Source organism: Ruegeria sp. Alg231-54 (assembly GCF_900143525.1).
GTDB lineage: Bacteria > Pseudomonadota > Alphaproteobacteria > Rhodobacterales > Rhodobacteraceae > Ruegeria.
In genome coordinates this window covers 170774-228444 of record NZ_FREZ01000006.1, presented here as the reverse complement: position 1 = coordinate 228444, position 57671 = coordinate 170774, and the positions used below count along the sequence as shown (strand labels likewise).

51 protein-coding genes, 2 tRNA genes and 4 pseudogenes (2 of these 57 running past the window's edge) are annotated in these 57671 nt (G+C 54.4%); 32 read left to right on the top strand and 25 right to left on the bottom strand.

The annotated features are described in order from the left end of the window. The 4 genes from DHN12_RS13190 to DHN12_RS13175 all read right to left on the bottom strand — a co-directional run. Positions 1-111 carry the 5' portion of a hypothetical protein gene (locus DHN12_RS13190; RefSeq protein WP_159090027.1) on the bottom strand. 87 nt of this gene lie to the left of the window's left edge, so 111 of the gene's 198 nt are visible here — the first part of the coding sequence; its start codon is at positions 109-111; its stop codon lies beyond the left edge, outside the window. 372 nt (positions 112-483) lie between these two features. Beyond that, positions 484-849, bottom strand: coding sequence for a hypothetical protein (locus DHN12_RS13185; RefSeq protein ID WP_108860618.1), 366 nt, complete (start codon positions 847-849; stop codon positions 484-486). 109 nt (positions 850-958) lie between these two features. Beyond that, the gene (locus DHN12_RS13180; RefSeq protein WP_108860653.1) at positions 959-1909 is read right to left on the bottom strand and encodes an AraC family transcriptional regulator; all 951 of its coding nucleotides are present in this window, start codon (positions 1907-1909) and stop codon (positions 959-961) included. A 128-nt stretch (positions 1910-2037) separates the two neighbouring features. After that, positions 2038-2904: a branched-chain amino acid aminotransferase gene (locus tag DHN12_RS13175; RefSeq protein ID WP_108860617.1), complete on the bottom strand. Its 867-nt coding sequence runs from the start codon at positions 2902-2904 to the stop codon at positions 2038-2040. A 158-nt stretch (positions 2905-3062) separates the two neighbouring features. Between DHN12_RS13175 and DHN12_RS13170 the strand changes: the two genes are divergently transcribed. From DHN12_RS13170 to DHN12_RS13140, 7 genes are all read left to right on the top strand, one after another. Beyond that, positions 3063-3575, top strand: coding sequence for a MarR family winged helix-turn-helix transcriptional regulator (locus DHN12_RS13170; protein WP_108860616.1), 513 nt, complete (start codon positions 3063-3065; stop codon positions 3573-3575). After that, the gene (locus DHN12_RS13165; RefSeq protein WP_108860615.1) at positions 3572-4273 is read left to right on the top strand and encodes a response regulator; all 702 of its coding nucleotides are present in this window, start codon (positions 3572-3574) and stop codon (positions 4271-4273) included. The genes DHN12_RS13170 and DHN12_RS13165 overlap by 4 nt, the downstream gene beginning before the upstream one ends. 69 nt (positions 4274-4342) lie before the next feature. Next, positions 4343-5269 carry a histone deacetylase family protein gene (locus tag DHN12_RS13160; protein WP_108860614.1) on the top strand — a complete coding sequence of 309 codons (927 nt, stop codon included), beginning with the start codon at positions 4343-4345 and terminating at the stop codon, positions 5267-5269. Then, entirely contained in the window at positions 5266-5508 is a 243-nt protein-coding gene (locus DHN12_RS13155; RefSeq protein ID WP_058272726.1) for an exodeoxyribonuclease VII small subunit, read from the top strand. Before DHN12_RS13160 ends, DHN12_RS13155 begins: the two co-directional genes overlap by 4 nt. After that, on the top strand, positions 5509-6375 hold the full coding sequence (locus DHN12_RS13150) for a polyprenyl synthetase family protein (protein WP_108860613.1): 867 nt from the start codon (positions 5509-5511) through the stop codon (positions 6373-6375). A gap of 14 nt (positions 6376-6389) precedes the next feature. After that, a complete protein-coding gene (dxs, locus tag DHN12_RS13145) occupies positions 6390-8318 on the top strand; it encodes a 1-deoxy-D-xylulose-5-phosphate synthase (RefSeq protein ID WP_108860612.1) in 1929 nt (642 codons plus the stop codon). A gap of 212 nt (positions 8319-8530) precedes the next feature. Beyond that, positions 8531-8965, top strand: coding sequence for a hypothetical protein (locus DHN12_RS13140; protein WP_159090026.1), 435 nt, complete (start codon positions 8531-8533; stop codon positions 8963-8965). 78 nt (positions 8966-9043) lie between these two features. Here the strand turns inward: DHN12_RS13140 and bfr are convergent, their stop codons facing one another. Both bfr and DHN12_RS13130 read right to left on the bottom strand, forming a co-directional pair. Beyond that, on the bottom strand, positions 9044-9529 hold the full coding sequence (bfr, locus tag DHN12_RS13135; RefSeq protein ID WP_108860610.1) for a bacterioferritin: 486 nt from the start codon (positions 9527-9529) through the stop codon (positions 9044-9046). Positions 9530-9888: 359 nt separating this feature from the next. After that, positions 9889-9964, bottom strand: a tRNA-Thr gene (locus DHN12_RS13130). A 223-nt stretch (positions 9965-10187) separates the two neighbouring features. Between DHN12_RS13130 and DHN12_RS13125 the strand changes: the two genes are divergently transcribed. The 5 genes from DHN12_RS13125 to DHN12_RS13105 all read left to right on the top strand — a co-directional run bounded on the left by DHN12_RS13125 (position 10188) and on the right by DHN12_RS13105 (position 16570). Beyond that, positions 10188-11021, top strand: coding sequence for a helix-turn-helix domain-containing protein (locus DHN12_RS13125; RefSeq protein WP_108860609.1), 834 nt, complete (start codon positions 10188-10190; stop codon positions 11019-11021). Continuing rightward, entirely contained in the window at positions 11018-12016 is a 999-nt protein-coding gene (locus tag DHN12_RS13120; RefSeq protein WP_108860608.1) for an ArsJ-associated glyceraldehyde-3-phosphate dehydrogenase, read from the top strand. Before DHN12_RS13125 ends, DHN12_RS13120 begins: the two co-directional genes overlap by 4 nt. Further along, positions 12013-13278 (top strand): organoarsenical effux MFS transporter ArsJ, encoded by a 1266-nt coding sequence (arsJ, locus tag DHN12_RS13115; RefSeq protein ID WP_108860607.1) that lies wholly within the window; start codon positions 12013-12015, stop codon positions 13276-13278. The genes DHN12_RS13120 and arsJ overlap by 4 nt, the downstream gene beginning before the upstream one ends. After that, entirely contained in the window at positions 13275-14324 is a 1050-nt protein-coding gene (arsB, locus tag DHN12_RS13110) for an ACR3 family arsenite efflux transporter (RefSeq protein ID WP_108860606.1), read from the top strand. Before arsJ ends, arsB begins: the two co-directional genes overlap by 4 nt. A gap of 101 nt (positions 14325-14425) precedes the next feature. Next, on the top strand, positions 14426-16570 hold the full coding sequence (locus DHN12_RS13105; protein ID WP_108860605.1) for an HAD-IA family hydrolase: 2145 nt from the start codon (positions 14426-14428) through the stop codon (positions 16568-16570). 121 nt (positions 16571-16691) lie between these two features. Here DHN12_RS13105 and DHN12_RS13100 read toward each other — a convergent pair whose 3' ends face one another. Both DHN12_RS13100 and DHN12_RS13095 read right to left on the bottom strand, forming a co-directional pair. Beyond that, positions 16692-17492 (bottom strand): hypothetical protein, encoded by an 801-nt coding sequence (locus DHN12_RS13100; protein WP_108860604.1) that lies wholly within the window; start codon positions 17490-17492, stop codon positions 16692-16694. Beyond that, positions 17489-19297: a hypothetical protein gene (locus tag DHN12_RS13095; RefSeq protein WP_108860603.1), complete on the bottom strand. Its 1809-nt coding sequence runs from the start codon at positions 19295-19297 to the stop codon at positions 17489-17491. The genes DHN12_RS13100 and DHN12_RS13095 overlap by 4 nt, the downstream gene beginning before the upstream one ends. A 453-nt stretch (positions 19298-19750) precedes the next feature. Between DHN12_RS13095 and rfbC the strand changes: the two genes are divergently transcribed. From rfbC to rfbA, 4 genes are read left to right on the top strand one after another with little or no spacing between them, the layout of a single operon-like run. Beyond that, positions 19751-20320, top strand: a complete 570-nt coding sequence (gene rfbC / locus DHN12_RS13090) for a dTDP-4-dehydrorhamnose 3,5-epimerase (RefSeq protein ID WP_108860652.1) — start codon at positions 19751-19753, stop codon at positions 20318-20320. Next, entirely contained in the window at positions 20317-21357 is a 1041-nt protein-coding gene (gene rfbB, locus DHN12_RS13085; protein ID WP_108860602.1) for a dTDP-glucose 4,6-dehydratase, read from the top strand. The genes rfbC and rfbB overlap by 4 nt, the downstream gene beginning before the upstream one ends. Continuing rightward, positions 21354-22226 carry a dTDP-4-dehydrorhamnose reductase gene (gene rfbD / locus DHN12_RS13080; protein WP_108860601.1) on the top strand — a complete coding sequence of 291 codons (873 nt, stop codon included), beginning with the start codon at positions 21354-21356 and terminating at the stop codon, positions 22224-22226. The genes rfbB and rfbD overlap by 4 nt, the downstream gene beginning before the upstream one ends. An 11-nt stretch (positions 22227-22237) precedes the next feature. Then, positions 22238-23107 carry a glucose-1-phosphate thymidylyltransferase RfbA gene (rfbA, locus tag DHN12_RS13075; RefSeq protein WP_108860600.1) on the top strand — a complete coding sequence of 290 codons (870 nt, stop codon included), beginning with the start codon at positions 22238-22240 and terminating at the stop codon, positions 23105-23107. A 135-nt stretch (positions 23108-23242) separates the two neighbouring features. On the opposite strand, the gene glf is transcribed toward rfbA, so the two are convergent. Genes glf through DHN12_RS13060 form a run of 3 tightly spaced genes read right to left on the bottom strand, consistent with a single transcriptional unit; the run spans position 23243 to position 26107 of the window. Further along, positions 23243-24391, bottom strand: coding sequence for a UDP-galactopyranose mutase (gene glf, locus DHN12_RS13070; protein WP_108860599.1), 1149 nt, complete (start codon positions 24389-24391; stop codon positions 23243-23245). Between the two features lies 1 nt (position 24392). After that, positions 24393-25283: a hypothetical protein gene (locus tag DHN12_RS13065; protein ID WP_108860598.1), complete on the bottom strand. Its 891-nt coding sequence runs from the start codon at positions 25281-25283 to the stop codon at positions 24393-24395. After that, positions 25280-26107 carry a glycosyltransferase family 25 protein gene (locus DHN12_RS13060; protein ID WP_159090025.1) on the bottom strand — a complete coding sequence of 276 codons (828 nt, stop codon included), beginning with the start codon at positions 26105-26107 and terminating at the stop codon, positions 25280-25282. Before DHN12_RS13060 ends, DHN12_RS13065 begins: the two co-directional genes overlap by 4 nt. A gap of 584 nt (positions 26108-26691) precedes the next feature. Between DHN12_RS13060 and DHN12_RS13055 the strand changes: the two genes are divergently transcribed. The 4 genes and pseudogenes from DHN12_RS13055 to DHN12_RS13040 all read left to right on the top strand — a co-directional run bounded on the left by DHN12_RS13055 (position 26692) and on the right by DHN12_RS13040 (position 31849). Next, positions 26692-28476: an ABC transporter ATP-binding protein gene (locus DHN12_RS13055; RefSeq protein ID WP_108860596.1), complete on the top strand. Its 1785-nt coding sequence runs from the start codon at positions 26692-26694 to the stop codon at positions 28474-28476. A 161-nt stretch (positions 28477-28637) separates the two neighbouring features. Continuing rightward, positions 28638-28775, top strand: a pseudogene (locus tag DHN12_RS13050) (IS5/IS1182 family transposase); the annotation flags it as partial. A 112-nt stretch (positions 28776-28887) separates the two neighbouring features. Beyond that, a pseudogene (locus DHN12_RS13045) lies at positions 28888-30193 on the top strand (DDE-type integrase/transposase/recombinase); the annotation flags it as partial. Between the two features lie 309 nt (positions 30194-30502). Then, positions 30503-31849: a class I SAM-dependent methyltransferase gene (locus tag DHN12_RS13040; RefSeq protein WP_108860595.1), complete on the top strand. Its 1347-nt coding sequence runs from the start codon at positions 30503-30505 to the stop codon at positions 31847-31849. Between the two features lie 9 nt (positions 31850-31858). Here DHN12_RS13040 and DHN12_RS13035 read toward each other — a convergent pair whose 3' ends face one another. The 3 genes and pseudogenes from DHN12_RS13035 to DHN12_RS13020 form a co-directional block, all read right to left on the bottom strand. Next, positions 31859-32113 carry a hypothetical protein gene (locus DHN12_RS13035; RefSeq protein ID WP_159090024.1) on the bottom strand — a complete coding sequence of 85 codons (255 nt, stop codon included), beginning with the start codon at positions 32111-32113 and terminating at the stop codon, positions 31859-31861. A 113-nt stretch (positions 32114-32226) separates the two neighbouring features. Continuing rightward, positions 32227-32582: pseudogene (gene tnpB / locus DHN12_RS13030) on the bottom strand (IS66 family insertion sequence element accessory protein TnpB). Positions 32583-33200: 618 nt separating this feature from the next. Next, entirely contained in the window at positions 33201-36356 is a 3156-nt protein-coding gene (locus DHN12_RS13020; protein ID WP_108860593.1) for a rhamnan synthesis F family protein, read from the bottom strand. Positions 36357-36794: 438 nt separating this feature from the next. Between DHN12_RS13020 and DHN12_RS13015 the strand changes: the two are divergent. Together DHN12_RS13015 and DHN12_RS13010 are read left to right on the top strand one after the other, a co-directional pair. After that, a pseudogene (locus DHN12_RS13015) lies at positions 36795-37574 on the top strand (IS5 family transposase). Positions 37575-37604: 30 nt separating this feature from the next. Then, positions 37605-38465: a class I SAM-dependent methyltransferase gene (locus tag DHN12_RS13010; protein ID WP_108860592.1), complete on the top strand. Its 861-nt coding sequence runs from the start codon at positions 37605-37607 to the stop codon at positions 38463-38465. Between the two features lie 102 nt (positions 38466-38567). On the opposite strand, the gene DHN12_RS13005 is transcribed toward DHN12_RS13010, so the two are convergent. The 5 genes from DHN12_RS13005 to DHN12_RS12985 all read right to left on the bottom strand — a co-directional run bounded on the left by DHN12_RS13005 (position 38568) and on the right by DHN12_RS12985 (position 41651). Next, the gene (locus DHN12_RS13005) at positions 38568-38975 is read right to left on the bottom strand and encodes a hypothetical protein (RefSeq protein WP_108860591.1); all 408 of its coding nucleotides are present in this window, start codon (positions 38973-38975) and stop codon (positions 38568-38570) included. Further along, a complete protein-coding gene (locus DHN12_RS13000) occupies positions 38969-39355 on the bottom strand; it encodes a hypothetical protein (protein ID WP_108860590.1) in 387 nt (128 codons plus the stop codon). Before DHN12_RS13000 ends, DHN12_RS13005 begins: the two co-directional genes overlap by 7 nt. Positions 39356-40003: 648 nt before the next feature. Beyond that, positions 40004-40444, bottom strand: coding sequence for a hypothetical protein (locus tag DHN12_RS12995; protein ID WP_108860589.1), 441 nt, complete (start codon positions 40442-40444; stop codon positions 40004-40006). 19 nt (positions 40445-40463) lie between these two features. Next, on the bottom strand, positions 40464-41309 hold the full coding sequence (locus DHN12_RS12990; protein ID WP_108860588.1) for a hypothetical protein: 846 nt from the start codon (positions 41307-41309) through the stop codon (positions 40464-40466). 265 nt (positions 41310-41574) lie between these two features. After that, a tRNA-Arg gene (locus DHN12_RS12985) sits at positions 41575-41651 on the bottom strand. A gap of 114 nt (positions 41652-41765) precedes the next feature. Here DHN12_RS12985 and DHN12_RS12980 point away from each other — a divergent pair. Beyond that, positions 41766-42791 (top strand): LacI family DNA-binding transcriptional regulator, encoded by a 1026-nt coding sequence (locus DHN12_RS12980; protein WP_108860587.1) that lies wholly within the window; start codon positions 41766-41768, stop codon positions 42789-42791. A 4-nt stretch (positions 42792-42795) separates the two neighbouring features. Then, entirely contained in the window at positions 42796-44010 is a 1215-nt protein-coding gene (locus DHN12_RS12975) for a winged helix-turn-helix domain-containing protein (RefSeq protein WP_108860586.1), read from the top strand. Positions 44011-44019: 9 nt separating this feature from the next. Here the strand turns inward: DHN12_RS12975 and DHN12_RS12970 are convergent, their stop codons facing one another. Further along, the gene (locus DHN12_RS12970) at positions 44020-44652 is read right to left on the bottom strand and encodes a fumarylacetoacetate hydrolase family protein (protein ID WP_234416637.1); all 633 of its coding nucleotides are present in this window, start codon (positions 44650-44652) and stop codon (positions 44020-44022) included. 545 nt (positions 44653-45197) lie between these two features. Beyond that, complete coding sequence (hpaR, locus tag DHN12_RS12965; protein ID WP_108860585.1) at positions 45198-45632, bottom strand: homoprotocatechuate degradation operon regulator HpaR; 435 nt, start codon at positions 45630-45632, stop codon at positions 45198-45200. Between the two features lie 240 nt (positions 45633-45872). Here hpaR and DHN12_RS12960 point away from each other — a divergent pair, with 240 nt between their 5' ends. Both DHN12_RS12960 and DHN12_RS12955 read left to right on the top strand, forming a co-directional pair. After that, the gene (locus DHN12_RS12960) at positions 45873-47285 is read left to right on the top strand and encodes a pyridoxal-dependent decarboxylase (protein WP_108860584.1); all 1413 of its coding nucleotides are present in this window, start codon (positions 45873-45875) and stop codon (positions 47283-47285) included. Between the two features lie 15 nt (positions 47286-47300). Beyond that, positions 47301-48071 carry an aldolase/citrate lyase family protein gene (locus DHN12_RS12955; protein ID WP_108860583.1) on the top strand — a complete coding sequence of 257 codons (771 nt, stop codon included), beginning with the start codon at positions 47301-47303 and terminating at the stop codon, positions 48069-48071. 10 nt (positions 48072-48081) lie between these two features. Here DHN12_RS12955 and DHN12_RS12950 read toward each other — a convergent pair whose 3' ends face one another. Then, entirely contained in the window at positions 48082-49218 is a 1137-nt protein-coding gene (locus DHN12_RS12950; protein ID WP_108860582.1) for a DUF3095 domain-containing protein, read from the bottom strand. Between the two features lie 139 nt (positions 49219-49357). Here DHN12_RS12950 and DHN12_RS12945 point away from each other — a divergent pair, with 139 nt between their 5' ends. From DHN12_RS12945 to DHN12_RS12935, 3 genes are all read left to right on the top strand, one after another. Continuing rightward, the gene (locus DHN12_RS12945; protein ID WP_108860581.1) at positions 49358-50530 is read left to right on the top strand and encodes an MFS transporter; all 1173 of its coding nucleotides are present in this window, start codon (positions 49358-49360) and stop codon (positions 50528-50530) included. Positions 50531-50553: 23 nt separating this feature from the next. Beyond that, positions 50554-51588: a glycosyltransferase family 4 protein gene (locus tag DHN12_RS12940; protein WP_108860580.1), complete on the top strand. Its 1035-nt coding sequence runs from the start codon at positions 50554-50556 to the stop codon at positions 51586-51588. Positions 51589-51699: 111 nt separating this feature from the next. Further along, positions 51700-52722, top strand: coding sequence for an aspartate-semialdehyde dehydrogenase (locus DHN12_RS12935; protein WP_108860579.1), 1023 nt, complete (start codon positions 51700-51702; stop codon positions 52720-52722). 147 nt (positions 52723-52869) lie between these two features. Here DHN12_RS12935 and DHN12_RS12930 read toward each other — a convergent pair whose 3' ends face one another. The 3 genes from DHN12_RS12930 to DHN12_RS12920 all read right to left on the bottom strand — a co-directional run bounded on the left by DHN12_RS12930 (position 52870) and on the right by DHN12_RS12920 (position 55367). Then, a complete protein-coding gene (locus DHN12_RS12930; protein WP_234416636.1) occupies positions 52870-54000 on the bottom strand; it encodes a Xaa-Pro peptidase family protein in 1131 nt (376 codons plus the stop codon). 75 nt (positions 54001-54075) lie between these two features. Next, positions 54076-54612, bottom strand: coding sequence for an SRPBCC family protein (locus tag DHN12_RS12925; protein ID WP_108860577.1), 537 nt, complete (start codon positions 54610-54612; stop codon positions 54076-54078). Between the two features lie 104 nt (positions 54613-54716). After that, a complete protein-coding gene (locus DHN12_RS12920; RefSeq protein ID WP_108860651.1) occupies positions 54717-55367 on the bottom strand; it encodes a carbonic anhydrase in 651 nt (216 codons plus the stop codon). Between the two features lie 153 nt (positions 55368-55520). On the opposite strand from DHN12_RS12920, the gene DHN12_RS12915 reads away from it, so the two are divergent. The 3 genes from DHN12_RS12915 to DHN12_RS12905 form a co-directional block, all read left to right on the top strand. Then, positions 55521-55901 carry a hypothetical protein gene (locus DHN12_RS12915; RefSeq protein WP_373455757.1) on the top strand — a complete coding sequence of 127 codons (381 nt, stop codon included), beginning with the start codon at positions 55521-55523 and terminating at the stop codon, positions 55899-55901. Between the two features lie 63 nt (positions 55902-55964). After that, the gene (locus DHN12_RS12910) at positions 55965-57347 is read left to right on the top strand and encodes a M17 family metallopeptidase (protein WP_108860575.1); all 1383 of its coding nucleotides are present in this window, start codon (positions 55965-55967) and stop codon (positions 57345-57347) included. Beyond that, positions 57344-57671: the 5' portion of a C40 family peptidase gene (locus DHN12_RS12905; RefSeq protein WP_108860574.1), read on the top strand. The gene runs 410 nt beyond the window's last position; 328 of the gene's 738 nt are visible here — the first part of the coding sequence; the start codon lies at positions 57344-57346; its stop codon lies beyond the right edge, outside the window. The genes DHN12_RS12910 and DHN12_RS12905 overlap by 4 nt, the downstream gene beginning before the upstream one ends.

Genomic DNA, 57671 nt, shown 5'->3' with positions numbered 1-57671 from the left:
TTTGGTTGCCTTGGGCTTGTCGACATAGGCGCAGTAATCGTCGTCACAGCAACATCCACAAGCGGTGGCCGCTTCGTGCCGTGCCATGATTTCGTCAAGTGGGTCACCCATCGTCATTTCCTGTTGCGCGTGTCGTTTCCGAGGCGGTGGCGCGCTCTCACTAGGCTATACGCTAAGTCCGCAGACCGCCTCGAAACCTAGTGCTGGATGCTAACACATCTGGCCTTGTTCTTTATCTGATTATTTTTGTCGGAATTTGCAAGATCAAAATAACACTTCCTGGATTGCCCCGCAGTTGAACGGCGGTGAACGAAATTATTCCAGGCGTTTTGCGAAAACCAATTTCCTGAAATCTCCCTTTTTAGGGCCTTATATGCCGGTACACGGCGCAATAAACAAACCAGAGAGCCGCCTGCCGGTGAAACAAGCGGCTCTGGGATTTTGAAATTCACGTTGTTGCGGTGAACCCAACGTGCGTCAGGTTCAAGCAGTAACACCCTGCTCTGGCGCGCTAAGCGAGATGACGGCGACCACCGCAGCTCCGTTCAGCCAGTAAAAGATCGCATCCATTCCCGAAAACCCAAACAGGCTGGGCGCGGCCAGGAAAACGACGCCGACCAGCAGATCGACCGCCAAGTGAAAGTTGTAGGGAAGAACGCGCCAGATCCCCAAATGGTGATCCGTCAACACCGTCAGGACAAACGCCGCGACGCCGGTAACGACCGACAGCCACAACGCCATCGGGTTGGATTGCCCCAGTCCAAGCAAAAAGGGCAGCCCCATCAGCGCAAAGGCAACAGGGTAATCCAGATAGGCGTGAATATTGCGGGTGACAAAGCGGAGAGACATGAGAGTTCCTTTCCTGATATGAGACAACCTCAAGCTAGGAAAGAAACTCGGAACGTTTAATTCCGGATCGTTCGTGAAACGTTGCAGATCGTCCAGAGCTTCAATTCGATCAGTGCATTGATCGATAGGCGGCTGGCGATACGCCAACCTGCTTCTTGAATACCCGCGAAAAGGCGGCTTCCGAGGCATAGCCGACCTCGGCCGCGGCATCGGCCACGTTCCAACGGGCCTCAGTCAATCCGTGACACGCAATCTGCATCCGCCAATCGGTCAGATATTGCATGGGCGTTGTCCCCATCTTTTCTGAGAATAGCTGTGCGAACGCAGTGCGAGACATTCCGGCCTCACGTGCCAGAGACTCGACGCTCCACTCTTGCGCGGGCGAATGATGAAACGCAGTCAATGCACGCGAAATGCGGGAATCAGCAAACCCGGCAAGCGCGGTGTCGCTGGGGCTTTGATGTTCAAGATGGGCGCGGATGGCCTGCGCGAACAGGACTTCGGACAGTTTCAGCGCTATGAGGTCACCACCAATCCGCGCGCCGTTGATCTCGGACCCGATCATACGCAGGGTGGCTTCGATCCAAGCTCCGGCTTCTTCGCCATAGTTTTCGATCAGGATGTATGGGGGAAGCCGATCAATCAGCATATGCCCTGTTCCCTGTCGCCCCGGAGGTCCGGTGAAAGAGAAATGACCGCAGATCAATTGCGTGTCGCGACTTTTGTCTTCGCCACCATAGATCAGCACCCCGTCGCCCTTGTACCCGGCCTCTTTCAACACCTGTTCAAGCGGCAGGGCATCCAGCGGTTGAACCTCATTGCACAGTAGTGCATGGGCGGATCCGTGCGGGATAACGATCAGGTCGCCTTGCTTCAATCGCAAGGTTTGTCCTGTGTTAGAGACGAATACTTTCAGCTCTCCGCGCTGTACAAAGTGAAATCTGGCCACATTTTGATAGGCCGGCACCTGTATACCAAAGGGCGGCGTGAAAGAGGTTCGAAAGTAAAACGTGCCCTTCAAGGACAGACGGGTGAGAATATCGCTAAGCAGATCCAACATTGGTTTAAGATAGACGCGGCTACGCGTTCGTCCAGCCATGCGGACGATCTGCAAGTCTTTATGCACTAGCGGCAATAACAAAGCCCCCGCGATAGCGCGAGGGCTTCTGTCAATGCATCTGAGTGTTATCAGGCGCGGACAAGCGCCTCATAATCGGCGGCGATCTCCCGGGTCAGGTCTCCGACCTCAAACGTATAATCGCCGATCTGGCCCACCGGGGTCACCTCAGCTGCGGTCCCGGTCAACCAGCACTGTTCGAAATCCGCCATTTCCTCGGGCTTGATGCGGCGCTCGTGGACGGTGATACCTTTGTCTTTCAGCATCTGAATGACGGTCTGACGGGTGATCCCGTTCAGGAAGCAATCGGCCAGAGGCGTATGAACCTCACCATCTTTTACGAAGAACACGTTTGCGCCTGTCGCCTCGGCCACGTAACCGCGCCAGTCCATAAACAGCGCGTCCGAGCAGCCCTTGGCCTCGGCCTTATGTTTCGAGATGGTGCAGATCATGTAAAGACCCGCCGCCTTGGCGTGCACCGGGATGGTTTCCGGGCTGGGGCGTTTCCATTCCGCGATATCCAGCTTGGCGCCCTGCATCTTGGCGTCACCATAGTAGGCGCCCCAAGGCCACACGGCGACGGCCATCCGGACTGGGTTCTTGGCTGATGCCACCCCCATGTCTTCCCCCGAGCCACGCCAGACCAGCGCACGGACATAGGCGTCCTGCAGGCCGCTGGCTTTCAGCGCTTCTTCCTTGGCGGCCTCGATGTCGTCCACCGAATAGGGCATAGGCATGTCCAACGCTTCGGCCGAGGCAATCAAACGCGCAGAATGTTCGCGACTTTTGAAAATCTTGCCGTTATAAGCACGCTCACCTTCGAACACCGAAGACGCATAGTGCATCGCGTGGGACAGGATATGCACATTGGCTTCGCGCCAGGGCACCAGTTTGCCATCCAACCAGATGACGCCATCACGATCATCATACCCCGCCATGCGAAACCTCCTGACATGGGATCAATTTTCGATTGTTGCGTAAATTAAGTCCACATCGGACATAAAGTTGCGCAAAAACAGCGATTCGATACCCGTCCACTCTTGGAATGTCAATAACGCTGACATAAACTCGGGTCGAGTAACGAATGAGGCATACTATGTCGGAAACCCGCCCCGCCCCAGCCTTTGGTGGCGAGAGCCTTTTATTTTTGACCGACGAGCAGTTGCGGCAGGGGATCGAGGCGATGTTTTTCGCCTATCGCGGCTTTACCGCAGATCCTGATCGCATCCTGACCGAAATGGCCTATGGACGGGCGCACCACCGGGCAATCCATTTCATCAACCGCGCGCCGGGGACGACGGTCAATAACCTTCTGGCCATTCTGGGCGTGACAAAACAGTCTCTGAACAGGGTTTTGCGGACGTTGATCGACGACGGTCTGGTCGAAAGCCGGGTCGGATCAGTGGACAAACGCGAAAGACACCTATTTCTGACAGAACAGGGCAAGGCGCTAGAGGCCAAACTGTCTGAGGCCCAGCGCGTCCGAATGCGCGCCGCGTATAAAAAGGCGGGACCCGAGGCTGTGTCAGGGTTTCGTAAAGTGCTTGAAGCGATGATGGATGCTGATATGCGTCATGCCTATACGAAACTGCGGGATACCACCTCATGAACGAAATGGATGCCCATCTGCTGATCGTCGACGATGACGAGCGCATTCGCGATCTATTGAAGAAGTTTCTGATGCGGAACGGATTTCTGGTCACGGCTGCTCGGGATGCAGCACATGCGCGGCGAGTGCTTTTGGGGTTGGATTTCGACATGATCGTGCTGGACGTGATGATGCCAGGCGAGGATGGGGTCAGCCTGACCAAAGCGCTGCGCGAGACCCATACCACTCCGATCCTGCTGTTGACCGCGCGCGGCGAAACCGAGCATCGCATTGCCGGGCTTGAGGCCGGTGCAGATGATTACCTGGCCAAACCGTTCGAGCCGAAAGAGCTGTTGTTGCGGATCAATGCGATCCTGCGGCGGATGCCGGAAACCCCGGCGCAGGATGCGACGGCGAAGATACTGCACCTTGGCCCGATCCGGTACGACATCGAACGGGGCGAGATGTGGCAAGGCGAAGACCCGGTACGTTTGACGGCGACCGAAAGCCAGTTGATGAAGATTTTCTCGGCCCAGCCAGGAGAGCCGATCAGCCGCACCAAACTGGTCGAGGATCTGGGTCGCGACAAGGGTCAGGCGCAAGAACGCGCGGTGGATGTTCAGATCACCCGTCTGCGCCGCAAGATCGAACAGGACCCAAAGCAGCCGCGTTATCTGCAGACCGTACGCGGCGCCGGATATATGTTGGCGCCGGATTGATTTAGCCGCTGCGCGGCGCTTTCATGCCTTCGGCGAGGATATTTTTGGCCTGATGAAGATGAGATCCTGATGACAACCGCCCTTTTGACCCACGCCGATTGCCTTGATCACGTGACACCGCAAGGTCACCCCGAGAGGGTGGCGCGGTTGGAACATATCCTGCATGCGCTGGAAGGGCTGGACCTGAAGCGCGTGACGGCCCCTATGGCCGCAGATGACGACCTGCTGCGTGTGCATCCTGAAAGCCACGTCCGCAACATCCGTGAGGCAAGACCTGCCGACGGGTTCAAACAGATTGACGGGGACACGTTCATGTCTCCGGGATCGGTGGACGCGGCTTACCGGGCTGCCGGTGCGGTTGTGCGTGCGGTAGACATGGTCTTAGGCGGCGAAGCTCAGAATGCCTTTTGCGCGATCCGCCCGCCCGGTCACCATGCCGAAACGGAAACAGCGATGGGCTTCTGCCTGTTTGGCAATGCAGCGCTGGCGGCCAAGCACGCATTGGATCATCACGGATTGAAGCGTGTTGCTGTTGTGGATTTCGACGTTCACCATGGAAATGGCACACAGGACTTACTGTGGGAGGAGGCCCGCGCGTTGGTGATCACCAGCCAGCAGATGCCATTGTGGCCTGGTTCGGGTCGTCCGGATGAGACCGGTGCCTATGAAACCGTTTTGAACATCCCGCTGGCGCCCGGCACAGGTGGGGCCGAGATGCGGACAGCTTACGAAACGCAAGCCTTCCCGAGACTGCGCGCATTCAAGCCGGAACTGATCATCATCTCGGCAGGCTTTGACGCACATCAGGACGATCCGCTGGCCAATCTGAACTGGTCCACAGGCGATTTTGCATGGATCACCGCCGAACTGTGCAAGATCGCCGATGACCTGTGTGAAGGCCGTATCGTCTCGACTTTGGAAGGCGGGTATGATCTGAACGCCCTTGCCGAGGCCACTCGTGCCCATGTGGAAGAACTGATGAAGGCAGCCCGATGACCGATACTCCTGTTGATCAGATGACATTCGAACAAGCCATGAAAGAGCTTGAGGCCGTTGTCGGCCAGCTGGAGCGTGGGGACGTGGCGCTGGATCAGTCCATTGCGCTGTATGAGCGCGGTGCCGCGTTGAAGAAACGCTGCGAAGACGAATTGAAGCGGGCTGAAGAAAAGGTCGCAGCCATTACTTTGGATGCCAATGGGCAGCCAACCGGGACGACGCCTGTCGAAGGTCAGTAAATGTTCAAGGAAATTCTGGCGCAGGATGCCGCGCGGATTCAGGCTCAGTTCGATCTGGTCCTGAGCGCGTTGGACGAATTGGATGTTACCCGGGCGATGGCCTACACCACGCAGGGCGGCAAGCGATTGCGTGGGTTTCTGGTGATGGAAAGCGCGCGGATGCATGGCATCGACACAACTCAGGCAATCTGGCCTGCGACAGGAATCGAAGCCCTGCACGCCTATTCGCTGGTCCATGATGACCTTCCCTGCATGGACGATGACGATCTGCGACGTGGACGTCCGACTGTGCACGTAAAGTGGGACGAAGGCACCGCCGTTCTTGCCGGTGATGCCCTGCAGACATTGGCCTTTGAGCTGTGTACCCGGCCCGAGGTCGGAAATGCAGAGGTTCGTGCTGAATTGGCTCTAACCCTGGCCAAAGCAAGCGGTGCGCAAGGAATGGTGCTGGGGCAAGCGCTGGATATGGCGGCTGAAACAGCAGCCGCGCCCCTGACACTGAAGCAGATCACCACACTTCAGGCTGGCAAAACCGGTGCTCTGATTGAATGGTCCGCCTGCGCCGGTGCGCGTTTGGCCCAGGCAGATCCCGAACCCTTGCGCCAATATGCCCAGGCGCTTGGCCTTGCTTTTCAGATCGCTGATGACATTCTGGATATTGAAGGTGATGCCGAGAAGGCCGGCAAACGATTGCAAAAGGACGCCGAGGCGGGCAAGGCCACGTTTGTTTCGCTTTTGGGCCTGAACGCCGCGAAATCCCGCGCCGCAGAACTGGTTGATCAGGCCTGCGCCGCGCTGGATGGATACGGTGCCAAGGCTGAAACCTTGAAGGACGCGGCACGCTTCGTTATTGCCCGGGACAGCTAAGCCAGGAACGCCACATGTCTGACCGCCCGAATACGCCCCTACTGGACCTTGTGAACCGCCCTGCGGATCTCAAGCAGTTTTCGGACGCGCAGTTGCATCAGGTGGCGCAGGAATTGCGGACCGAGACAATATCGGCCGTGTCCGTCACCGGTGGACATCTGGGCGCGGGTCTGGGCGTGGTCGAATTGACGACCGCCCTGCACGCCGTGTTCGACACGCCGCGCGACAAGATCATCTGGGACGTTGGTCATCAGTGCTATCCACACAAAATCCTGACCGAACGGCGCGACCGTATCCGTACGCTTCGCATGAAGGACGGGCTGAGCGGCTTCACCAAGCGCAGCGAAAGCCCCTATGACCCGTTTGGCGCAGCACACAGCTCAACCTCGATCAGTGCCGCGCTGGGGTTTGCCGTTGCGCGCGATCTGGGCGGTGTGACGCCCGAGGGATTGGGTGACGCGATTGCCGTGATCGGTGACGGTTCAATGTCTGCAGGCATGGCCTTTGAGGCGATGAACAACGCCGGACACCTGAAGAAACGCCTGATCGTCATTCTCAATGACAATGAAATGAGCATTGCACCGCCGGTTGGTGCCCTGTCCAATTACCTGTCCCGAATTTACGCTGAAGAGCCGTTCCATGATCTGAAAGCCGCTGCCAAGGGTGCGGTGTCCCTGTTGCCGGAACCCTTCCGCGAGGGGGCAAAACGCGCCAAGGAGATGCTCAAGGGCATGGCCGTGGGCGGCACTTTGTTTGAGGAGCTGGGCTTTTCCTATCTCGGTCCGATCGACGGGCACGATATGGATCAGCTGTTGCCTGTCCTGCGCACGGTCAAGGCCCGCGCCACGGGCCCGATCCTCATTCATGTGCTGACAAAGAAGGGCAAGGGGTATGCCCCAGCCGAGCAGGCCCGCGACAAAGGCCATGCGACAGCGAAGTTTGACGTCGTCACGGGCGAGCAGAAGAAAGCACCCTCAAACGCACCGTCTTACACATCGGTCTTTGGCAAAACGCTGGTGGAAGAGGCCGCGCGCGACGACAAAATCGTTGCTGTCACCGCTGCGATGCCCGACGGCACCGGGCTGAACTTGTTTGCGGAACGCTACCCTTCACGCTGTTTCGATGTGGCGATTGCCGAACAACACGGCGTGACCTTCGCCGCCGCACTTGCCGCCGGCGGGATGAAGCCCTTCTGCGCAATTTATTCCACCTTTTTGCAGCGCGGGTACGATCAGGTCGTGCATGATGTAGCCATTCAGCGCCTGCCTGTTCGATTTGCGATCGACCGTGCAGGGTTGGTGGGCGCGGATGGCGCGACCCATGCGGGGTCGTTCGATATCGCCTATTTGTCCAACCTGCCCGGCATCGTGGTCATGGCCGCGGCGGATGAGGCCGAGCTGGTGCATATGGTGGCCACAGCCGTCGCGCATAATGAAGGCCCGATTGCTTTCCGCTATCCTCGCGGCGAAGGTGTCGGCGTCGACTTGCCGGAACGTGGCGAGGTTCTGGAAATCGGCAAAGGCCGGATCATCCAAGAAGGCGCGCGGGTCGCACTATTGTCCTTCGGGACACGGCTGGCCGAAGTACAGAAGGCGGCCGAAGCTTTGACTGCGCGTGGGATCACCCCCACTATCGCTGATGCTCGATTTGCCAAGCCCTTGGACCGCGACCTGTTATTGGATCTGGCCGCCAACCACGAGGCGCTGATCACTATTGAGGAAGGTGCCATAGGCGGCTTTGGCAGCCATGTTGCCCAACTTTTTGCCGATGAAGGCGTCTTTGACCAGGGTCTCAAGTATCGCTCGATGGTTCTGCCTGATACCTTTATCGACCAGGCCAACCCCGCAGATATGTATACAGTAGCGGGCCTGAATGCCGAGCAAATCGAGGCCAAAGTGCTATCCGTTCTGGGTGTGGCAACCATCGGCGAAAAACGCGCCTAAGGCACGACGCTAACCAACTGAATTTCACCGTTGTTTGAAAATCCGTAAGCACCGTTTTGGCGTAATTTTCGGAAAGCCGTCGAATTCATCCGGTTTCGGGTGAGTCCTTGAGAACACAGAAACCACTTGCGTCCCGGCGCGCCGTTCCTGCACGCCCGCTTTTCTGATAATGGTAAGAAAAACGAAAACTCCACCCTTGAGCAGGCGGGCGGATGAGAAACACGATAGCAGCGTTGGCGACGCTCGTTCTGATGAGTATGCCGGCAAGTTCAAAAGAGATTCAGGTTGGCAATGATCCGGGTGGGCGGATTGTGGATCGCATGGTTCAGATCGAAATCGCCAACCGGACAAACGCGCAGTTTCAAATCATCGGAGATTTTTGCCACTCTAGCTGCACCATGCTGCTGGGTGCGGACGAAGTTTGCGTTTCGCCCGAGACGATCTTTGGCTTTCATGGCCCCCATCGCTCGAACCGAAAGAAGATGACGGCAGATGAGTTCGACCGGAAAAGCGCGTCACTATCCAGCTACTACCCAAACCCGGTCAGAAACTGGTTCATGTCCAAAGCGCGGTTCGCCGGACCAAATGAGCTTTTGTTCGTGACCGGTGAATACCTGATAGGTCTCGGCGTGCAGGAATGTGCTTAGGGCAACGACGCCCTAATCCTGCAGCCTCCCGCTGATAGGAACCCCAATGCCCGCGGCCACCGTCGCCAACACGACCAACTATTCGGCGTCTTCCATTTTGGTTGCATTGAGTTGCGCGAAAAGCTCGGGTCCGACGCGATCATACAGTTCGATCTGAGTCTCCAGAAAGTCGATATGACCTTCTTCATCCGACATCAGGCTTTCGAACAATCCCATCGAGACATAGTCTCCTGCCTCTTTGCAGACATCCCGCGCCTCTTTGTAGAGCGCGCGCGCGCTTTGTTCCGCCGCCAGATCGCATTCCAGCGTTTCCCGGGGGTTTTCGCCGATCCGCAGGGGATCAAGTTTTTGCAGGTTGGGATGACCTTCTAGGAAAATGATCCGCTCGATCAGTTTGTCGGCGTGTTCCATCTCTTCAATGGATTCTTCTCGACTTTTCTTGGCCATGCTGCCAAGGCCCCAATCGTCTTGCAGGCGATAATGCAACCAGTATTGGCTGACGGCTGTTAGTTCGTGGCGCAGAGCTTTGTTCAGGTATTCAATTACCTTTTTGTCACCTTTCATGATGAAACTCCTTGGCTTTGTCTAAGAATTGGCGTGGAAACAACTTTTTAAGCTGAATGCTACCACCAGAGCAGCTTAACCCAAAACCTTCAAATATCTGTTTTAAAACAGGTAATTGAAAATTTCCTGACGATTCTCGTTTGAATCAGAACCCGTCACTTGAAAGCGTTTTTCCACCGCACATACGATTCCCTGATACCTGCTTACCGATCGCAAGCATGGCCCTTGCGGATCAAAATCACGCAGGCAAATAGCTACGGAGATTGAGCTGCGCTAGCATCCGATGATAGCCCGCAGGATCAAACCAAAAGTGAGATACGAGGTAGGCCGCTAGTTTAGCTTAACTATCCAAGGGAAAGTGGTGCCTCAAGAGGGACTCGAACCCCCGACCTTGTCCTTACGAAGGACCTGCTCTACCAGCTGAGCTATTGAGGCAAGCGACGGTTCCTTTAAACCCTCGAGCAGATGCGTGCAAGTCTCGATATCCTCGGACGCCTACCGGTGTGTGATGGTGATTCCCGCAGCTCAGATCGCTTGAAGCCCATTCCATCACCACGCTCCAGCAAGAATATCACGCCTGTTCCAACGCTTACGCGCACCTTCGATGGCCATGTATTTTCGGTTGACTGGGTTGTCTTATTTTAATATTTCATGAAATATGATAGAACAGATAACAGACCAATTGGCCATCCTGGGTCATCCGCAGCGTATCCTTGTGTTTCGCATGCTCATGCGACGTTTTCCTGACGGTGTTCCGGCGGGCGAGTTGGCGGCGGAGCTCGACGTGAAGGCCAGCACCTTGTCGAACTATCTGAACGCGCTTCAGCGTTCCGGGCTGGTCAAGCAGGAACGTTCCGGGACATCTCTGCTCTATTCGATTGAAATGAAAAACGTGCAGCAGATGCTCGACTATCTGATTGTCGATTGCTGTCGCGGTCGCCCTGATATTTGCATGCCGTTTGCCCAGGGAAATAAGGCGGCGACAGATCGGAAATTCAACGTCTTGTTTGTGTGTGTGGGCAATTCTGCCCGGTCGATTTTTGCGGAATCCCTGCTGCGCACGCTGGGAGGTGGCCGGTTCAACGTTTTCTCGGCCGGCACGCAACCCACATCCGAGCTCAACCCGATGGCCGTGCAAGTTCTGGACGACAAAGGACATGACACATCCATCCTGCGATCCAAGAACATGTCCGAATTTGCAACCCCCGGCGCGCCCGAGATGGATTTCGTCTTCACGGTCTGCAATCAGGCCGCGAATGAGGAATGCCCCGCTTGGGAAGGCCAGCCAATCAGTGGCCATTGGGGCATGCCGGACCCGGTCAGGGCCGAGGGAACGGATGCCGAAAGAAGCCTTGCATTTCAACATGCATATGGCGCGCTCAAGCGCCGGATTGAGGCCTTTACGTCTTTGCCGGTCGAAAGCCTCGACCGGATCGCATTGCAAACTGCTGTTGATGATATCGGCAGGACGCCCACTGAGGACATGAAATGACGACTTATGCTGTGAATGGGTTGGGCCGGATGGGAAAACTGGCCTTGAAACCGCTGCTCGACAAAGGCGTAAAGATCGCCTGGATCAATGATGCAGTCGGTGACCCCGAAATGCACGCGCACCTGCTGGAGTTTGACACCGTACATGGCCGCTGGGATGCCGCATTCGCGCATTACGCCGACAGCGTTACGATCAACGGCACCCGCCTACCCTTTATCGGCACCAGGGATCTGGCGGAACTGCCGCTGGACGGTGTCGATGTGGTGATCGACTGCACCGGTATCTTCAAGACCGAGGCCAAGCTGGCCCCCTATTTTGAGGCAGGCGTGAAGAAGGTTGTTGTCTCGGCCCCCGTCAAGGATGGCCCGACCGCCAACATCGTTATGGGCGTGAATGAGGACACTTATGATCCGGATGTCCACAGCATCGTGACGGCGGCCTCCTGCACGACCAATTGTCTGGCACCGGTGGTCAAGGTCATCCACGAAAACCTTGGTATTCGCCACGGGTCGATGACCACAATTCACGACGTGACCAACACGCAAACCATCGTGGACCGCCCCGCCAAAGATCTGCGCCGGGCGCGGTCTGCTTTAAACTCTCTGATCCCGACCACCACTGGTTCGGCCATGGCAATCACGCTGATTTACCCGGAACTCAAGGGGCGGCTGAACGGTCACGCAGTGAGGGTGCCGTTGCTAAACGCCTCGCTGACGGATTGCGTCTTCGAGGTTGAGCGTGAAACCACCGTCGAAGAAGTCAACGCGCTTTTCAAGGCCGCCGCCGAAGGTGAGTTGAAAGGCATCCTCGGCTATGAGACGCGACCGCTGGTTTCGACCGATTACACCAACGACGAACGGTCCTCGATTGTGGATGCGCCTTCGACCATGGTGGTGAACGGCACGCAGGTGAAGATCTATGCCTGGTACGACAATGAAATGGGTTACGCCCATCGCCTGGTCGACGTTGCCCTAATGGTTGGTGCCTCGCTGTGACCCAAAGGCCCGAAGGTATGCCGGCCTATATCACGGTCACGGCAGCCTATTGGGCCTTTATGCTGACCGACGGGGCCCTGCGTATGCTGGTGCTGTTACACTTTCACAGCATGGGATTCTCGCCGGTTCAGCTGGCGTATCTGTTTGTTCTGTATGAGATCGCCGGCATGGGTACGAACCTTGCCGCAGGTTGGATCGCGGCGCGGTTCGGGCTAACCTCGACGCTTTATGCGGGGCTGGCACTGCAGATTGCAGCGTTGCTGGTTCTTACGCAATTAGACCCTAACTGGGCAATTCCGGCGAAAGTTGTGTTTGTGATGATCGTGCAAGGGGCAAGTGGGGTTGCAAAGGACCTAGCCAAGATGTCCTCAAAATCCGCCGTCAAACTGCTGGCCCCGACCGAAGGCGGAGGGTTATTCCGCTGGGTCGCGATTTTGACCGGCTCCAAGAACGCCGTCAAAGGATTTGGGTTTCTGATTGGGGCGGCACTGTTGGCCACTATGGGCTTTATGTGGGCCGTTCTGGCAATGGCGATCATACTTGCCGCAATCCTCGTCGCCGTCATTCTGTTCATGCCGACCGGGTTTCCCAAAGGGCGCAAAGGCGCCAAATTCTCTGAGGTCTTCTCGAAATCCGCCAACGTGAATTGGCTGTCCGCCGCTCGTGTCTTCTTGTTTGGCGCGCGGGACGTGTGGTTCGTGGTCGGCATACCGATCTATTTCTACGCGGTGCTTTCGGATGGAACCGAGGATGGCAACCGTGCCGCATTTTTCATGATCGGTACATTCATGGCCGTTTGGGTCATACTTTACGGCGCTGTTCAGGCCAGCGCGCCGAAAATCCTGCGTGCAAAGGAACGCCCGGAAGGGGATCTTATCCACGCCGCCAAGAATTGGGCCGCGGCGCTGTTCTGCGTGCCTGCTGCCCTGACCATCGCGGTTCTGCTCTCATCCGGCCCCGAGACATGGCTGACCGTTACGCTGGTTGTGGGCCTATTGGCATTTGGGGCAATCTTCGCCGTCAATTCGGCGCTGCACTCATACCTTATCCTGGCCTTCACCAAGTCCGAGCGTGTGACGATGGATGTGGGCTTTTACTACATGGCCAACGCGACTGGCCGCCTGGTCGGCACTGTCCTGTCGGGACTTACCTATCAGATTGGCGGGCTTCCACTGGTTCTGGGCACCGCTGCTGCTATGGTCGCGCTGGCCGCCCTGACATCCGGCAAACTAACCGACCAGACGAATGAGGCATATACATGAGCATCTTCGAACGCTACCTGACCGTCTGGGTCGCGCTGGCCATGGTTGGCGGCATATTGATCGGACTGGTTGCACCCGGCCTGGTTCAACTGATCGGCTCGGCCGAAGTGGCCAGCGTCAATCTGGTCGTGGCCTTGCTGATCTGGGCAATGGTCTACCCCATGATGGTCGGCGTCGACTTCGGCGCAGTGGCGGGCGTTGCACGCCAGCCACGCGGGCTGATCGTGACGCTGGTGGTCAACTGGCTGATCAAACCATTCACCATGGCCTTTTTGGCAGTGCTGTTCTTTGAGCATGTCTTCGCACCATGGATCGAACCTGAAGACGCGGCTCAATACACCGCCGGGCTGATCCTGCTAGGTGCTGCACCGTGCACCGCTATGGTGTTCGTCTGGTCTCAGCTGACCAAGGGCGATGCGACCTATACGCTGGTGCAGGTTTCCGTGAACGACTTGATCATGGTGGTGGCATTCGCCCCAATCGTGGCCTTTCTGCTGGGCGTGACCGACATTCAGGTTCCATGGCAGACACTGGTTCTGGCAACTGTGTTGTATGTGGTATTACCGCTGATCGCCGGCCTGATAACGCGGCGTACCTTGGGATCGCCCCAGGCCATCGACGCATTTTCCGCACGTGTCAAACCGTGGTCGGTCATGGGCTTGATCGCCACTGTCGTCATTCTGTTCGGCTTGCAGGGTCAAACCATTCTGGCAAAACCGATGGTGATCGTCCTGATCGCCATACCAATCCTGATCCAGAGCTACGGTATCTTCGCCCTGGCCTACGGCGCAGCATATGCCCTAAAGGTGCCACACCGGATCGCCGCACCCTGCGCGATGATCGGCACGTCAAACTTCTTTGAGCTGGCCGTCGCCGTGGCCATCAGCCTGTTCGGACTGAACTCGGGCGCGGCTCTGGCGACTGTGGTCGGCGTTTTGGTAGAGGTCCCGGTGATGCTGTCGCTGGTTGCCTTTGCAAACCGTACGCGGGCGCGGTTCCCAGAAGTCGAAACGCAATACTCTAAAAAAACACTCAATTCTAACTGACAAATGGTCAGTCGCGGAGATCACTCAAAAGCGTAAAGTGAACCGAAAACTCGAGTTCACGAACGCTTTGTCTTGAAGTACTATTCGTGCTTCAGTAGCTGTTGAAAACGGACGACTGTCAGTTTCAGCTTGATAAGTCGTCTGCATTCACCGAGTTTCTGCGCAAGAATGAGTCAGTGCTTTTGCCGATCCCTGACGCAAGCATCAAGTCAGACAAACCTAATTATCGTGAGATTATTTTGGCTCTTTTAAGCAATCGCAAAAAAAAAATGAATGTGTCTTCCAGTAGCGCAGTGCTTTCCAAGATCGGAGATTACGATTTCCTGTCTGTTGACATCTTTGACACCCTCCTTTTTCGCCATTGCAACTCTCCCATCGATACATTTGGTTTCATGGAAGGGCATGAAAAAACAAAGCAGGTAACCGAGTTTTTTAAAGACTACCGAGTCGCGGCCGAACAATTGGCCCGGGAAGACGCAGAGCACAATGGGCTAGAGGACGTTTCGTTAGACGAGATTTATCGATGTTTCCAACAACTCACGAATTGCAGCGGTGAACAAGCGAAGCAGATCAAACTGCTCGAGCTAGAAACAGAAATGGACTTGCTTCACGCCACCAACTTTGGACACAAGTTGGTAGACCAGCTTCAAAACACTCAAAAAAGGCTTGTCGTAACATCGGATATGTACCTTCCCCAAGACTATCTTGAGAAAGTTCTGGAGGCAAAAGGAATAACAGGCTGGGAACGCGTCTTCGTTTCGAATGAGCAAGGGAAGACCAAACACACGGGCAGCCTGTTCGCAGACGTGGTTGAGCACTTCGGTGTTCCACGAGAAAAAATTTTACATATCGGCGACAACGGACATGCCGATGGCAAAATGGCCGCCGGCGCAGGTATACAGTCTTACGTGTTATTGGCTAGCAAGGACGTACCTGCCAGATCTCCAAAGCCAAAGCACCATTCCAATATTCTTGCAGGAACGCGCCCAGTCTCTCAGATTTTTTCCGCAAATTTTCTGGAAACACATCATTACGATGCTGAAAAGTTAGACTTCCGCACTTTATCCGAGGACCAGTACTTTGAAGCCGTCGGGGCCGTAATGGTCGCGCCATTGATCACATCGATGCTTATCTGGATGAAGCAGGTGATGGACAAAAAGGGCATCTCGCGAATTGCCTTTCTTGCACGCGATGGGATGTTTCCCAAAGCTGCGTTCGAACTGCTGTGGCCAGACAAATATGACACGCAGTACTTAGCTGCGTCTAGGCGATTACTCACGCTGCCATTCACTGTTCTGGAACCCGACACTATTGGTGGTATGCTTCATACGACCTTGGCGAATTCGGAAACATTGCAAGACTTCCTGAACAAGATCTCAGGCGGACCAAGCCTAAAAGGAATCTTTGCAAATCACGGCTTGAGTGAAACAGAGCCACTCACGAGAAAGACACGCAAACAGGCCTTGGGTCTTCTCAGGGAAAGCCCCGAGGCTTTTTATCAATCTTTCGCGCATGAGCGCGACGTGCTGACAAAATATTACCGTTCAGCCTTTCCAGCAGGCACGAAGACCGCTGTGTTTGATGTCGGCTGGCGCGGTAGCCTACAGCGTTCAATTTGCGAGATCGTGGGCACGGAAGCGGATGTCTTCGGTCTGTATTTCGGAACAAGTCCGCACGCCATATCAATCCTAAGGCGCGGCGGTCTGAATTATGAAAGCTATACAGCATCAAATGGGCTTCCGTCCCAATTGGCCTCCTGGTTTACCGATTTTCGGGATATCGTTGAGTTTTTCTGTTCAGCAGATCATGGCAGCGTCCTTGGATTACAAGAAAATGCCTCTGGTGAGATATCTTGGAGCACTGCTGATGTCAGCGACTTGGAAGCGGCCAACCTCCGGCGCGCGAAAATAATTCAAGATGCCGCGCTGAAAGCTATCGAGTCTGTACTCCAGGCAATGTCGGCCGAGACGATATCTAAATATACCAAGCCGAAAGATGAACGCGACTTGCGTCAATTTCTGAGAAAGCCGCACCGCCTGGACGCCCATAGATTCAAGAATGTCAGAATCTTCGATGGAGTGGGAGACACAACTGGTGAGAGCCTGACCCGAATTGGTGAACGTAACACGCATTATCGCAACGCCAAAAATAGTCGGTGGCGAGCAGCATATGCATCTCAACTCAACCCCTTTTCGTACGCCCTACTGAAGTTTGTGTTACGAAAAAGAAAGAAAATTAAAATATAGCCACCCACATTCTTCGAAAACTCCAACGAGATTGCGATTGTGGGTATTACTTGCGCCTTTCTTTGGCCAGTAACAATGAATGTCATACGGGGCTAAATGACCTGCTACGTATAACCGCCAATTAGGGGCGTTTTCTAAATAATCGCAAAGCCTTAAAATAGTTTCGGTTTTTCTTCGCCGCTCTATCACGCCTTTTTTTTCTGTTAGCTGGAATATCATAGGTATAATGGGTTTCAAGCTCTTGCGATTTCCCCCCAATAAACGAACAACTTCCGGGCACACCAACATTTGGGTATTTTTCGCCCAGATGTTTTATTCCACGCCAATAACGCTCTGTAACATATCCCTTAGAGTAGTGTTGAAACTCAACGGGCAAAACCATGACAGGAACGCCAAAATTCTCCTGTGCATTGATACAAAAGTCTTCGGCATAAAGGTCGAACGTTAGGGCCTCATCAAACCGCAACCTAGGTCGATCCCTCAACAGCCGAGTGTGTATTAAGATCGCCACGCAATCCAATGTTTCAACCCAAGTCGGTGACGTAACCGGCAGACCAACCTGTAGCACCGAGGAGCCATCTTTTTCACTACACTTATGCTGTCCAAACCCGACCGGCGCATGCCCGTCCAGCCTTACTCCAAAGGTCCCGTAGACTGCTTCGTGTGCCAAGTTCTCTGTGCCAAACAACTCTCCCTGAACTTCAAAGTCTTCATGAACGAAAAACAGCCACACATCCTCATTCAAGTGGTTTTCTATGATTTCGTTGTATAGCTTCGGCAAGCCTGCCGATCGACCGCGATTGTCAAATAAGTAAATATCCATATTCAACAAAAACTTGTTTTCAGAGAACAGTTCAGTTGCCATCTTTTCATTCACAAACGGAACGAAAATCTTCAACGGGTCGCCGTTTGAAACTGTCATTTCTGACCCAGTTCATTTTGTTTTTGACGCTGAAAACGCCGCACTGAATTCCAGTACGAGATTTTCAGCGGGTGGCGGTACATTATACGGCGCCAATCAAGTTGCCCTATGTCGTCTCGCATAGATAAATCCTTAATGGAATTTGGCAGCATACGGTCGTAGTTGTGCAGCTGCTGCTCGTGAATCTGCCGACGAAAATCGGTCAGGTATTTTGACGAGATTGACTCAGGCTTCCAGTAAGACTCGATCGTTCTCCATTCAGTCTCACCCTTGCACCACGGAAACGGAACGTTTTCGAATGTCCGGTATTCCCGTTCAGTTGGCGTTGTGACCAGGCGCGTAAGACAGAAATAGTTGAAGTCCTTCAGTTCCCGGCGATCTAACGTATCCTTTATTGGCGCGATCATACGGAGGAAATCGAGAGCCCCTCGTTGGACGCAAATAGAAGCGAGGAGTCCAACATCAGTGATCGCTTCAGCTTTGCCATTCAAAGTCAAAGATATGTCCTTCTTAGAATTCAGATTGGGAAAGGACGCTTTAGGGTTGGCAAACAACAAGTCAAAAAGGACTGTACCTACTATTACCGACACATCGGTGTTAGTCGCGTTCGCACCGTCAAGCAAATAAGCTGAAGCTCTTTCCTGGCGAACCGGAGAACTTTGATCAAAAATACAATACCGATGCACTTGTGGCGAAGTCAAAAAATCAAAGTCCAGAACGCTGCCATCGACATCCACAATAGCAATGTTTTTTGAATCTTGAGATTTCCATGCTTCAATACGATGCCGCAACTGTTTGCGTTTTTCGGCAGAGACGTTCGAAAAATCACTGGTTATTACTTCTTTAACATCGCTGATCGAATAACATGATAATGGCAGTTTCAGAGTACTTAGCGATTGCTCAATAATGTGGATTTGGCCAGGAGGAAGAAGTAGCTCATAGAACCCATCCTGCATTGAGTGTTCCGCAATATAGTCACAAAACCCCAACAAAAGCGGCCCACAAACATTGAAGCCGCAACTGTAAAGATCGGGTTCCTCAGGATCGACATGAGGCAATCGCGCTGCGATCTGGCCCAAAATCAAGTCCGACGTGAACGTGTATTCTCCGCGACCTTGATCAACAAATGGGGCATCATCCTGCCATAGGCAATCGCTGTGTTGAATTACATGAATTGCAGTTATGGAGCTGTCCACGTCTTCGTTCATATTCGTGGGTTTGCGCTGGCTGAAATGCAGGGCACGGTTTGGTGCAGCCTCCTCATTAGCTGCGGCTTTCAAAAGAAAGTGATGACCATCCAAAGGGCTATATAACGCATCCAGTTCAATCCCGAGTGCCTCCAAGAGCCTCGATACTTGGTCTTTGTTCATTTGCGTGTCATTGATACCGATCAGTCGCTTCCCCTTCTCCCGAGCAACTGCGGCAATCATGACAAAGGCTTGATTTGAAAAGTGGAACTTTTCTTCGCACTTCCTTTCATCGTCAGGCGTCACGGTGCTGTCCGGCAGAAGTACTGCAAGCAGGCTGTAAATCTCGTTTAGGCTGATCTCGGATGCTTCATTAGTTCCAAAACGCCGCTCGGCAAGCTGCTCCGCCTTTAGTCTTGCGCCACAGAAACCTTCGACACCAAGTGACTGCTCCATGAAACGAAAAACGCCATCCGAGCTTAGCACGCAGCGCGACAGTAATGTTTTAGAAACATCGAATGCAATAACGTCATGGTTTTCAATTAGGTTCGAAATTGCGGAAAACGCGTATCCCGTCCGTCGAACGACCTCAGCCTTGTTTCGTTCCTGCGACAGCATATTCCCTCCAACACGCGGTGAGTGAAAGTTCGGCGCCGTTGATACCAAGCATTGATCGCGGCTGCCAGTAGTCACCTAGACTGAACGAAACTATATCTCTGATGGCCTCGAAGATTCCAATGCAGCGAACGGAGGTACAAAACAATCAAGCATCACGACTTAGTATTAACTAATTGATAAATAATTATATTATGCCCATACTGAGGTGTGGGCATTGACCAACGAAAAGCCCCGACAACCAAAACTGCTTAGTTGACCGCAATTGGTCTGCCGCTCCGAGGTCACCTGTCTTGCAGAATGGCTTGCTAACCCGCAACTTTCCACATTGAGACATTCCCGGCCCGCAAATTTTGAATATTTGCCTATTTGGATATTGTCGAGCGATGGTGATTGCGCTAGCCCATTCTTGATCCTGCTTGCACTGCAGGGTGGCATCTATAGGTAATGTCTATTATGGAATTCTTGTCCCTCTCTATCCCTGAGGTGAAGCTGATTACGCCGAGGCGATTTGGCGACAACCGAGGTTTTTTTGAAGAAACTTACAACTTTGATGAGTTTACCACTGCAGGGATCGAGACAGTTTTCGTCCAGGACAATCACTCTATGTCCAGCGAACTTGGAACTGTCCGCGGCCTCCACTTTCAGGCGCCACCGAAGGCCCAAGCCAAGCTCGTACGCTGCGGACGTGGAAAACTCTTCGATGTTGCGGTAGATATTCGTAAGGGGTCACCAACCTTTGGTAAATGGGTCGGAGCGGAACTGAGTTTCGAAAACGGGCGCATGCTACTCGTCCCGGCAGGATTTGCTCATGGGTTTATGACGCTGGAACCCGACACCGAAATTGTTTACAAGTGTTCTGATACTTACGCTCCTGAAACCGAGGGGGCTGTTCACTGGAGCGACCCCGAAATCGCCATTGAATGGCCGCTTAAAACAACCGAATTAAAGCTATCTGATAAGGATGCGGCTGCGTTGCGCCTGTCAGAGCAGGAATCCCCTTTTATATTTGAGGACACCAAATGAAACTTTTGCTCACCGGAGGCGCCGGTTTTATTGGGTCCGCGGTTGTCCGTCGTGCAATTGCCCAAGGTCATTCCGTAATTAACGTGGATTCGTTGACTTATGCGGCTTGCCTCGACAACGTTGCAACAGTTGCTGATGCGGATGGTTACGCCTTTGAACACGCAGACATTCGCGACCCGTCGGCGATGAAGTCTGTGCTCAAGAAACACAAACCTGATGCGATCATGCATCTGGCTGCTGAAAGCCATGTTGACCGTTCAATCGACGGCCCCGCTGCGTTTATTGATACAAACGTAACTGGTACATACGTTCTTTTGGAGGCGGCGCGCGCTTACTGGACTGATGCGGGCAAGCCATCTGGATTTCGCTTTCACCATATCTCGACCGATGAGGTTTTTGGAACTCTGGGAGAAACCGGATATTTCACAGAAGAAAGTCGTTACCAACCTAATTCGCCTTATTCGGCCTCAAAGGCGAGCTCGGACCACCTTGTTCGCGCCTGGCACGAAACATATGGATTACCTATTGTTTTGACAAACTGCTCAAACAATTATGGTCCATATCAGTTTCCCGAAAAGCTGATACCGGTCGTTGTCCACAAGGCATTGTCTGGGCAGCCGATACCTATTTACGGTAAGGGAGACAACATCCGCGACTGGCTGCATGTCGAGGACCATGCAGAGGCTCTGCTGCTTGTTCTGGAAAAAGCGGCCGTAGGTGCAAGCTACAACATTGGTGGCGAAAACGAGATGACAAATCTTGAACTCGTCAAATTGCTCTGCAGTATTCTGGACCGGCTTCGACCGGCAGAGAAACCTTATGCTGAACAGATCACTTTCGTTACTGATCGCCCTGGCCACGACCGCCGCTATGCGATTGATCCAACTCGAATTGTTGAAGATCTTGGCTGGCACCCGACTTATACTCCTGAGACGGGATTGGAACAGACCGTCCAATGGTATCTGGACAACGAAGCTTGGTTGAATGCGCTTCTGGCGCGCGATGGTGTTGGTGATCGCCTTGGTATGTCCAAATGAAAATACTCGTCTTCGGTCGAAGCGGGCAGGTCGCTACAGAACTACAACGGCAAGCGCCTGCGCGTGGTATCCAATTAGAGGCGATGGGTCGCGAGGACGCCGACCTTTCACATCCGAAAAATTGCGCTGACCACATTAGGAAAACCAATGCGGATGTTGTCATCAACGCCGCTGCTTATACTGCGGTCGATAAGGCTGAAGGCGAGAAAGATATCGCTCGGCGCGTTAACGCTGATGCGCCTGGTTCTATGGCCCATGCGGCAGCCGAACGTGGCATTCCTTTCATCCACATCTCGACGGATTATGTCTTTGATGGATCGGGAACGTCCGCACGAACAACAAACGACCCGACTAGCCCGCTTGGAGTATACGGTAGCTCCAAACTGGAAGGCGAAAAACAGGTGGCGGCAGCCGGAGGCTGGCACGGTATTCTTCGTACAAGTTGGGTGTTCTCTGCGCATGGAAGCAACTTCGTCAAGTCGATGCTTCGATTGGCGGAAACACGCAACCACCTGACTATAGTTGCCGATCAGGTTGGGGGGCCCACACCTGCAGCGAACATCGCAGCTACATTGATTAGAATGGCCGAGGCAGGGTCCAGTGTGGAGGGTGGCCTGTTTCATTATGCAGGAAGCCCAGACGCAAGCTGGGCAGATTTCGCACGCGAGATTTTTTCACAGGCAGGCTTAGATATTTCGGTTGAAGATATCCCGACCAGCGCATACCCGACGCCCGCTGCCCGCCCCAAAAATTCTCGCTTGGACTGTTCCCGGATTGAGAAAACGTATGGGCTTGTTCGCCCTGACTGGAAGGCCGGGGTGACCGAGGTACTGAGGCAATTAGGCCAGACTCCAAAATGCCAATTTTGAAAGGTTAACACATGCAACGTAAGGGAATTATTCTTGCCGGAGGCTCTGGAACGCGTCTTTACCCGATAACGATGGCCGTGTCCAAGCAGTTGCTGCCGGTTTACGATAAGCCAATGATTTTCTACCCACTCAGTGTATTGATGTTGGCACAGATCCGCGAAGTTGCAATTATCACAACACCGCAGGATCAGGAACAGTTCATTCGCTTGTTTGGCGATGGCAGTCAATATGGGCTGTCACTGACTTGGATCATACAAGACTCTCCTGACGGCTTGGCGCAAGCTTATACTCTGGCGGAAGATTTCCTCGCCGGCGCTCCTTCGGCATTGATCTTGGGCGACAATATCTTCTTCGGCCACGGTCTTCCAAGCCTTCTGGCCCAGGCAGATGCCAATAAACAAGGCGGTACGGTTTTTGCATATCGCGTCGCCGACCCAGAGCGGTATGGCGTTGTTGCTTTTGAGGGCCAAAAGGTTCACCAGATTGTTGAAAAACCACAAAACCCGCCGTCAAACTACGCGGTCACCGGCCTTTACTTTCTCGATGGTGACGCACCGGCGCGGGCTAAAGAAATCCAACCGTCTGAGCGCGGCGAGCTTGAGATTACATCGCTTTTGCAAATGTATTTGGACGAAAACCTGCTTGATGTTCAAACTATGGGTCGAGGCTTTGCGTGGCTGGATACTGGGACGCACGGTACTCTGTTAGAGGCCGGAAGTTTTGTAAGAACGCTAACGGAACGTCAGGGTATGCAGACCGGTAGCCTTGATGAGATCGCTTGGAGCAATGGGTGGATCGATGACGCCGCCCTTGAGGAGCGCGCGAAACTGTTCGCAAAATCTACGTATGGCGCCTACCTTCATTCGCTGCTGAGCGATTAAGGCTAACACCACAAAAGCGCTCCTGAAAATCCAGTATGATTTTGATCCAAGCTTGTTCCGGAACACCGACGGATCCATCCGATCAGCTAAAAATTGAAGCGGGTAAGAGCTGGACCGAAACGGTCCAGCGTGCGCCTAAACTGGCGCAACGTAAAACGGTTTCAGGATTTGTTTCGCCGCGATCGCGGCTGAAGAAGCGCGCGCAGTGTCGAGGGCTTCGCGGATGGTGACATCCATATCCAGATACCGATAGGTGCCCAGACGGCCAACGAACGTGACGTTTTGGGTGTCTTCGGCCAGCGCAACATACTCACTCAGCAACGTTTTTTCCTTTACCTGACGGATCGGGTAATAGGGAATATCATCCGGACCCGCCGCGCGGGAAAACTCGCGATAACAGACCGAGCCGTCATGCGTTTCCCAAGGGGCAAAGTGCTTGTGCTCCGTGATCCGGGTATAGGGCACCTCTTCCTCGCCATAATTCATCACCGCGCAACCCTGATAGTCGCCGTCATAGGTGAACCGTTCGAAATCAAGGGTGCGGTAGCCCAGGCGCCCTAGCTCATAGTCGAAATAGCCATCCAGCGGACCTGAGTAGAACACGTGGTCGAAGCCATCCGCCATGTTGCGGTCGAACATGGTATTCAGCTTCACCGTGATGCCGGGGTGATCGAGGATACCGGCGATCATATCGGTATAGCCGCTCTCGGGCATGCCCTGGAATTTATGGAAAAAGTAATTGTCGTCGTAGTTGAACCGCACCGGCAGGCGTTTCAGGATCGACGCCGGCAGCTCGGATGGGTGACATCCCCACTGTTTGATCGTGTAGCCTTTGAAAAACGCCTCATAAAGGTCGCGACCGACGAGCCGCATCGCCTGTTCCTCGAAACTCTGCGGGTCGGTGATGGATGTATCAGCCTGTTCTTCGGTGATAAACGCGCGGGCCTCGTCCGGGTGCATGGTCTTGCCAAAGAACTGGTTGATTGTATGCAGGTTCACCGGCAGCGAAAACACCTCCCCCCGCGAGGTGGTTTTGACCCTGTTCTTATAAGGCAAGAAGTTGGCGTATTGGTTCACATACTGCCAGACCTCTTCGTCATCCGTATGGAAGATATGTGGCCCGTACACATGGACCATCACGTCGGTATCGGCATCCCGTTCTGTGTGGCAGTTTCCACCGATATGGTCACGGCTGTCGACCACGGTGACATCATGCCCTTGTTCCGCAAGTTGCCGACCGATCACGGCTCCAGACAATCCGGCCCCAACCATCAAAAACTGCATATCAGGGGCTTTCCTGTTTCATCGAAATCGTCGTCATGTCGAGGGGTTTGATCAGCTGACGGCGGGCAATTTTGAAAATCCCCGACCGCGCCTCGCTGGCACTGCGGAACTTCGGCAGGACCGACATCCACGCCCGACACATGTGCCATCCCAACTGCAAACGACCCGAGATGGGTTGCCCACCTTGCAGGATCGCGGCAAAGACGACCGGAACGGTACGCCGCGACAGATCAAACATCTGCTTTAGAACGGCCTCTTCTTCCTCTGAGCTGAGGTTATTCGACTCGGCCATCGCAGCTTTCAGGTTCTTTCCGATCGGCCGCGTGTGGTGCATCGCAATTTCGTCCAGAATGGCGGTTCGAAACGCGCCAGCCTCGGCCCATCGGCACCATATATAGTCCAGACCATAGCCGCTCATGGTGCCCTGAAAAAGCGGCAGTGCTTTCTGCAGGATATCCTTGTGCAGGCACGGGGCCATGATCTCGATATAGTTTGTGTACCGCAGCACGAAGCCCGGGCATTGGCTGAACACAAAATGCGAGAAATAGCTTTCGGGGGTCAGCGACGGTTGTGCGATACGCAATCCGTGAACCTGCATAGCATCAAACAGCGCGTTTACATCCGTAGCGCTGATGTCCAGATCGTCATCCGGCAGCCAATAGTAGTCATACTTATCAAGGTCACGGTCGGCGAGGGTTTTGAACAACCCGTCCCATTTACCGCCTTTTACCAGCACAGCCTCGACACCGGGTTCAGGTTTGAATGCCGCAAACGCCTCGTCTGAGAAATAGCTGATCAGAAGATCGTAGTTACGATCTTCATAGGGGCTTTCTTGCCACCGACGGTGCAATGACTTGTTGCCCGCACGGACAACCACAAGGCTATTCTTCATGCGCGGTTCCGAACCCGATTGCCGGCCTGCATCAGGGGGCCGAGCCCTTCAATCATATCTGGGTTCAACGGGTGGCTCAATCGTCCGTAAGTGTACTTTGTCTGGTACATTAAGTTTCGAACAAATCTGGCCATGGGTGAACCCGGTTTGGTTTTGCTTCGGCAATGATCGATGGTGCTGTTGATGTCTTCGCGTTCTGTAATCATCTTTTGCCCAAGGGTCAGGATGGGTACGTTATGCTCCCAGTAGAACTTTAGGTCGATGTCAATCGGTCGCGCGATCGGCGCGCTCAGCGCCAATAGGCGCTCGGCGGCGCGTCGGCCGATGATGTAGCCGGTAGTTCTTGGCGGCAGACGGTCAGACAGGATAAGATCCTGATCTGCAACGGATTTAATCACCATCCCATTGTTCCTCGAAATGCCATCCAGCTTGATCATAACGTCTTCGAAACACTCACCACATTCCAAGAGCCCTTCCAAAAAGGGCCTAGGGTCCTGCACAAAGGCGGCGTCATCCTCCAAAACAAGACTGACATAGTCTTGAGATTCCACAATCTCTTGCCATATCTTACGATGACCCAACGAGCAGGCGACTTCATTTCGGCTGAGCGGACGTTTGAATTTGATGCGGTTCATGTCCGCATCGTAAAATTGCCGCAACTCCGAGTTGTTTATCTGTTCGCCAGCAATGGCATCGCTAAATTTGTGGCTCAGGCCGAAGCGCGCAATTTCGCTTTCGCAGAAACGTCGCCTTTCTACATCGTTCGGTAGACTCAAAATGACGGTCTTGATGGACACTAAACTATTACCAATAATTTTTTTCACGGCGTTACTATGGGCCGTGTTTATCAGTTACAAGTGCAAACGGTCGATCCCTATCTACGTGTTGCATCGACGCTTTCCTGCGGTAAAAAATCGATCAGGGTCTACAATCAGACAAGCGCCACAAAGATCGTCCAAAAAGCAGAACATTGTTGTGACTCCGCATTCTTATATCACAATGAAACTACGAAGAAAATCATTTGTCGACACCAAATTTCCCTGTGGGGGATTATGCCGGTCGCACCCTAGGTTATTGCGATTGTGGGGCTGCGGCCACAATAATAACACGCAGCGCACCCAATAATTGTGGAGATGAAAGTGCTCGCCAGAGAATTTCGCGTAAAGTATGCATGCCCGCGCCCGAAACGCAGCAAAGGTCGCATGCTCCAGTGCCGGAATATGCGGCATCGCTAGCCTTCAATTTTGCAGCAGACACTTGCTCAATCCCGCGCGCAAGCATATTTGGCGTAGACAATAGCGCAACCATTCGAATGGGCAACTCTGTCGCGTCATTTGATCTGCCCTTTAGACAGGAATGATTTTAAGTTATCTGAGCGAGCGCATGATTTCATGATTTGGAGAGTGCAATGATTAAGCGTGCCTGGACCGAATGGCGATCAGGCTATATGGGTCGTCTCATCGGTGAGAGCTTTTTTGCCCAAGGTCATCTATATGCCGTTGCCATCGTTGCAATGATTGCCGTTGCTGCGACCACTGCAGGCTCTGCATTCATGATGGAGTACATCGTTGATGCGATGACCAGTCCGGAAATGCGCGACTGGGCTATTGCGATCGCGCTCGGAGTTGTTCTGCTATTTCTGTCCAAGGCAGTCGCATCCTATATCCAGTCTATATACCTAGCGCGCGCGGGCAACCGGATCGTTGCGATGCAACAAGACCGAGTTTATCGTAAACTACTGAGGCACGGTGTTTCGTTTTTTGCCGAGAATGAGTCTTCGGACCTGCTGATGCAAACGACAATGGGTGCTCAATCTGCCCGAACTCTTATTGACGTAATCGTCACCGGCTTCGTCCGAGACGCCTTGACCCTGGTGGGTCTTGTGATTGTCATGGTGTACCAGCAGCCCGTGCTATCCATCATGTTTTTTGTTGTCGGACCCGTGGCCTTGCTAGGCGTGCGCTACCTGCTGAAAAGCGTGCGCTCGATCATGCAGCAAGAGTTCAAGTCGCTGGCAGAGATTATTCGTGTGCTGCAGGAAACCTCGGCCGGCATCAAAGTCATCAAGGTATTCTCTCTTGAGGATCGGATGATTAATCGTATGGAAACGGCCATCCTCAAAGTCGAAGAACGCTCGAATGATATTGCGCGGCTGCAGTCGATCGCCAGCCCGCTGATGGAGTTTCTGGCCGGGTTGGCTATAGCCGGCGTTCTGGTTGTTAGCACTCTCGGGATTGCAGGTAGCGAACAGCCAACGGCTGGTCAGCTGATGTCCTTCATCACAGCACTGTTAATGGCCTATGAACCTGCAAAACGTTTGTCGAAAATGCGCGTTCAGATTGAAGCTGCTATGGTCGGTGTCGGCATGCTTTTCGGATTACTGGACCAAGAAGACACAATGCAAGAGGACCCTGATGCACGCGATCTGCTTGACGGGCCGGGTGAAATCGCACTCCGCGATGTAACCTTCGGGTACAAAGGATCGATTCCGGTAATCGAAAACATGAATGTAACATTCGAAGCAGGGAAAACCACTGCGCTGGTCGGCCAGTCAGGCGGGGGCAAGTCGACAATATTCGGCCTGATTATGCGATTCTATGACCCCGACGGAGGGAGTGTCGAAATCGACGGGCAGAATCTGAAGAACGCTAGCTATTCTTCGCTTAGGCGAAAGATCTCATATGTGGGCCAAGACACCTTCTTGTTTTCCGCAACTGTGATGGAAAACCTGCGTTGCACGGCGCCGGATGCAACGGACGAGCAGGTTATCGAAGCAGCGAAAGCTGCACATGCGCATGACTTCATCTGCGGATTATCGGGTGGCTATGATACGCATGTCGGCGAGAACGGAACGTTCCTGTCAGGCGGCCAGAAACAACGCATAGCCATAGCCCGTGCAATTTTGCGCGATGCCGAGATATTGTTGCTGGACGAAGCCACCAGCGCACTGGACGCTGAGTCTGAGGCGCTGGTGAAGGCGGCGCTGGACACGCTGACACTGAACACAACCGTTATCGTGATTGCGCACCGCCTGTCGACAATCCTTGAGGCTGATAAGATTATGGTTGTTCAGGATGGTGCCGTGGTCGAGCACGGCAACCTGGACGAACTGATGCAACTCAATGGTCAGTTCAAGAACCTTTTTAATCAGCAATTCAAGAAACGTGATGTTGATACCAAGGTGGCTGAATGACGAAACAAATTCCTATTTCTTCATAAGGTGGGGATTCCCAAGATCGGAGAGGGCGGCGTTCTTACATTGCTGAGAGATAGCGAACAACTGTGCGCATGGGCAGCCTACGTTTAGGACGCATTGATTTCCATCAGTCAGCATGATTCATGGTATTGAAGAATATGTCTGATCCCTTCTGGTTTACTGGTGCGCAGATGGCGCGTCTTGAGCCCTTCTTTCCCACATCGCACGGCAAACCTCGGGTTAATGATCGGAGCGCATTGAGTACGATTAACTTCATCAATTGCAATGACTTACGCTGACCTGATGCGCCCACCGCCTTTAGTGTCTGACTTCAGCGCTTATGGGTCCAATTAGGGTGATTTGATAAGAGAGTTTTCTTGCTTCATCGTAACCACTGAGGAGTGGGCGCTGAGAAAGACAGCAAAAAGCCCAAGTGGTAAGATCGTCAATGATTTTCGGCGGACGACGCTAAAAACAGTATTCCTCTGAGGGGAAGATCAGGATCTTGTTGGACGACCTGCGCGGCGAATACAGTATCGCTGAGCTGTGTCGCCAGGAAGACATATCGCAGGGCCTCTACTACAAGTGATCGAAGGGCTCCATGGAGGCCAGAAAGAAGCGTTTGGCCGGCGATACAGCGCGTGCAGCGAACACGGACGAGGTGAAGGAACAGCGCCTTGAGACAAGGGGTCTCAAGGCGCTGTTGCGTAGCAGACGCTTGAACTGCGTCTGTTCAAAAAAGCATGACAGGCGATGAGGGTGACCACTAAGGAGGTACCTCGCATCTGAGAAACTGGAGATCATCCGATTGGTCGAAGACAGCCATTTGTGAGCGCGTCGGACACTCGCCAAGCTGGGTATTCCCCGCACCACATTCTACCGCTGGTAGGATCGATATCTTCAGCGCAGTGAGGCTGGGTTGCAAGATAAATCTCCCAGACCCAATCACGTTTGGGAATGTGTTACCACAGAAGTGAAACGCAAGGTTGTCGCCACGTGAACTGGCCGACACGTTCACCGATCAAGAACGCTATTTTGTGTTGGGACTTACAGTGTATCGCGCGCTCAAAGCCCATGACCTGATCACCAGCCCGGTCTTTATCGTTTTGAAGGCAGCCGATTAGCTCCAGCACAAGACGACAGCGATCAACCAAATTTGACAGACGGACTTCTCCTACATCAAGGTTCTGGGCTGTGACTGGTTCCATCTCAGTACGGCCCTAGGCGAATACAGCCGTTACACCGTCCCTTGGAAGAGGTGCACGAACGTGCGTGCTGGGGACGTCACCGATACGCTGGACATGGCATTACAGGCATCCGGCTGTGATCAAATCCACGTCGTACTCAAGCCACGCCCGCTCAACGACAGCGGCTCAAGCTACGTTTCGGGGATTTAGCAGAATGGCTGGAAGACAAACGCCTTAAGCACTCTCATGGCGCACCGCACCATCTGCAAAAACAGGGCAAGATCGAACGATGGCATCAAACCCAAAATAACCGTATCTTGTTTGAAAACTACTTCCTGCCGGGTGAACTTGAAGCGCAGATCAAAGCCTTCGTCGATCATTATAACCACCAGCGCTATCACGAGAGCATTAACAACGTTGCACCTTCCGACGTCTACTTTGGGCGGGACAAAACCATTCTACAACAGCGGGAAAGGATCAAACAAAAGACCCTCGAAGCGCGGCGCTTGCATCACAGGCAACGCGCCGATGAGGCGGGCGTACTCCCGCAAGGTGTATTTTGGGATCTTCTTTTTTGCGACGACAAAGGACACCAGCCTACTATCGCTTTTCGATCTCCATTTGGGTTTGCCGCTAGTTCAGTGACAGGTCGATTCCAACCAAAGTAGTGGGATGACGGCTCATTCCATCGGCGTTGTGATGTGCCTATGAACTGCCGGGCACCTTATTGGGTTGGTGCCAAACATATTCGCAATAAGCAGAGAATTTCCTTGGCCTTCGAAGCCCTTGCCGTGTAAACGAGGCACCGGGGCAGCATCTAACCACGACAGGTACAAATGAAAAATGATTCACTTTACGACCTATACCTCGAACATGAGGGGAAGGTGAGCGACAAGTGGCATTCCTATCTCGAGATCTATGACGAGCAGTTTGCATCGCTTCGTGAGTCACCCATTCGTCTGCTTGAAATCGGAATTCAGAATGGCGGCTCACTTGAGATCTGGTCCCGTTATTTTCCGAACGGTTCGCTGTTCGTCGGATGCGATATCGATCCGAAATGTTCTGGTCTTCGTTACGATGACGATCGGATTCATGTGATCATTGGTGATGCGAATACGGACGAAACACAGAACGAGATCCGCCAGAACTCTGACATGTACGATTTGATCGCGGATGACGGGTCACACAGATCATCCGACATAATCACCACTTTCTCCCGATATTTCAGCATGGTTCAACCCGGGGGGACCTATGTGATAGAGGATCTTCATTGTTCCTACTGGGAGGCCTGGCAAGGTGGTTTGAACGCGCCATATTCCGCGATGTCGTTTCTTCGGAGGCTAGCCGACGTGGTTAACGCGGAGCATTGGGGAGATGGCGGGGATATTCGGTCGCAACTGAAGGGGTTTGAACGCCATTGGAATCTGACGCTGGATGAGCACCACATCGCCCTGATCCAATCCGTTTCTTTCCACAATTCCGTTTGCATCATTCGAAAAAGTGTCAGCGGACCGCCGCGGGTCGGCTCGCGTGTTGTAGCAGGCCAGGAACGTATGGTGGCGGACGACCCGCTCCTCCGATCCGGACATGAGGTTGGCGCGATCAAACTTGATTTGGATAAGAGGCTCCTTGGCGAAGCTGCGGTGGTTGATCGTCCGCCGTCATCCATGGGCGAGGGAGCCAATCCGTGGGGAGCTGGAGCAGAGCCGATGGAAGAGGTGGCTTCGACAATAGGTGAACTGCGGTTGGCTGGGTACGACCCATTCAAAACATCTGATTTTGTGTCAACGATCAAGGATGTGCGTGCACTCTACCCCGAAGAGCAGAATCCAATTCCCCATCTTCTCGACGACGCAGTCATGCTACGGGAGCGTGCCGAAGTTCAGGCTACGAAAATATCCGAACTACAACAGGTCCAGGGTGAATTGATTGGTGACGCGAGCAAGCTCCGGGAGCTTACCGAAACTCAAGAAAAGAAGATATCCGAACTGCGCCTGTCATACGAGCGGATTGCCCGCAATCCATTGCTTGGCTTTTTTCTCTGGCTGAAATTCATGGTTCTCTCAATGCTGTTGCGCATCCCTTTTCTCTCAAGTTCTTCCCGTGAGAAAATGCGCAGGTCCGCCGAAAAAAGAGCCCCCCAACGCTTCAGGGCCAAATCAGAGACAGCAAACTCAGATTAAAAGAAGTGATCAAGGCAAGGATTGGAGTAGCGGCTTGCGGCTGTGCTGTCGCGGCGACTTGCCTTCATCAGTCGACGTCGCGGGCCTCGTGTGATCTTTCGCCGCCTCTGCAATCGCCTCGTCTTTTTCTAAGGTCAGGCTGAGTTGATCCAGGCTCTCGGAGCGTACGCCAAACCGGCGCCGGTGCTGTCCTGCCAGTAGATGCTTGGGCTTCTCGATAAGCAGCGCTTGAGACTTGACCTCATTTGCCAAAAGCTGGTTCAAGGCCCACACTTCTTACGGGTTATCCGGCATGATATCGAAGCACTTCAGCATTGCCGATCCTGTGCCAGGAAGGGGACATAACGTGAATCCTCAAAGCGCTCAAGACCTTGTATTTATTTGACCCACCTGGCCTTCAGCGGACGCCAGGTCTTTTGCGACATCCGCCAATCGATCCCTTCAAGCGGCATCGACAGCTGGGCTGGCGTGACATTCCCTTTGCCGTCCTTTGCAGCTGGCCAAACAAAGCGCCCTTTCTCCAACCGCTTGCTGAACAGGCACGCGCCTTGCGCGTCCCACCAGATAGTCTTGAGCAAGTCGCCACGCCGCCGTTCAAATACGAACAAATGGCCAAATACGGGTCCAGTTCCAGAACCTTCTCTCCCTGAGCCGCCAGCATGTTGAACTCTCGCCGCATATCTGCGACGCCATCCGCCAACCAGATGCGAGTGTCGGATGGAACAGGGATCAATCCGTCAGCCGCTGTACAAGGCTGACTACAGCAGTTATTGCCGTCGGTCCTTCGACCAGAATGCGCTATCCATCCGAAAGGGTGGTATCAACCCGGCTGGCAGAAAGAGGGGCTGGTGAATACAGCTTTGTCCGCGCCTGAAACTAGGGCTTTCGTGCACAACGTCGGCTTCAATCTCAACCGGCAGAAACGTTGTCCCTTGATCGATCGCTTCCGCCTCCAGAGCAATGTGCGGGTCTTTGAGCCAATTGAAAATAAGGTTCGCGTTGGCTGCGTACCGCAGCGCGACCTGTGCCACCTACATGCCTGACGTCGTCGACTGCGCGCAAATCTCCCACTTCTCGTCATCCGCCCAAAATCGCTTCTTAAGCGTGTTCATAGAGTGCCCCGCAGTGTCCACAAACGACGGCGGACACTTAGATCACTCTCCCTGACGCCGTTAGGCCAGTTCTATCGAACGCTCACGAGTGAACATATTGCATGGGCTGTTAAAGCCGCAAACCGCCGAAACCGACAAACGCAATATGCGCCATAGCTGTTCATGGTTGTAGTCCGTCTGTATGCATTGCAAACAGCTTGTGTCAACCTCATAGCAAGGTAGATCCGGTGCCGAACTCTCTAGTTCTCGGCTCGCAGGGCGCGAGCGACCTCTGCCGGGTCGAACTCAGGAACATTCGATGCGGGACGGATGATTTCTGATGGTGCCACGATCTTGCCGATCGGAGCGGATGCAGTCGCATGGTCCAATGCGTCAGCTATGCGATCAGGCGCGATAGAAGGCAAGCTGATGATGTTCGAATTACGTTCCGACATTGTCTTGTGGTCGTAGTCATTCGTGATCACCCGTGCACCGGCAATCGCCAGCTCAAGAGGGGGGTAACTCGGATGCGGGCTCATCATCAGTGACAGTCCAACGCCTGTTTCGCTCAGCAGAGCGGCGTAGTCCTCCAAGCTAAGTTTGCCGACGCAGGAGGCATTCTCCAGTTCGTCGATCATTTGCGGGGGAAACGGTTCGCCCGCAAAGACGATTCGCCAAGCGCAATTGGCACCCGGATCGCGTGCCTGCCAAATGCGCAGGCCCTCAACGAGAGCTGCAAAACAGTTTCGCGGCGTATTGGGGCGGCCATAAGCAAAAATCGTTTTGCTTTTCGGGATAGGCGTGAGACGAGAGGCGATCGCCTGATTAATCTCAAATGGCAGGCGTGAAACCGATGAAAAGCGATACTTTTCAGTCATGAAATTCGCAAGCTCTTCAGAGTTGATGATTGCGATCGTTTCTTCGCCTCGACCATAGGTCGCTTCAGCGCCGGCAAATGTGTCTCCCCACTGATAAAAGCCGGGTTCGTAGTCTTGTATCAGATAGACGAGCGGGGAACATTTTCCGAACATGCGACGTTGATCTGCCATCAGTCGAAAGGCAAGATCTGCGGTCCACCAGGCGGTTGAAAAGTAATAGTCATTTTTTCGAAGCCTGATCGCATCATAGCGATCACTGCTGGTGGAGATTACGGTGGCTCCTGAGACAATATCGCTTGCCCGTACTCTTAGCACCGGGCAGTCAACTAGGCCAGCGGCTGTTTCCAGAGAGGCTTTGTCGATGTCAGTCGAAGTGACGACGAAACGTATATCCGCGTCGCCCAATTCCCTGTAGATTCGCATTGCCACTTTCAACGCCGTTGATATCCCGCCAAATGTATGCTCGGGCTTTAACGATGGGATCAGCACATTTAGCCTCGGGCGATCTGTCTGCTCCGGGACCGACGCTACAGGATAGACCTCCGGTACGGCATTAAAGTATTTTGATCCCTGTCGTTTGCCCCGGAGATTGAGCTTGGAAATTCGTTTCAGGAGTACGGAGAGTTCTGATGGGCGAACTGACATAGCGATTCCCGAAGTTAGGTCTGTTTTGCTTTCTGCTACAACCGGCACACTTACGTATCCGAGGCTTTCGGCGACATAAGTGAACGAACGCTCGATTGCGTGTGCGAGTGTTCCGTCCTCCTGACCCGCCTCGGGTAGAAAGTCGTTTGGACAAAGGCCAAGATCCACTAGCGGACGCAGAACCTCCGGTCGAGCCCAAAACATCGTCCCAGCTGGAAAATCGAGGACCTGATCCGCGGTGATGCGAATGCCGATCTTTTCCAGTTGGTCGCGCGCCGCAGGAAAGTTGAAACCCCAATTTAACCGACCTGCGATAGTCGTCGTATGTGCGGGATGGACAAGGCCGACGCCTTTTTGCCCCAAGATGGCAAGGTTGGATGCAATGATCTCTGCTGAGCCAACAAGGCTTTCGAAAAGGTATTCTCCCCAATTGCTGAGTTTATGATCATGAGGAGATTTTTTAGTATGTAGGTGCAAAACGAAGTCAGCATGATCGAGATGCTGCGCACAAGCAGCCAGAAACGGCATAACATCGCGCCCGCGATTCTCATGAAGCTCTACGATGACCTTCATTCCTTCGCGGTCAGCAATGTCTGCCAATTGACCCACCTTCTGCTGCGTATCGGTGGTTAGCACAATTCGCGCACCGGTGCCCAAAGGTTTCAGTCTTTTGAGCAATTCCTCGGCAACGTCCACATAGAAGCAGTGGACGATTGCAAGGACACGTGCTTGTGAGGACGCCGGAAGGGCGGTATTTCCCGGCTCTTGCGCCAAGGGCACTTTGAGAATGCCGCAGGAACTCGGGTGATGATTCCACGAAACCTGAACGCCGTGCGTGTCAAGCAACCCTGCGTGGGGCGACGTTGGTGTGGGCGGGATGTTTCGCTTCAGTTCACTATCGTTGTCGGAACTCTGGCGGCTTTCAATGTGTTTTTCCAGAAGATCGAGCACTTCAATGGACAGTACGCGCTTCAGGCGCGGGTCGTCGAAATCCAAACCGCCTTCTGTAACAAGGGTCGCCTTCACGAACGGGAAACCGCGTTCGACCATTTCCTCGAATCTGTGAACCGTGACGTTGCTGGGGTCATCAAGAAGATCCTGATCGTCGAAAACGGCTCCGACCGTCAGACCAAGCGCTGAAAAGTGGTCGGATAGGTGAATCTCGACCTCATTAATCAAATCCCACTTCGAAGTGTATTCGGTCATATCCGAAAGCAGATCGAGCGCGGAGCCTTTCATTGCCTGGTTTCTGAGCGTGAAAAAGTAGCTTTGCTTATGCGGGCGCAACTCATTGTTGTTTGTCATAAACAGCACATCGTCATCCCGTCGGTCAGACCGCACCAACAAATCACGCAGCGCGTCAGCCGAGGTCGGAATGATGGAGTCGTTGGTAAAGCTCACTTCTTTGCAATTGCTCAATCCGCCGATGGAGCGGACGGCGCAGGACCATGCTCCGAAATCGAACCCGCGATTCGGTCGCGACAAGACGCAGACAAAACGGCTCAAATCTTGCTCAGAGCATTTGAACTCACCATTGGAGTTGGCAACAAGAACGACCGAGAAACCGGCCTCCCGATAACAGTCCACTTGGTATCGATGGAGATCAGAAAGACGATTTTCAGCCGCATACACCACGTAAATCAAAAGGCGCGCGCGCTCTGGGAACGGCTCTGCGTGGATTACATGGTAGTCAGTATTGCTTGTCACAAGCGGTTCTGTGCTCTGTACGCCATCGAATGCTCCCTCGATAAATGGCGCAAAGCGCGCCCGGGGTTTTCCTGATTTATGAAAAACCAAGCGCTTCGCGTAGGGTCGTGCGGTTCTGCCATCAAAGAGCAGACTACGAACCCAGCCGCGTGGCTTGCCACTAGCATGAAATGCAAATCCAGACATGGTGAGGAGACTTCTGAGGTTTAACGGAGATATGCACGTAATTGAGTCGCGCGTGAACAATCGACAGCTTGAAAGTATTAGAAGCCGGCGGGGAACTCAACCCCGCGATGACGTCCGAAGGGACTATTAAATTAATCGCCAGGTTCGGCTACGTTTGAGTTTTGAGGTTGCCATCGGGCAATCGAAGTCTTGTGCACTCAGCTGGTCAATTGGCGACCAATCGGTTTTGCATTGTTCCGAAACCCGATTTCATGGACACTTATGGTTAGAGTTTTTTGTGTTTGAGGTACAGGCCAATTGAACGGTGGTTGATCCAATTGCATCTGGAGGAAACATTGACGTACGGCAATAAGTCAAATAAAGAATGCCAGCCTACAGTCAGGACCCATTGATTTCCATCAGTCAGCATGATTCACGGTTTGAAACGGAGCGATGAATATGCCTGATCTCATCTGGTCGACGGATGCGCAAATGACGCGCCTTGAGTTCTTCTTTCCCAAATTGCACGGCAAACCTCGGGTCGATGATCGACGCGTGTTGAGTGGGATTATAGTCATAGATTGCAGTGACTTACGCTGACGCAATTCGCCCGCCACCTATGGTCCACTCAAGACATTGTACAACCGTTGGACGCGGTGAAGCGATAAGGGTATCTTCGCCCGTATGATGGCCGGTCTTGCCGCCGAACACGGCGAGCAGAAGACAGTCATGATCGACGCCACCTATTTCAAGGCACATCGCACGCATTTCAAGGCACATCGCACGGCTACCAGTTTGGTGGCAAAAAGGGGCGGACGTGGACGCCTAATCGGTCGGATCAAGGGCGGCATGAACACAAAGCTGCACGCCATCTGCGACAGCTAGGGCCGACCGCTCAACCTCTTTGTCACAGCCGGTCGGGTCAGCGATTAAATCGGCGCACGAGTATTGCTGAGTGGTCTGCCGGATGTAGATTGACGATTGGGTGACAGTGGCTATGACGCTGATTGTTTCAGAGAAGAGTTGAAAGACAATGGGATACGTGTTTGCATCTCTGGTTGGATGCAACGGAAGAAGCCAGTAGAGTACGACAAGCGTTGCTACAAACGCCGAATCCAAATCGAGATCATGTTCGGTAGGCCGAAAGATTGGCGGCGTGTTGCAAGCCGATATGACAGATACCCGAAGGTATTCCTATCAGCAATCACACTGGTTGCTCTCGTTATCTACTGGCTATAAGTCCTGACCCTAGATAAATTTATCATTGGAATGAAACAGATGGACAGTAACCCAAGTAATAGCGAAACATCAGTCGACCAATCTCCGACATTCGATTATCACGGCTATGATGTGCCCATCCAATTGGCCGAGATGACGGGCGGAGGACCTGACACCTTCCCGCCAATCGCCGATCATCATCAAAGACTTCTACGTCATTGGATAGAACTTGGGCCTTCGGACCGGGTGTTGGAGTTAGGTTGTGGAATTGGCCGCGATGCTATTCCATTGGGGGAATACCTGACCTCCGGAAGTTATACCGGGGTAGATGTTATCGCACCGTCAATCGAATGGCTAAAGACTAACGTCGCGCCCCGGAATCCAAGATTTACATTCCATCATTCGAACGTGTCAGACGACCTGCACAACCCTACAGGTAGCCAGATTGCGGAGAACATTAAGCTTCCGGCGAAAAACAACTCGATCGATAAGATTTTTTTGTTTTCCGTTTTTACCCACATGTTTAAAAATGAAATCGAGCACTACCTTAGTGAATTTCGTCGTATTCTGGCTCCCGGCGGCCTCGTCTTCGCCACCGGTTTTACATATACGCCAGCCGTTCTAAATAAAGCACGCCAAACGGATCTCACACCATGGCGTCTTGCGTTCGAACACGAGGTCGAAGATGGAGTCCGCATTAATTCGCCAGAATCGCCACGCGGCGCAGTTGCCTTTAGAAACGACGTTTGGCGAGACATCATGGAGTCGTCCGGGCTCGAGGTGCAGGCTTATTTGAATGGCGGTTGGTCGGGATATTTTGACGACGCCGTCGACGGACAGGATGTCGTTGTACTTCGGATGCCACACCGTTCCCTGGCAGAACGGATATTTCAGCGAAAGCGGCGAAAGTAAATCTAACGCATAGTTGGACTGACAAGAAGAGTAGTTCTCTCTCTGTTCACGTGCATTTTTGTTCCATATCGCGTGATGGCGGACAGAAGATCTTGCCAGTCGTCAGCTCCAGGCGCGGCGTACAGAAGTGCAGTTGACAGGGCCTTCGTGGCGATTGCGAACCCAGAGCACCTCATATTGCTCGGGTTCCTGCCCCGCAAAGGCGAGCCGCTCGAACTGGTCCATAACCTCGGCCTGCTGATCCTCGGTCGGTTTGTCGGTGTCTACGAAACTGATCACGCTTGCGCGGTAGGTCCATTGGTGGCGGTTGGCGTCGAACAGGGCTTCGGTGCGCTCTGGGTTGCCGCGCAAGACCTCGGACAGCGGATCGCGAGTGACGGTGACGAGCTGGCTGTCAGCATCGCGGTTCAGGTCGCGATCGCCGTCAAAGGCCAGCACGCGCTCGGCAACGAGGTTACCAACCGGCCTTGCACCCGCGCCTTTGCAATTGGAGAAGAACTTGATCAGCACTGCCGCGCCTCATCGAGGATGACAAAGGAAGCTTCGAGTTTGCAAAACAGCCTCATGTTGATGAATTTCCTCAAGAAGCTCAAAGAGTCAAAGTGGCCGCTCTGGGTCGGCATGTTGCCGTTTGTCATTCTTCCGCCGCTCGTTGTTATCGATGGTGTGGCTGCGCGCGGCGTGGGCATCATTGCGTTTTTGCAAGCGCCTTTCTTGCCGTTTTCTTGGGCGGCAGGCTCGGGGCATTCATTGCCGAGCGGGTTCTCAAAGCCTCCGAGAACCTCACCAGCAGGATCGCCGCGGCGTTTAGGGCGTTCGCCTTCCTGTTTCTGCCCGTTCTTGTCGGAACATACACAAATGCGAACTTGTGTACTGACAGCGACATGCATTCGATTGGTGCACATTTCTTTTAGGTTTTCTCGCGGTGCCGCCTTGTTCTTTTCGGTTTAACTGTACACTCATTACGTACCGCATGGCAGCAGTTTACCGCCTTGATTGCCGGTTGCTTCCGCGACGGAATTTGAGGTAAATTCGCGAGGAAAGCTGGAGGCTTTTGCTTTAGATTTTATCCCGGTTTCGGCCGCCGCCGAGCCCGGATTTTTCAAAATTTGAGGCCTCCAAAGTTCTCTATCCGGCGGGCCGGACTGTGCGGGATTTGTACCGGTGTTCTTTACATGTTCCAGTGCAAAGGCGCAAAATCCTGCGTGATGGGCGATGTCGAAAGCCGCAAGTGTTTGTATTTGTTTGTGTTTTTGGCGACCCCGGCAGAATTCGAACCTGCAACCTGCCCCTTAGGAGAGGAACATGTTGCCGATTTTTTGTATTTAATTTCATGTAGTTAAAAGGAATCTTTGGATTTTTGTGTCAAATTTGTGCCACGAATTTCGCCGTTTTTCGAACTTAACTCCGCTTGGCCGCCCGATAGTTCTCAGTTTGTTCTCTTAGTCTAAAACATAGTCACGTTCATTTGCTCAAATCTCAAAATGCCAATTCTTATTGCATTGCACGAAAAAAGCGGCTGGCACTTCAGTAGCGAGTCAACGGATCGATCCCAAGCCGGAAAACCTGGGGTCCTTGCAGTTGTGAGAAACACTGAAGTACGAAGGCACTTGTTCTTCGCCCCAAATTTTGTTCCCAGCCTTCTTTGGGTTTGATTTGAAGAAGGCGTTCCTCTCCGAAATGTACCTGTCGATCGCTGACTTAGCTTCCTCAACCGATTGGTAATTGCTGTTGTGTATTACGGACTGAGAAAGTCCGCTGAACACCGACTCAATAACGTTGAGGAACTGCGCTCGCGCCGGTAACGGCCGCAATTTGATCATCGGTGACTGGTAGGTATTTCGGTGTTCACCTTTATTAACGCGTTTCACTTCAGCAAGGAATTTTTTCGAAGAATGCCATGAGGCGGCATCCCATGAGAGATAGAGCCTTCGACAGTCAAAATACTCTTGAAGAAGTAAGTGCAGCAGCTTAACCATTTCTTCTGTATCCTTCTTCTTAGAGCAAAAAATGGGTTATTTGATTGCTGCTCAACTCCAACGCAGCAGTCACAATCAAGAAACCTTTCGAGTCCTGATATTGAGGCACGGTAGGTTTTGTACCGCGTTTGACCAAACACCGGCCACCTCGTTCGCGAACAGAAACTGGGCCGTATTCGTCAATCGAGAAGAAACGGTTCATGGGACCAAGCCGCCTCAATGTGCGGGTGATCTTAATTAACTTCTCGCGGTATTTTGGGTCGTTGCTTGTGAGTATTTCTCGAGTGCTACATCGGGAGTAGCCTTCCTCTCGGAATATTTGCCCCATTGCATTTTTGTTTATTAGCGTACCCTTGGCTTTTAGAACGCTGTGCAAAAGATCGATTTTCCAAGTGGTTCTGTTGATGCCGTAAGCACTTGGGGGTTCGTGAAGCGTTTTAAAAAGTTGATCTCTTAGTTTTTTGTCGTCGTATTTTCGGGGCTTCCTACGAGGTTCAAACAGACCCTCGTGATCGCCGTTCGAAAACCGGCGAGCGAACCTCCTTACAGCCCATCTGGAATAACCTATGAACTCGGCATTTAGTCCCTCATTCACCCCTAGTAGGCTAAAAGTGAGCACTAGCGCTCGGTTCCGGTAGTACCGGGACCTGTTGGCCAGTCCGGGCGCAATGCTCTTAAGAAAAATTTTGCGACGATGCTTCGGCACGTGCTCAACTAGTTGATCCGGTGTGTAGTGCCCCTGCGCAATATGAGCCATCAGAAGTAATACTGACCTTTCTTTTTCGCGCATTTCCGAGTTTTCCCGGGCGAGTGACATCACTCGGTCAAGCAACTTGGAGAAGTCCGAAGAAGGAAAGTTGTTCATTGATCTTACTCCTAAAGTAGCTCCTCCAATACTAATCTATCGCCCGACAGTGGTCGCATTAGTCAACGAAAAGCATCGTAAATCTGTCGGACAGTTTTTCCGGCGGTGTAAAAAAATTAACTATCTTTTGGGATGAAGCAAATAATACCCCAAGTTTTGTGTCGAATTTGTGCCACTTTCTTCTAAAAGTCGTCGAAAATCAGCATTATGAAAAAGAGATCAAAACCAGAAATTTACAGGATTTTCTAATTATTATAGATGGTTATGGTGACCCCGGTAGGATTCGAACCTACAACCTGCCCCTTAGGAGGGGGCTGCTCTATCCAGTTGAGCCACGGGGCCGTGCAACGCTCTTTTTAGCCCGGTTTTTCAACCTTGTCATGGCCTTTGCGCGACGGTTGTAAAACTTGCGCTGTTCACGCTACCATCGGGCAAAACAACATCGCAGGTGCCTCAGTGACAACAGAAACCAAACGCCCGCTTACCCTTCGTGATGTTTCGGAAGCGTCCGGAGTGTCGGAAATGACGGTCAGTCGGGTTCTGCGCAACAGGGGCGATGTTTCGGACGCCACGCGCACCCGCGTCTTAGCCGCCGCGAAAGAGCTGGGATATGTGCCCAACAAAATTGCGGGCGCATTGGCATCCAGCCGGGTGAATTTGGTGGCGGTGATCATCCCCTCGCTGTCGAACATGGTCTTCCCTGAGGTTCTGACGGGCATCAATCAGGTTCTGGAAGACACTGAGTTGCAACCGGTTGTGGGCGTCACCGACTATATGCCTGAAAAAGAAGAGAAAGTGCTGTACGAGATGCTCTCGTGGCGGCCATCCGGGGTCATCATTGCCGGCCTGGAACATACGGAAGCCGCGCGGGCGATGCTGGATTCAGCTGGTATTCCGGTGGTCGAAATCATGGACACAGACGGCAAGCCGGTGGACGCGATGGTCGGGATCTCTCATCGTCGTGCCGGGCGCGAAATGGCGCAGGCGATCCTGAAGGCTGGCTATGAGCATATCGGGTTCATGGGCACCAAAATGCCGCTGGATCACAGGGCGCGCAAACGATTCGAAGGCTTCACCGAAGTTCTGGGCAAACACGGGGTCGAGATTGAGGATCGCGAATTCTACTCTGGTGGATCGGCTCTGGCAAAAGGGCGTGAGATGACCCAGACTATGCTGGAACGGTCCCCCGATCTGGATTTCCTCTACTACTCCAACGACATGATCGGAGCAGGTGGGCTTTTGTATCTTCTGGATCAGGGTATTGATGTTCCGGGGCAGATCGGCCTGGCCGGGTTCAACAACGTTGAGCTTTTGCAGGGTCTGCCGCGCAAGCTGGCCACAATGGACGCCTGCAGGTTGGAAATCGGGCGCACAGCCGCAGAGATCATCGCGGCGCAATTGGCTGATCCCAATGCCGAGGTCGACACGCGTGTGACCCTGACCCCCAAGATCAGCTTTGGCGACACCCTAAAGCGGCGCTGAACACGTGGCGCTGCAACGGCTGGACAACCGAACAGCTCGCGCACTGTTCATGGATCGTCATGCATTGGCCGAGCCGCCATCGGGCGGCGCAAAAGGCGCGGAATTGCTGGACCTGATCCATCGGCTTGGATTTGTGCAATTGGACAGCATCAACACCGTTGCACGCGCGCATGACATGATCCTGTTTTCGCGGCGCCCATCCTATCGGGCCAACGGCCTTAAGCGACTGTACGAACGTGACAAGGCGCTGTTTGAACACTGGACCCATGACGCCGCGGTCATTCCGATGGCGTTTTATCCGCATTGGCATTTGCGGTTTCAACGCGATGCGGATCTGCTGAAGTCCCGATGGAAGAACTGGCGCCGTGACGGGTTCGAGCAGCGATTTGCTACCGTTCTGCAACATATCCGGGATCACGGGCCGGTCTCTTCGTCCGATGTTGGCAAGGACGAGAAAAAGGGATCCGGCGGCTGGTGGGACTGGCATCCGTCAAAAACGGCGCTGGAGTTTCTTTGGCGCTCGGGCGCACTGACGGTCATAGGGCGGCAAGGATTTCAAAAGCGTTATGATCTGACAGAACGGGTGATCGAAACGCATCTTTGCCCGGGCAATATGCCCTGTAATGCCGAGGAGACAGTGGATTGGCTGTGCAACGCGGCGCTTGACCGGTTGGGGTTTGCAACCTCAGGCGAATTGGCTGCGTTTTGGGACACTGTCACGACAAGCGAGGCAAAATCCTGGTGTGAACACGGTCTAATTCAGGGAAAATTGGAAGAGATCGAGGTGACCTGCGCGGACGGCAAACTGCGCAAAGTGATCGCCCGACCAACCATTTCCGAGGATGCAGAGGCTGCACCCCGTCCCCCAGGCCGCATTCGGGTCCTTAGCCCATTTGATCCCATGCTGCGCGACCGTAACCGTGCCGAACGGTTGTTCGGCTTTCACTATCGCATCGAGGTTTTTGTACCTGCCCCAAAGCGCACTTACGGTTACTATGTGTTCCCGTTGCTTGAGGGCGACCGATTGATCGGGCGGATTGACATGAAAGCCAACCGGGATTGCGGGGCGCTGCAAATCAGCGCCTTATGGCCGGAACGATCCGTGCGCTGGTCAGATGCCAGAGCCAAAAGGTTGCAGTCAGAGCTCGACCGAGTCCGACGATTTGCCGGGCTGGACAACATAGAATTCGCGCGTGATTGGTTAAAAGACCCTAAATAGGGTCTTTTTTCAGATCAGACTCAGGCTGATAGACTGTAACCCGTCAATCCCGCCTTCCAGGACATCGCCCGCCAACACCGGGCAGACCCCAGCCGGTGTACCAGTCAGGATCAGATCACCGGGCCGCAGGTGATAATATCCGGACAAATGGCAGATGACCTCATCTATCTTCCAGATCAGCTCTTCCAGCGTCGCGTCCTGCCGCGTTTCCCCGTTCACGTTAAGATAGATGCGTTTATTGTCGTCCGGGGACCAATCTGCCGCGCGGGTCAAAGCGGCCAACACAGTGCCGTTTTCCAGATCCTTGCCCAAATCCCACGGGCGCTGTTTATTCCGTTCGCGGATTTGCAGGTCACGGCGCGTCATGTCCAGCGCACAACCATAGCCATATACCGAATCCAACGCATCGGCACGCGTCGCACGGAAAACGGGTTTACCGATCGCGACCGCCAGTTCCATCTCATGGTGAAAATTCTCAGTTCCCGGCGGATAAGGCACGGTTGCACCCGACCGAACCGCGTTCGGGGCAGATTTTGTAAAGTAGAAAGGCGCCTCACGATCGACCTCATTTCCCATTTCTTCCGCATGGGCCGCATAATTGCGGCCAACACAAAAAATGCGCCCAACGGGATAGGTCGACAATTCACCCTAAACCGGGATCGAAATCGGGTCGGGTAAGGAAAACAAGCTGTCCGGTATCAAAGCCCCCTAACTGCAACTTGCAGCTTGTTTCTAAGTTGGCGGGACCAGTTGAACAAGCCATGCAGGTTCGCGCCAGGCATCACCATCACGCGAACTAGCCCCGTGGCTGGCTGTTCACAATTCAAAGTTTTGCCTTGGAAAGCCTTGGGTGCGCGCTACCTTTGGTTGTATCATGAATCACGCCACCATCGTTTTGACACTCATTCCCTGGCGATATCCGAAATCCACTCGTCGCTGATCAGGTGATTTGCCTGTAGGCGAGTGCAACTGAATCAGAGAGCGACGGCCAAAGACCTGTACCCCCACACGGTCTTTGCGTCCGGATGTCCGCTTATTTTCAGGTGGCTGTTTCTCTGAGGTGTGAGCCGGATAAATCCATCCGGCCGCGGGCCAGACACGCAGTCCAGTCAAAGTCTGGCCACCCCGCCGGAGGATACCCATACTTCTCTGGCGGGGACAAAAGCCTTTGCATGCGCGACGTGCGATCAGGTCTTCAGATCATGCAGATCGTTCAGTAAGTCCAGCAGCGCTTCGTGCCGACCCGGGCCCAGCTGGGTCTTGATATCTTCAGCCAAACGTAGTGTCACCTGCATGTTGTCTTGGATGATCTTCTCGCCTTTGGCCGTGATATCGATGATCTGACGACGCTTATCCTCGGGATGGACCCGGCGCCGGATCAAATCCTTGGCTTCCAGTTTTTGCAGAATGCGCGTCAGACTGGGCAGCAAAAGGCACGATCGATCCGCTATATGTGTTGGCTCTTGAGGGCCTTCTTCTTTCAGAACACGCAGAACGCGCCATTGCTGTTCCGTAACACCCGCATCAGCCAGCATATTTCGAATGGGCCCCATGACCCTTTCGCGCGCCCGCAGCAGTGCAATCGGCAATGAGCGGGACGTATTAGGCAGGTCTCTGGTCATATTGGAATTTTTGCCCAAATTGGATCAAACTACAACTGTCCAAGAATTTTAGTTATGATATCAGTAACTTGAACGTGCAATATACTACCCTTTTAGGCACACCGCAGCTTCGAGCCGCATCTCAAAATTAGTAAACAAAGCAATTAATATTGACGTTTTCTTCAGAATGACGATCACTGGACGCACAAAGAAACTAAGTCCCGGTCCGATCCCGGGGTTGGCAGAAATCTGAGGGTTAAGATGAAGTGGGATGAGTTTTCGGATTGGGGCAAACGAATTGCTGAGTGGACGCAGGATTACCATCTGACTGTAGGTGACAAACCGGTCCGCGCCCGGACTGAGCCAGGGGATATCCTGAACGCCCTGCCCGCGCGGCCACCCGAGCAGGCACAGCCCATGGAGGATTTGTTCCGGGATTTCGAGCAGATCGTGATGCCGGGGATCACCCATTGGCAGCATCCAAGGTTCTTTGCCTATTTCAACTCAAACGCCTCTGCCCCTTCGGTTCTGGCCGAATTTCTGGCCAGCGCCATCGCACCGCAATGTATGTTGTGGCAGACCTCACCAGCCGCGACCGAGATGGAAACGCGGATGATGGACTGGTTGCGCCACGCGCTGGATCTGCCTGAAGGCTTCGCTGGCGTTATTCAGGACTCCGCCTCGTCCGCGACTCTGGCTGCCGTGCTAACCATGCGGGAGAAAGCGTTGGTATGGCAGGGCAATCAACAAGGTCTGTTCGGGCAAAAACCCCTGCGCGTTTATTGCTCGGCCGAAGTTCACACCTCGGTCGATCGCGCAATTTGGGTTGCGGGGATCGGGCAGGACAATTTGGTGCGTATCCCAATCAAGGGCGATTGGCGCGGGATGGATCCCGCAGCACTGGAAGCAGCGATTCAGGCTGATTTAGACTCTGGTTTGCATCCGGCAGGCGTCATACTATGTGTTGGCGGAACCAGTAACGGGGCCGCCGATCCGGTGGATGAATGCCTGAAGATCGCTCAGAATTATGGGCTTTATTCCCACGTGGATGCGGCCTGGGCCGGATCGGCGATGATTTGCCCGGAGTACCGGCATTACTGGCCCGGCGTGGATCAGGCCGACAGCATCGTGTTCAACCCGCATAAATGGCTGGGTGTGCAATTTGATTGCTGCGCGCATTTTCTGAAAGACCCCGATGATCTGGTGCAGACGCTGGCGATCAGCCCCGAATTCCTCAAGACCCACGGCAAGGATGGCATCATCAACTATTCGGAATGGTCGGTGCCTCTGGGTCGCCGGTTCAGGGCGCTGAAACTGTGGTTCGTGATCCGGGCTTATGGGCTGGAAGGGCTGCGCGCGCGGCTGCGTAATCACGTGAACTGGTCCGTGGCGCTGCATGATCGACTGGCCGCCGAGGCGGATTTCCAAATCGTGACCCAGCCCATGTGGTCGCTTTGGACGTTCCGCTATGCACCCAGGGGCCAAACAGATCTGGACGATTTGAACCTGCGTTTGGTGAACGCCATCAATGACGACGGCCGCATCTATTTGACGCAAACCCGCGTGGATGGTGATCTGGTGATCCGTTTTCAGGCCGGTCAGTTCGAAACCACCGAAGACGATGTTCGAATAGCCTATGACGTCATAACTGAAATCGCCCGCTCACTGACATAAACAGGAGGTCCGGCCATGCCAGTCCCAAAAAACAGCTTCAAACAGGCTCTAATACAGGGTGATCGGCAGATAGGCTGCTGGATGAGTTTTGCGGAATGCATCACTGCCGAAATTATGGGCACCGCCGGATTCGACTGGCTGGTCATTGATGGTGAACACGCGCCGAACGATATCCGATCAATCCGTGATCAGCTTATTGCGTTGGCTGCCAGCTCCTCGCATCCGGTGGTGCGGGTTCCGGTTGGCGAAACCGCTTTGATCAAGATGGTGCTGGATGCCGGGGCGCAAACCGTTCTGGTACCGATGGTCGAGACCGCCGATCAGGCGCGACAGTTGGTTCGGGACTGCCACTATCCGCCATCAGGTGTGCGCGGCGTTGGGGCCGGTGCGGCCCGGGCGACAATGTACGGCTCAATCCCCGAGTACATTCAATCTGCAGACGATCAAATTTGCCTTTTGGTTCAGGTGGAAAACCGCACCGGGATGGACGCTCTGGATGATATCCTGAAAGTCAACGGCGTCGACGGAGTGTTTATCGGCCCTGCAGACCTGTCCACCGACATGGGGTTTCAGGGAAACAGCGCAGCACCCGAAGTGCGCGTTGTCATTGCGGATGCCATTACAAGGATCAGGGCCGCGGGCAAAGCGCCCGGCATTCTGGGCACCAATGACGAGGCCAGCCAAGCCTATTATGAAATGGGCGCACAGTTTCTTGCGGTCGGCATTGATGTGATGTTGCTGGCGCAGGCATCCCGAGCGCTGGCGGCGAAATGGAAGGCGAAATAGCGCGTCAGGCCTACATGGTGGCCGCGGCCTGCGCATAACCACCCGATGCCCCATCCACAAAGTGAACATGATCGTCGCGCGTCGCCGAGGGGACGATACAGGTCATCATTGCCTCGTCTTGCGCATGCAACCCATAGCGGATCTTGCCCTGTCCGCGTGCCTGTTCAAGCATCATCCGGATTTGCGCCAACGTGGCAGCGTCACAATCCAGCGTCATTTTCAGCCCATCATCGAATTTTCGGTAATCGGCGTTTCGGCTGACCATGCGCTTGTAGTGCGCGGGTTCGAAATTGCCCAACCGTTTGCCCGATGTGAACAACAAGGCGATCAAAAAGTTCTGGCCCAGCAATTTGATCCGCTGCAGCAACAAATTGTTCCCGGCTCGTGATACGCGGGCATCCAGGCCAACATCCGGCGGGGGCCAGCTGATCGGCGGGCCATCTTCTGGTACTGGATGACCCGAACGCTCCAACCCCTCCGAAGCTGACAGAACCGAGCGGGCCAAATCCGCAAAGTCACTCTCGGTCGCATTTGCTGTGGGCTGAACCACGACCGAGACGATCTGACCATTGCGTGCCTTGCTGTTGGACCACCGGCAGGACAAACCGGTTAGGTCGGGCTGTGCACCAGGTTTGGCAGGCGGCACCGTAAAGGTACCAGCCTTCATCTGCGCCTCGGCCCAAGCCAACCCGCCACCCGAGAACATGGCGTAATCCACCCCATCCGACGGCGCATAGCGCGCGACCCGCAGGTCCTTACCTGCCTTACGAATTTCGGCAACCGGAACCAACGCCGCGCGTAGCGTGATCGAGAATTCTTCTTCCGCCCAGCGCCTGAGGTCCGCCAATACCGCTTTGGCGGTGTCGATCTCACTTGCGGGCACGGCGAATCCGGCTCCGTCGCCGCCAAAAACATAAGGAAACTCCTTGCCGTGGAGCGCGTTGATCATGGCCGAGATCACCGCCGCGCCGACCATATTCACCGTCTTGTATCGCCCTTTTGCGATCTCACCGGTGGAGTCGACGATATCTGCCACGCCCAACGCCCAATCGCCCGGAACAGCAGAGAAACGCGCCGGATCCACCAAACGGGTAAAGTCCCGCAACAGGGGAAGACTGTCATAGAACGCGGCCTGGGCGTCTTTCATTGGCACCTCGGATAATCGGTAAGAGCAAGGATAGCCCGAATGTGATCACTGTCCGGCAAAATCAGTATAGCACACGCGCTTGTGTGTGGCACCGTGACGTGCCAAGCATTTCTTCGCCGGTTTGGGGGAGAAGGTTTTCATGAAGGCAGGTCTGGTGGTGTTGTGCCTGGGCTATGTGCTCAGCCAGTTCTTTCGCGCCTTTCTCGCGGTTCTCAGTGTTGATCTGGGGCGCGATATCGGGGCCACACCCGAGGACCTGGCCTTTGCGTCCGGTCTTTGGTTTCTGATCTTTGCCGCCATGCAGTTGCCCGTAGGCTGGGCACTGGACCGAGTTGGACCGCGCCTGACGGCGGCGGTCTTGCTGCTGGTCGGTGGTGCCGGCGGAGCGGCATTGTTTGCCCTATCCAGCTCCCCTTTTCACATCGCCATCGCCATGGGGTTGATCGGGGTCGGCTGCTCACCGGTGTTGATGGCATCTTACTATATCTTCGCCCGCGAATTCCCACCTGCCCGCTTCGCCACTTTGGCGGCTGTCATGCTGGGCGTTGGATCGGTCGGCAATCTGGTTGCCTCGTACCCTACTGCGCTGGCGGTTGAGCTGATGGGATGGCGGGCCACGATGGGGACGCTGGCCGTTTTTTCCGCCGCGATCGCGTTGGGCATCTGGTTCAGCGTGCATGATCCCAAACGTGTCGAGACCGAACACAGGGGATCGGTGCTGGACCTGCTGAAAGAGCCCGCCCTGTGGGCGATCTTGCCGCTGATGCTGGTGGCCTATGCCCCGTCGGCGGCAACGCGCGGCCTTTGGGCCGGGCCATACCTCAGCGATATCTTCGGCCTTAGCACCACCCAGATCGGGACAGCGACCCTGATCATGGGGGCGGCAATGATTGCAGGTACCTTTGCGTATGGGCCGCTCGATCGAATGCTGGGCACGCGAAAATGGGTGATCTTTGGCGGCAACGCGCTGGGCACAGTGGGGCTGGTTCTGATGTGCCTTTGGGTCGACAACGCAATTTGGCTGGCGGTTGTCCTGATGGCAGCGATCGGGTTTCTTGGGGCCAGCTTTCCGGTCATCATGGCTCATGGACGGGCCTTTGTGCCACCGCATCTGGTTGGGCGCGGCATGACCCTGCTGAACCTCTTCGGCATTGGCGGTGTAGGACTGGCGCAATTCGTCACCGGCCGCATCCATGCCGCCACGGTGGACATCAGCCCGACCGCGCCCTACACAGCGATATTCGGCTTTTTTGCGGTCACGCTGGCCATCGGCTGCGTGATCTATTTGTTCAGCCGCGACAGCGTCGACTAACGCTGGAACTGCCAGGAGTGTCCATGTCCGACCCGCGCGTCATTGCCCCCAACCTCAAACGCAGACTTTCGGGTGTGACCGCGACGATTGCCCGGTTGGTGCCGCTGCAAGTGCAATGGATCGACATCGCGGCCACCGGGCCGGGTCTGCCGGATGACATCCCACATATCCCGCTGGGCCGCCTACCCTTTTTGTCGCGCAAAACACTGCGCGTTTGGCACGCGCGCCGCAATACAGAGATGCTGCTGGGCCTGATCCTGCGCAATGTGCTGCGGCTGCGATTGAAGCTGCTGTTCACCAGCGCCTCGCAACGCGCGCATAGCGGCTACACCAAATGGCTGATCGACAAAATGGACGCGGTCGTCGCGACTTCGCGCAAAACCGCCGAGTATCTGGAGAGAGATGCGCAGGTCATCATGCATGGCATCAACTTGCAGGATTTCACACCGCCCGAAGACAAAGCAGCTGTTCGGGCGCGACTGGGTTTGCCAGATGGTCTATTGCTGGGCTGCTACGGCCGCATTCGTCACCAGAAGGGCACCGATGCTTTCGTCGATGCAATGATCGAACTGTGCGGCCGCTTTGACGACGTCCATGGCATCGTCATGGGCCGCGCCACGGAAAAGCACACCAGCTTCCTGACCGAACTGAAAGACAAGGTCGCCAAGGCGGGCCTGTCCGACCGCATTCTGTTCATGCCCGAGGTGACCGTCGATCAGATCGCCGAATGGTATCAGGTGCTGGACCTGTTCATCGCCCCGCAACGGTGGGAAGGGTTCGGCCTGACGCCGCTGGAAGCAATGGCCTGCGGCGTGCCGGTTGTTGCGACCGACGTGGGCGCGTTTTCCGAGATTGTCACCGACCCGTCGCTGGGCCGCGTGGTCGAACCCGGCGATATCCCCGCGCTGGCCGAAGCCGCCGCCGAAATGCTGTCCGACCGCGAATCCCTTGCCCGTTCCAGTATCGCAGCCCGCGCCCATGTCGAGCAGAATTTCGACATCAATGGTGAGGCAAAGACGCTTGTCGCGCTCTATGAACGCCTTTTGACCGACACCTGAGGCGATGCGCCACGTCAAATCGGTGTCATTGCGCGAAATAAACCCCGAAAACTCTTTTTTATTTGCTGCAACGCGGCTATGAACGCGCGTCCTTAACATTGGAGACATGAAATGGGCTATCGCGTCGTAGTCGTCGGCGCCACGGGTAACGTGGGCCGCGAAATGCTGAACATTCTGGCTGAACGCCAGTTCCCCGTCGATGAACTTGCTGTTCTGGCAAGCCGTCGTTCGCTGGGCACCGAAGTAAGCTTTGGCGACACGACACTCACTACCAAGGATCTGGACACGTTCGATTTCACCGGCTGGGACATGGCGCTGTTTGCCGTGGGGTCCGAGGCGACCAAGGTATACGCCCCCAAGGCAGCCAAAGCTGGCTGCGTGGTGATCGATAACTCGTCACTCTATCGCTATGACCCGAACATTCCGCTGATCGTGCCGGAATGTAACCCGCAGGCGATCCACGACTACAAAAACAAGAACATCATCGCCAACCCCAACTGCTCGACCGCACAGATGGTTGTCGCGCTGAAGCCGCTGCATGACCGCGCGCGCATCAAGCGCGTCGTCGTGTCGACCTATCAGTCGGTGTCTGGCGCCGGTAAGGAAGGCATGGACGAGCTGTGGGATCAGACCAAAGCGATCTATAACCCCACCACGGACGTGCCGCCGAACAAGTTCCAGAAGCAGATCGCCTTCAACGTCATTCCCCAGATCGACGTCTTCATGGAAGACGGCTCGACCAAGGAAGAGTGGAAGATGGTTGTTGAGACCAAAAAGATCGTCGATCCGGCGATCAAGGTCACAGCCACCTGCGTCCGCGTTCCAGTCTTTGTTGGCCACTCTGAGGCCGTGAACATCGAGTTCGAAGAATTCCTGGACGAAGACGAAGCCCGCGACATCCTGCGCGAGGCTCCGGGCATCATGGTGATCGACAAGCGCGAACCCGGCGGCTACGTCTCACCGATCGAATGCGCGGGCGATTTTGCCACGTTCATCAGCCGGATCCGCCAGGACTCGACCGTGGAAAATGGTATCAACCTGTGGTGCGTTTCGGACAACCTGCGCAAAGGTGCAGCGCTGAATGCAGTGCAGATTGCGGAACTTCTGGGCCGTGAGGTTCTGAAGAAGGGCTGATCATACACCCCAAAGACGTTATGTCAGAAGAACCCGCCGACCCGGCGGGTTCTTTTTTGCGTATAGCCAATTCACGGCCACCAGCTTCGGACAAAGGAATGGAAGACGGCAGGCGTTTTGAACCTGTGAAGAGTACGATCAAAGTCTTCAGAGAATGACAGCATCCAACGACTTTGGATGTTCGGTTACAGCTTCCCAGCCATCTTCCGTAACAATGAAACTGTCGCCTACCTGCGCACGAAACGTATCCACTGTTACCGACCCATCTACGGCAAAAATCATTCCAGGCTGCAAGACGGTCGTGTCGCCAGTAACCAACTGCGGTTTCTCTAAATAGCTAAATCCCGTCGCACGTCCACATCGAAACGGATACTCATACCCCGCGCTCTGAATGGCCTCTGCATAGGCAGCATGTACGCTTTCGGCGGTCACGCCCGGACGCAGAGCATCTAACGCTGCCGCTTGGCTGGCAACAGCAACTTCGTAAATGCGTTCTTGTTCCTTATCCACGATCTCGCCGATCCAGAAAGTGCGGTCGAAGCCCAGTTTGAAACGGTGGAAATTGGTCATTCCGCAGAAACAAAGAAATACTGGCTCGCCTCGTCTCATGATCCGGGTGGTCGCGCGATGATGGGTTTTGGTGATGGTGTCTCCCGAGGCCATGATTTGCAGAAAATGAGTGTTGGGAGACATATCTGCCGCATCGTAATGCGCAGCTAGAAGCTCTGCAGCCTTTCGTGTGCCCGCCTGAGACGTCGCGAGCGCGACTTCAAATTCCGGTACTCCATCTCCAATGGTATTGCGTCCGGCCTCCATCATCGCCATGGCCACCTGCCCCGCATGGCGGGCCAACTTGAGTTCATCGACGGACTTAATCATGCGCATCTCAGCGAGTATTGGCGTGACGCTGACCATCCGGTCTACAGGAACAAGTTTTTCCACAAAGGCGCGAACAACCGGTGGCATAAGATCGGGTTCAACCCCGACACTTAACGCGCCCTTTACTGCGGTGGGAAGTTCGGCTCTCCACTCGTCGCCCATTCCGTCGTTCCACGCGGCGATACGCCCGACTTTTGCCAAAGAGAGGGCTGCGTTCAGATCAATGGTGGGCGTGATCAACAGGCATTTCCCATCGCTGTGCACGACCAGGATCGTTGGTCTGCCGAACTCCATGTGAAGGTAGTCGTAGTAACCGGTCAAATAGTAGACGTTGTCGTCGTCCGTAACGAGGGCAACGTCGATTCCGGATTCACACATATGGCTCTGGAACTTTTGCATCCTCTTAGCAAACATCAACGGCTGCCTCCTGAGGTTTTACGGTGAGCATTTTATGAGACTTCGGGCTTTTGCCGCTCACCCCTGCTGCTCAACCAATGCCTTGAGGTTTGTCAGACCGCGCTCGTAATCTCCGCCGATCCATTTATCCATCATCAGGCCCATCCAGCGCGACATGGGGTTCATTCCAAGATCGGATTCGAACCCCCAGGTCACCTGAGTCTGTTCACCCTCGGGCGTCAGATCGAAGGAGGCCGATGCGGACCCCATCGGACCGAAATCAAGCGCCGTTATGACGGTTTGATCCGGAACGCTTTCGACGATTTCCTGTGACCCAGTACCAACCTGCGGGTGATCAGATGCCCAATTCAAGGTGTTGCCAACGCCCGCCTCAGGGCCGCTGTAGGACAGCTGGGTTTCGGGATCGCGCGTCAACCAAGGTGACCATTTTTCAGTTTCCTGCATCGAATTCACGTAAGGAAAGATCGCGCTGGCGGGTGCGTTGATCGTGATGCTGCGAGACAGTTCGGCCTTGCCGGGCAAAAGATAAGACACGCCAACCAGAACCAGGATAAGAACAAGCAGAGTGATGAGAATACGTTTAATGAATCGCATGACGCGCTCCTGATCGAAAGAGTGTGGTTTCGATCATAGCAAAAAATGGCGCGAAATCAGAGACCTGATCCGCGCCATTCGAAAACTCTCAGATGTCAGCCCGTTTAGACAACCACGAATTTCTTCTCGGCCGGGTCATAACATTGCAGGCCACCTTCACCGATGTCGGTCCACAGCCCATGCAAGCTCAACGAGCCGTCATCTACCGCAGAGGAAACGAAGGGAAATGTCATCAGGTTCTCCAGCGATGCAACGACTGCCTGCCGTTCAAACTGCCGTGCCTGATCGACGCTGTCTTCAACATCGGCAACCAGGTCATATTTCGGTTTCAGGATATCCATCCAGCGGCCAACAAAGCTTTCTTTCGCCTCCAGTTGCGGGGCTTTTCCCTTGCACATGTCGATGCAGCCCTGAACACCTCCGCATTGCGAGTGGCCTAGAACGATCAGGTGCGCGACTTTCAGTGACGTGACCGCATATTCGATTGCCGCACTGGTGCCGTGGTGATCGCCATCAGGGGCGTAAGGCGGCACAAGGTTTGCGATGTTGCGGTGAATAAAGAACTCGCCCTGATCGGCACCGAAGATCGATGTCACATGAACCCGGCTGTCACAGCACGAAATCACCATAGCACGTGGGCGCTGCCCTTCAGTGGCCAGGCGGCGATACCAGACCTGGTTCTCCGAATAGGTGGTGGCTTTCCATCCGTGGTACCGCTTGACCAGATAGGTCGGCAGAGGTTTGGCTAAGTCCATTCTCATGTCCCCGTTCTTTTGTCTGTCGGCTGCTGTAACCTGAATTCGCAGAAAATTCGACCCATTTTCCAGCATCGGCGCAAGGTTTTGCAAAGCATTCTACCGCCAATGTCCAACTATGCCGTGGGGGCGTAGAGAATTGGGGTAGATGTGGTGGATAAAATAGTCACGCTTGAACAAAAGGAAACCGTTCGGCTGGATACGGACCGCTTGAACGGGCTGTATCGCCAATTGGGCGACAAGAACGCATTGGATGTATTGTGCCGCACGGTCGAGGAATTGGCCGTGCGCCTGTCAAACTGCGAGCGGTTTTGGCGTCAGCGCGACTGGGCCGGGCTGCGGAAATGCGCGCAGTCACTGGTGGCCATTGCCGAACAGATTGGTATGACCGCGCTGGCCCGTGTCGCCGGTGATGTGGCGCAATCTGTGGATGCCGGGGATGCGGTCGCGACGGGGGCCACCCTGTCGCGCCTGATCCGTGTAGGTGAGAAATCTCTGACCGTGATTTGGGATCAGCAGGATCTTTCCCTCTGACGGGGCTTGCGGACGGATCGTGGGCGACTAGGCTGGGCACAAATCGAACCAGCCGAGATGTCCATGACCCTGTCCTTCGCTTCGCCGTCCGAACCCTTTGTTCCGCTGCATGTCATTTCGCAACCCAATCTTGACGATTGGTTGAAAGACCAGCCAAGCCACATCGCATCGTGGGTCGAGGCCAATGGATTCACCGGGGCCATGGGACAGGCTCTGCTGATCCCTCAATCGGATGGTGCGCCCCAAATGGCTTTGGCAGGTTACGGAAAAAGCAGCAAGCGCACGCGCAAACGGTTCCCGCTGGCAGCGGCAGCCGAAACCTTGCGGAAGGGAACTTATCACATCGCGTCCGGTGTGCCCGCAGATGCGCTAAGCAACGAGTGCCTTGGTTGGCTACTCACAGGATATGCCTTTAACCGTTACGCCAATCAATCACCCGCCAAGGCGCGACTTGTTGCACCCGAGGGTGTTGATGCCGCGCGAATTGAGGCGCTGGCCAGTGCCGAGGCGCTGACCCGCGATTTGGTCAACACACCGGCCTCGGACATGGGACCGGCTCAGCTGCAGGCCGCAGCCGAGGATTTGGCGCAGGAATTCGGCGCGTCCTGTTCGGTAATCAAAAGCGACGACCTGTTGGATCAAAATTTCCCGCTGATTCACACGGTCGGACGCGCCGCCGCGCAAGCTCCGCGCTTGATCGAGATGACATGGGGCAACACCGGGCCCAAACTGACCCTTGTCGGCAAGGGTGTGTGCTTTGACACTGGCGGACTGAATCTGAAACCAGGGAATTCGATGTCCCTGATGAAAAAGGACATGGGCGGTGCGGCCAATGTGCTGGGTTTGGCACGGATGATCATGGCAACAAAGCTGCCTGTGCAACTGCGCGTGCTGATCCCAGCGGTCGAGAATTCGGTCGCGGGGAATGCCTTCCGTCCGGGGGATATCCTGACGTCGCGCAAAGGTCTGACGGTTGAGATCAACAACACCGACGCCGAAGGGCGGCTGGTTCTGGCTGACGCATTGGCTCTGGCGGATGAGGGTGAACCTGACCTGATCATCTCGATGGCGACGCTGACCGGTGCCGCGCGCGTCGCGGTTGGCCCCGATCTGGCGCCCTTTTACACCGATGACGATGGCGCGGCAGACGCGCTGGCCAACGCTGGTCGGCAATCGGCCGACCCTGTCTGGCGGATGCCTTTCCATGAACCCTATGAGGCGATGATCGAACCCGGCATTGCTGATTTGGACAATGCTCCATCAGGTGGGTTCGCAGGCTCAATCACCGCGGCCCTGTTCCTGCGCCGCTTTGTGGGTGACAGCCGCTATATGCATTTCGACATCTATTCCTGGCAGCCCAGCAAGGCCCCCGGACGCAGCAAAGGCGGTCTGGGCCAAGGGCCGCGTGCCGTGCTGACCGCCCTGCCCGAGATTCTGAACCTATGACCCGCCTGCGCGTCATAAAGCCGGTTGTTGATTTGTTGCGCAGCCCGAATGGCCCCAGGGACCGGCAGCTGTTGTTTGGCGACCCGGTAGATGTTGTTGACGAAACCGATGGGTGGAGCCGGATCACCTCGGACAAGGACGGTTATCCCGGTTGGGTCAGGTCCGATCAGCTGGGACCTGAGGCGCAACAGACCCACTGGGTCACCGCGCCCGCGACACATGCCTATAAACAGCCCGACATGAAAAGCCAGGACCGCGTATCGCTGAGTTTCGGTAGCAAATTATGCGTGCTGTCGGAACAGAATAGATTTCTGGAAACAGAAC

Coding starts and splice junctions, on each gene's coding strand:
- DHN12_RS13185 (WP_108860618.1), bottom strand. CDS start 849: ATGTCTCTCCGCTTTGTCACCCGCAATATTCACGCCTATCTGGATTAC.
- DHN12_RS13180 (WP_108860653.1), bottom strand. CDS start 1,909: ATGTTGGATCTGCTTAGCGATATTCTCACCCGTCTGTCCTTGAAGGGC.
- DHN12_RS13175 (WP_108860617.1), bottom strand. CDS start 2,904: ATGGCGGGGTATGATGATCGTGATGGCGTCATCTGGTTGGATGGCAAA.
- DHN12_RS13170 (WP_108860616.1), top strand. CDS start 3,063: ATGTCGGAAACCCGCCCCGCCCCAGCCTTTGGTGGCGAGAGCCTTTTA.
- DHN12_RS13165 (WP_108860615.1), top strand. CDS start 3,572: ATGAACGAAATGGATGCCCATCTGCTGATCGTCGACGATGACGAGCGC.
- DHN12_RS13160 (WP_108860614.1), top strand. CDS start 4,343: ATGACAACCGCCCTTTTGACCCACGCCGATTGCCTTGATCACGTGACA.
- DHN12_RS13155 (WP_058272726.1), top strand. CDS start 5,266: ATGACCGATACTCCTGTTGATCAGATGACATTCGAACAAGCCATGAAA.
- DHN12_RS13150 (WP_108860613.1), top strand. CDS start 5,509: ATGTTCAAGGAAATTCTGGCGCAGGATGCCGCGCGGATTCAGGCTCAG.
- dxs (WP_108860612.1), top strand. CDS start 6,390: ATGTCTGACCGCCCGAATACGCCCCTACTGGACCTTGTGAACCGCCCT.
- DHN12_RS13140 (WP_159090026.1), top strand. CDS start 8,531: ATGAGAAACACGATAGCAGCGTTGGCGACGCTCGTTCTGATGAGTATG.
- bfr (WP_108860610.1), bottom strand. CDS start 9,529: ATGAAAGGTGACAAAAAGGTAATTGAATACCTGAACAAAGCTCTGCGC.
- DHN12_RS13125 (WP_108860609.1), top strand. CDS start 10,188: ATGATAGAACAGATAACAGACCAATTGGCCATCCTGGGTCATCCGCAG.
- DHN12_RS13120 (WP_108860608.1), top strand. CDS start 11,018: ATGACGACTTATGCTGTGAATGGGTTGGGCCGGATGGGAAAACTGGCC.
- arsB (WP_108860606.1), top strand. CDS start 13,275: ATGAGCATCTTCGAACGCTACCTGACCGTCTGGGTCGCGCTGGCCATG.
- DHN12_RS13100 (WP_108860604.1), bottom strand. CDS start 17,492: ATGACAGTTTCAAACGGCGACCCGTTGAAGATTTTCGTTCCGTTTGTG.
- DHN12_RS13095 (WP_108860603.1), bottom strand. CDS start 19,297: ATGCTGTCGCAGGAACGAAACAAGGCTGAGGTCGTTCGACGGACGGGA.
- rfbC (WP_108860652.1), top strand. CDS start 19,751: ATGGAATTCTTGTCCCTCTCTATCCCTGAGGTGAAGCTGATTACGCCG.
- rfbB (WP_108860602.1), top strand. CDS start 20,317: ATGAAACTTTTGCTCACCGGAGGCGCCGGTTTTATTGGGTCCGCGGTT.
- rfbD (WP_108860601.1), top strand. CDS start 21,354: ATGAAAATACTCGTCTTCGGTCGAAGCGGGCAGGTCGCTACAGAACTA.
- rfbA (WP_108860600.1), top strand. CDS start 22,238: ATGCAACGTAAGGGAATTATTCTTGCCGGAGGCTCTGGAACGCGTCTT.
- glf (WP_108860599.1), bottom strand. CDS start 24,391: ATGCAGTTTTTGATGGTTGGGGCCGGATTGTCTGGAGCCGTGATCGGT.
- DHN12_RS13065 (WP_108860598.1), bottom strand. CDS start 25,283: ATGAAGAATAGCCTTGTGGTTGTCCGTGCGGGCAACAAGTCATTGCAC.
- DHN12_RS13055 (WP_108860596.1), top strand. CDS start 26,692: ATGATTAAGCGTGCCTGGACCGAATGGCGATCAGGCTATATGGGTCGT.
- DHN12_RS13040 (WP_108860595.1), top strand. CDS start 30,503: ATGAAAAATGATTCACTTTACGACCTATACCTCGAACATGAGGGGAAG.
- DHN12_RS13020 (WP_108860593.1), bottom strand. CDS start 36,356: ATGTCTGGATTTGCATTTCATGCTAGTGGCAAGCCACGCGGCTGGGTT.
- DHN12_RS13010 (WP_108860592.1), top strand. CDS start 37,605: ATGAAACAGATGGACAGTAACCCAAGTAATAGCGAAACATCAGTCGAC.
- DHN12_RS13000 (WP_108860590.1), bottom strand. CDS start 39,355: ATGCATGTCGCTGTCAGTACACAAGTTCGCATTTGTGTATGTTCCGAC.
- DHN12_RS12995 (WP_108860589.1), bottom strand. CDS start 40,444: ATGGTTAAGCTGCTGCACTTACTTCTTCAAGAGTATTTTGACTGTCGA.
- DHN12_RS12990 (WP_108860588.1), bottom strand. CDS start 41,309: ATGAACAACTTTCCTTCTTCGGACTTCTCCAAGTTGCTTGACCGAGTG.
- hpaR (WP_108860585.1), bottom strand. CDS start 45,632: ATGACCAGAGACCTGCCTAATACGTCCCGCTCATTGCCGATTGCACTG.
- DHN12_RS12960 (WP_108860584.1), top strand. CDS start 45,873: ATGAAGTGGGATGAGTTTTCGGATTGGGGCAAACGAATTGCTGAGTGG.
- DHN12_RS12955 (WP_108860583.1), top strand. CDS start 47,301: ATGCCAGTCCCAAAAAACAGCTTCAAACAGGCTCTAATACAGGGTGAT.
- DHN12_RS12950 (WP_108860582.1), bottom strand. CDS start 49,218: ATGAAAGACGCCCAGGCCGCGTTCTATGACAGTCTTCCCCTGTTGCGG.
- DHN12_RS12945 (WP_108860581.1), top strand. CDS start 49,358: ATGAAGGCAGGTCTGGTGGTGTTGTGCCTGGGCTATGTGCTCAGCCAG.
- DHN12_RS12940 (WP_108860580.1), top strand. CDS start 50,554: ATGTCCGACCCGCGCGTCATTGCCCCCAACCTCAAACGCAGACTTTCG.
- DHN12_RS12935 (WP_108860579.1), top strand. CDS start 51,700: ATGGGCTATCGCGTCGTAGTCGTCGGCGCCACGGGTAACGTGGGCCGC.
- DHN12_RS12930 (WP_234416636.1), bottom strand. CDS start 54,000: ATGCAAAAGTTCCAGAGCCATATGTGTGAATCCGGAATCGACGTTGCC.
- DHN12_RS12925 (WP_108860577.1), bottom strand. CDS start 54,612: ATGCGATTCATTAAACGTATTCTCATCACTCTGCTTGTTCTTATCCTG.
- DHN12_RS12920 (WP_108860651.1), bottom strand. CDS start 55,367: ATGGACTTAGCCAAACCTCTGCCGACCTATCTGGTCAAGCGGTACCAC.
- DHN12_RS12910 (WP_108860575.1), top strand. CDS start 55,965: ATGACCCTGTCCTTCGCTTCGCCGTCCGAACCCTTTGTTCCGCTGCAT.